Origin of the sequence: Pseudomonas sp. JL2, from assembly GCF_031570495.1 — a bacterium.
GTDB lineage: Bacteria > Pseudomonadota > Gammaproteobacteria > Pseudomonadales > Pseudomonadaceae > Aquipseudomonas > Aquipseudomonas rhizophila.
Genome location: NZ_JAKUDH010000029.1, coordinates 1 through 56,859, shown reverse-complemented (window position 1 = coordinate 56,859; position 56,859 = coordinate 1). Strand labels below are relative to the sequence as shown.

The following is a 56,859-nucleotide window of genomic DNA, read 5'->3' as shown; positions in this document are numbered from 1 at the left end:
TTGAGGTGCACGAACGAGGAGAAGCCGGTGCCGAAATCGTCCAGGGAAAAGCGCACCCCCAGGCGACCCAGGGCGTCCATGGTCTGCTTGACCAGTTCGCTGCGGCGCATGACGGCGGTTTCGGTGAGTTCGAATTCCAACCACTGCGCCTCGACACCGCGTTCGGCGATCAGGCGGCTCAGGGTCGGCAGCAACTGGCTGTCCTGGAACTGCCGGAACGACAGATTGACCGCCATGTGCAGGGGCGCCAATCCCCTTTCACGCAGCGCCTGCATGTCCCGCAATGCCCGGGAAATCACCCAGTAGCCCAGCGGTACGATCAGCCCGCTCTGTTCGGCCAGTGGCACGAACTCACTGGGTGGCAACAGCCCGCGTTCGTTATGACGCCAGCGCACCAGGGCTTCGAGGCCGACGATGGTGCCGCCATCGAGGCTCAGCCGGGGTTGGTAATGCAACTCCAGCTCGTCGCGCCGCAGCGCCCGACGCAACTCGCTCTCCAGGTCGGCGAGGCTGCGGGCGTTACGATTGATGCGTTCGTTGAAGATATGAAAGGTGCAGCCCTGGGTGCTCTTGGCCTGCTGCATGGCGATATGGGCGTGCCACATCAGCGGGTCCGCGCCGGCCTGGGCGCGAGCGTGGGCGATCCCCAGGCTGCAACCGATCAGCAGGCTTTCGCCATCGACCCAATAGGGTTCGGCCATGGCTTCGGTGATGCGCTCGGCCATCCACTCAGCCCGCTGAGGCGCCCTGCGGGTGTCGATCAGCAGCGCAAATTCGTCGCTGCCCAAGCGCGCCAGTTGATCGCCGGCTTCGAGCGAACCTTTGAGCCTCGACACTACTTGCAGGATCAAACGGTCACCGGCCTGGTGGCCGAGGGCATCGTTGGCATGACGGAAGTTATCCAGATCCAGATGCCCGAGCGCCAGGCCACGGCCTTCGTTCTCAGCCAGGCGCGCTGCCAGCAGGGTTTGGAAGCCCTGGCGATTGGCGATGCCGGTCAGCGGATCCTGTTCGGCAAGCCGCTGCAGCGTGTTTTCCAGCACTCCGCGCTCGCGCACATGGCGCAGGCAACGGCGCAGAGTGGCGCCATCGAGCACATCACGTACCAGCCAATCGCTGACACCATCAGGTGCAGTGGTGGGCTCGTGCTCGAGCAACAGGACCGTCGGCAAACGGCAACGACCGGGTGCCGGCTGCAACGCCGCGACGGTCAGCAGCACCGCGTTGTGGTTGTCTTCGAACAGGCTGCTGACCGACTCCCAGCTCGGGGCACTGATCAACACGACCGACGGCCCCATGGGGGCCAGGCACTCGCGCAAAATCGCTGACCATACCGGCTCTTCGGCCAATAGCAGCAAACGCAAGGGTTCGACAGACGTTGACAAGCTGACTCCCTAGACTCTGCAAGGTAATAGGCGCAGGGCATTATGACCTGCTGACCGCTAATGACCAATGCCAATGGTTCTCAAACACTTGCTTCAGACGGCTTTTCTTACCCTCGAAGCCGAACGCTGGACGCCCATTCGCCCCACATCCTGCGTGAAAGTAACAAAAGCGGCAAATGACAATGCAGTGTTGCGTCACAAGTCGGACAGAGCAGCACAATTCTGTGAGCCTGTTAAAATGCCGGCCCATTTCGCAAACGACTCCCTGACCCTGTCATGTCCCGACTCAATCCCCGGCAGCAAGAAGCCGTGAACTATGTCGGCGGCCCTCTTTTGGTGCTCGCCGGTGCAGGCTCCGGCAAGACCAGTGTGATCACCCGCAAGATCGCGCACCTGATCCAGAACTGCGGTATCCGCGCCCAGTACATCGTCGCCATGACCTTCACCAACAAAGCCGCCCGGGAAATGAAAGAGCGGGTCGGCGGCCTGCTGCGCGCCGGTGAGGGCCGTGGCCTGACGGTCTGCACTTTCCACAACCTGGGCCTGAACATCATCCGCAAGGAACATGCACGGCTGGGCTACAAGCCGGGTTTCTCGATTTTCGACGAGACCGATGTCAAGGCGCTGATGACCGACATCATGCAAAAGGAATATTCGGGCGACGACGGCGTGGACGAGATCAAGAACATGATCGGCGCCTGGAAAAACGACCTGATCCTGCCGCCCCAAGCCTTGGAAAACGCCCGCAATCCCAAGGAGCAGACCGCCGCCATCGTGTACGCCCATTACCAGCGCACGCTCAAGGCGTTCAACGCGGTGGACTTCGACGACCTGATCCTGCTGCCGGTCAAGCTGTTCCAGGACCACGCCGACATCCTCGAGAAATGGCAGAACAAGGTCCGCTACCTGCTGGTGGATGAATACCAGGACACCAATGCCAGCCAGTATCTGCTGGTGAAGCTGCTGATCGGCATCCGCAACCAGTTCACCGTGGTGGGCGACGACGACCAGTCGATCTACGCCTGGCGTGGTGCGCGGCCGGAAAACCTGATGTTGCTCAAGGAAGACTACCCGTCGCTCAAAGTGGTGATGCTGGAGCAGAACTACCGCTCCACCAGCCGCATCCTGCGTTGCGCCAACGTGCTGATCTCCAACAACCCCCACGAGTTCGAAAAGCAACTGTGGAGCGAGATGGGCCACGGCGACGAGATCCGCGTGATTCGCTGCCGCAACGAAGACGCCGAAGCCGAGCGCGTGGCCATGGAAATCCTCAGCCTGCACCTGCGCACCGACCGACCGTACAGCGACTTCGCCATCCTGTATCGCGGTAACTACCAGGCCAAGCTGATCGAGCTGAAATTGCAGCATCACCAGATCCCCTATCGCCTGTCGGGGGGCAACAGCTTCTTCGGCCGTCAGGAAGTAAAGGACCTGATGGCTTATTTCCGCCTGATCGTGAACCCGGACGACGACAACGCCTTCTTGCGAGTGATCAACGTCCCACGCCGGGAAATCGGCTCGACCACCCTGGAAAAACTCGGCAACTACGCCACCGAGCGCAAAATCTCGATGTACGCCGCCACCGACGAAATCGGCCTGGGCGAGCATCTGGACAGCCGCTTCACCGACCGTCTGGCGCGCTTCAAGCGCTTCATGGACAAGGTGCGCGAACAGTGCGCCGGCGAAGACCCGATCTCGGCGCTGCGCAGCATGGTCATGGACATCGACTACGAGAACTGGCTGCGTACCAACAGCTCCAGTGACAAGGCCGCGGACTACCGCATGGGCAACGTCTGGTTCTTGATCGAGGCGTTGAAAAACACTCTGGAAAAGGACGAAGACGGCGACATGACCGTCGAGGACGCCATCGGCAAACTCGTGCTGCGGGACATGCTCGAACGCCAGCAGGAAGAGGAAGACGGCGCCGAAGGCGTGCAGATGATGACCCTTCACGCCTCCAAGGGCCTGGAATTCCCCTACGTGTTCATCATGGGCATGGAAGAAGAAATCCTGCCCCACCGCTCCAGCATCGAAGCCGACACCATCGAAGAAGAACGGCGCCTGGCCTACGTCGGTATTACCCGCGCACGTCAGACGCTGGCCTTTACCTTCGCCGCCAAGCGCAAGCAATACGGCGAGGTGATCGACTGCGCCCCGAGCCGCTTCCTCGATGAGCTGCCGCCGGACGACTTGGCCTGGGAAGGCAATGACGACACACCGACCGAGGTCAAGGCCGTTCGCGGCAATAGCGCCCTGGCCGATATACGAGCGATGCTCAAGCGCTAGAATCGACTACTTTTTACCGAACTTTTTACCAAATCCAGGGGCGCCGAAGGCGTCATTAAAGGAGGCTTGATGGAAGCCCTGCACCAGAAAATTCGTGAACACGGCATCGTACTTTCCGATCAGGTTCTGAAAGTCGATGCTTTTCTGAACCACCAGATCGACCCGCAATTGATGAAGCTGATCGGCGACGAATTTGCCGCGCTGTTCAAGGACTCGGGCATCACTAAAATCGTTACCATCGAAGCCTCGGGAATTGCCCCGGCGATCATGACCGGCCTGAACCTGGGCGTTCCGGTGATTTTCGCCCGCAAGCAACACTCTCTGACCCTGACGGAGAACCTGTTGTCCGCGACCGTGTATTCGTTCACAAAAAAGACCGAAAGCACCGTGGCCATCAGCCCGCGCCACCTGACCAGCAGCGACCGGGTACTGATCATTGATGACTTCCTGGCCAACGGCAAAGCCTCCCAGGCGCTGATCTCCATCATCAAGCAGGCCGGCGCCACCGTGGCAGGCTTGGGGATCGTGATCGAGAAATCGTTCCAGGGTGGACGTGCGGAGCTGGATGCCCAAGGCTATCGCGTTGAATCGTTGGCCCGGGTGCAATCGCTGGCCGGTGGTGTCGTGACCTTTATCGAATAATCGCCCTGCATCCCTGTGGGAGCGAGCCTGCTCGCGATGAGGCCGGCACATCCAACACCAATGTTGACTGACAGTCCGCTATCGCGAGCAGGCTCGCTCCCACAGGGGCTTTGAAGTGGCCGTTAAGGCGCGGTGATCTTGAGACCGGCGAGCAACAAGCGCTGACCCAGCTCTTCTTTCAGCCCTTCGGCGCTCGCCAACTGCATCCGCTCCAAATGCTCGGGAAACTCCGACGGCGGCGGCGCATCCAGTGCAGCCTTGCCCAGCTCCAGCATTTCGGTGAGTTTGAACTTGCTCTTGAGCCAGTTCAGCGCCCGCAACAGGTCCCGCTCCACCCCGTCGAAATCGCTGCCCAGCGGATACTCCGGGAACAAATTAGGATGCCGTGCCTGGATGGCCTGCAAGCGTTCCGAGGTGTTCTCGGCGAAGCGCGGATCGAGGCGAAAATCCTTCGGCAACTTGCCGGCATTTTGCGCCTGCTCGATCAGCTCCGGCTGGAAGCGTGAGTCGCTGATGTTCAGCAGCGCCTCGATCACCGCGGCATCAGTCTTGCCCCGCAGGTCAGCGATACCGTATTCAGTCACCACGATGTCTCGCAAGTGTCGGGGAATGGTGCAATGGCCGTATTCCCAGACGATGTTCGAACTGATCTCGCCCCCCGCCTCGCGCCAACTGCGCAGAAGCAGAATGGAGCGCCCGCCCTCCAGCGCATGGCCCTGGGCAACGAAGTTGTACTGCCCGCCGACGCCGCTGAGTACGCGACCATCTTCCAGTTGGTCCGCCACCCCGGCGCCCAGCAAGGTCATGGTGAAAACCGTGTTGATAAAACGTGCATCGAGTCGCTGCAGGCGCTTGAGTCTTTCCTGGCCGTACAGCTCGTTGATGTAACTGATGCGGGTCATGTTGAATTCGAGGCGCCGATTCTGGGGCAACTCGCGCAAGCGTTCGTAAAAACTGCGAGGGCCGAGGAAGAATCCGCCATGGATGCAGATGCCATCGGGTTGCGCCGCCTCGTCGAGGGTACCGGCGTTGGCTCGTTCCTGGGTCGGCTCGTCGGGATAGACCCTGCGCCGGATAATTCCGGCCTCTGCCAGCACCAGCAAGCCGTTGACGAACATTTCGCTGCAACCGTACAACCCTTTGGCAAAGGGTTCGACCCCACCCTCACGCTCGATCAACTGCGCCCACTGGCTGAGATTCAGCTCCGCCAGCAACGCCTGGTAAGCGGCATTGTCGGCTTGACGCGCCAGCAGCGCCGCCGTCAACGCATCGCCCATGGAGCCGATGCCGATCTGCAACGTACCGCCGTCACGCACCAGGGCACTGGCGTGCAGGCCGATCATATGATCCTGAAACCCCACCGGCATGTTCGGCGTGGAAAACAGCGTGTGGCTGTCCTTTTCGTCGATCAACAGATCGAACGTGTCGATGCCGACTTCCGCATCACCGGGCATGTATGGCAGATCACTGTGAACCTGGCCCACCATGAGGATGGTCTCCCCCGCCGCACGCCGCTTGGCGACCATCGGCAGCAGGTCGAGGGTGATGTCCGGGTTGCAACTCAGGCTCAGGCGGTCAGGATGCTGCGCATCACTGGCCACCAGTTGCGCGATCAGGTTCAAGCCGGCGGCATTGATGTCCCGCGCGGCGTGGCTGTAGTTGCTGCTGACGTAATCCTGCTGGGCCGACGCGCTGTGCAACAGGCTGCCCGGTTGCAGGAAGAATTGCTGAACGTGGATGTTGGCCGGCAGGCTGTCACGGTGCAGATCGGCCAGGTAATCCAGTTCCGGATAATCGCCAAAGACCCGTTCGATAAAGGGCTCGAGAAAGCGCTTCTGCAAACCATCGCCCAGATTGGGTCGGCCCAGGCTCAGAGCGGTGTAGATGGTCAGTTGTCGCTCAGGCAGTTGCGCGATACGCCGGTACAGGGCGTTGGCGAACAGATTGGGTTTGCCCAACCCCAGGGGCATGCCCAGATGAATGTGCGCTGGCAGGCGCGCGAGTACGTCATCCACCGCCTGTTCGATTGAACACAACTGCACCATCCGACCCTCCGGGACATTCCATGAATGTGGGTTGGACCGAGCTTGCCGGGTCTTGGTTGCGATGAACAGCCTTTGTAAAACCACCGGGCACAAAAAAGCCGCTCGTAAGCGGCTTTCTTGCGGAAGATGCTGGCTATTACAGACCCGACATCTCTTTGATCGCGCCCATGAGCTCTTCATCCGAGCAATCGGCGCAGGTGCCTTTAGGCGGCATGGCGTTGATGCCAGTGATCGCCTTGGCCAGGATGCCGTCGAGGCCGCCCTGATGATCGGCGCGCTCTTTCCAGGCAGCCGTGTCGCCGATTTTCGGAGCGCCCAGCAGGCCGGTGCCGTGGCAAGCATTGCAGTGTTTTGCAATAACATCCTTCGGCGTCTTGGCTCCACCGCCGCCAGCCGAAGCCACGACCTCCATGCCCTTGCATTCCTGCCCCTGAACGCAGACCTGGCCGACCGGTTCAAGGCGCTTGGCGATTTCGTCGTTGGGCGCTGCTTGGACACTGGCTGCCCATAGGGCCAATACGGTTGCTGGTGCAGCCAGCATTTTCATAATTAGATTCACGCGTACACCCTCAATGGTGGCTAGTCACGCCTGCGGCCACGGTTTGCAGGCGGGCGCAAGTATAGCGGGAAGGCCGTCACACTGAAACAACCCCAAAGTCGCAAGGGTCTTGTTTGTCATGACAGCTCATCCTTCGGGCGCCTTTGCCGTCCGGGCACGGCGCCTCTTTTCCTAGAAATTGGCCGGTGTGGCTGCGCTGATCAGTCGCGCCGGCGCATCGAACGGATTACGGAAACGGTGTGGCTTGGTGCTCTCGAAATAGTAGCTATCGCCCGCTTCGAGTACGAAGGTTTCGGCGCCGACCACCAACTCCAGCCGCCCTTCCACCAGAATCCCGGTCTCTTCGCCCTCATGGGTAAGCATCTCGTCACCGGTATCGGCGCCAGGCGGGTAGATCTCGTTGAGAAAGGCAATCGCCCGGCTGGGGTGAGCCCGGCCCACCAGTTTCATGGTGACGGCACCGTCGGAAATGTCGATCAGTTCATTGGCTTTGTAGACGATCTGAGTCGGTTTCTCCTGCAGAATTTCTTCGGAGAAAAACTCGACCATGGACATGGGAATCCCGCCAAGGACCTTACGCAGCGAGCTGATCGAGGGGCTGACGCTGTTTTTCTCGATCATCGAAATGGTGCTGTTGGTGACGCCCGCGCGCTTGGCGAGTTCACGCTGGGAAAGGCCTTTGAGTTTACGAATGGATTGCAGTCGTTCACCGACGTCCAATGCTGGAGCCTCCAGGGAATCAGGTTGTGTGGAAAGTGAGCGTTATCATGGCGACAGCGTTCAGTATTTACAACACTTTGACCTCAATCCCGTGCGGTGAAGCGACTTTCGGTAGATTGCGCTTTGCGTCAGCCCCCGGAATAGAGCCGTGGAACCCGGCGCAGGTTGCAGAAAATCTGATAAGGAATCGTGCCGGCCGCCTTCGCGACATCACTGGCCAGGATAGTCTTGCCCCACAGCTCCACGGTCGAACCGAGCCCGGCGTTGGGGATATTCGTCAAGTCGACACACAGCATGTCCATGGAGACCCGACCGACCAGTTGACTAGGCTGCCCGTGCACCAGCACCGGCGTACCGTTCGGCGCCTGGCGCGGGTAACCGTCGGCGTATCCCATGGCAACCACGCCGACCCGCGTCGGTTGCGCGGTGACAAAACGGGCGCCATACCCCACCGGCTCGCCGGCGGGCAATTCACGCACGCTGATGATCTTGGACTCCAGAGTCATGACCGGCTGCAGCCGCGCAGCGACGGCGTTGGCTTCCTCGAAGGGGGTCGCACCGTACAGCATGATGCCTGGCCGCACCCAGTCGCTTGGTATCTGCGGCCAACCCAGCACTGCCGGGGAGTTGCGCAAACTGATCTGCGCCGCCAGCCCCTGGCGGGCCGCCTCGAACACGGCCAGTTGCTCGGTGCTGCTGGGATCGTGCAGTTCATCGGCGCGGGCGAAATGGCTCATCAACACGATCTTCGCCACCTTGCCGCTGGCCAGCAGTCGACGATAGGCCGCCTGATAATCCGCCGGATGCAGCCCCACCCGATGCATCCCCGAGTCGAGCTTGAGCCAGACCGTAATCGGCCTGCTCAGGGTCGCGTTTTCAATCGCTTCGAGCTGCCACAACGAATGCACCACACACCAGAAATCGTGCTCGACGATCAGCGACAGTTCATCGGCCTCGAAGAATCCTTCCAGCAGCAAGACCGGCCCACGAATCCCGCCGGCCCGCAGTTCCAGCGCTTCTTCGATGCAAGCCACGGCAAACCCATCGGCCGTGTCCTGCAAAGCCTCGGCGCAGCGCACTGCGCCGTGCCCATAGGCATCGGCCTTGATCACCGCAAGAGCTTTGGCCCCCGTCACTTCGCGGGCCAATTGGTAGTTGTGACGTAAGGCTTGAAGGTCGATCAGAGCACGGGCAGGACGCATGGCGGCAGGCTTCTAGGCGGACTAGGTAAAAAAAACGGCGCTGGCTGACGGCATGAACCACCAACAGCACCGCAAGAGGGATCGTTTTCCGGGTTTAGGGCAGCGCTGCCACGACGGACAGCTCCACCAGGATTTCCGGTTCGCACAGTTTGGCTTGCACAGTGGCCCGGGCCGGCGCGACGCCCTTGGGCAGCCATTTGTCCCAGATCGCGTTCATGCCTTCGAAATGGGCGTCGATGTCTTTCAGGTAAATCGTCACCGACAACAGATGATTTTTGTCGGTCCCGGCCAGGTCCAGCAAACGCTCGATATTGGCCAGGGTTTCACGGGTCTGCTGTTCGATACCGGCACTCATGTCGTCGCCAACCTGCCCGGCCAGGTAAACAGTGCCGTTGTGCAGGACGACCTGACTCATGCGGTCATTGGTGAGCTGGCGCTGGATTGACATGTTTTGCAGACTCCTGGTGTTTACTGCCATAACGGGAAATATCGAGGCCTTCGGCGCTGATCTGTGGTTTTTTCTTCGCCATCAGATCCGCCAGCAAGCGCCCGGAACCACAGGCCATGGTCCAACCGAGGGTGCCATGGCCGGTGTTCAGGAACAGGTTCTTGAACGGGGTGGCGCCCACGATCGGCGTGCCATCCGGGGTGGTCGGACGCAGGCCGGTCCAGAAACTGGCCTGGGCCAGATCGCCGCCCTGAGGATAAAGGTCGTTGACGATCATCTCCAGGGTTTCACGCCGACGCGGGTTGAGAGACAGGTCAAAACCGGCGATTTCCGCCATGCCGCCCACACGGATGCGGTTATCGAACCGGGTAATCGCGACCTTGTAGGTTTCGTCGAGAATGGTCGAGGTCGGAGCCATCGCCGGATTGGTGATCGGCACCGTCAGGGAATAACCCTTGAGCGGATACACCGGCGCACGAATGCCCAGCGGTTTGAGCAATTGCGGTGAATAACTGCCCAGGGCCAGGACGTAGCGGTCAGCGGTTTCCAGCTTGCCGTCGATCCAGACGCCGTTGATGCGATCACCGGCGTAGTCCAGGCGCTGGATATCCTGGCCAAAGCGGAATTCCACACCGAGTTTCACGGCCATTTGCGCCAGGCGCGTGGTAAACATCTGACAGTCGCCAGTCTGGTCATTGGGCAGACGCAAGGCACCCGCCAGGATGTCGGTGACATTGGCCAACGCCGGCTCGACGCGGGCAATGCCTTCACGGTCCAGCACTTCGAAGGGCACACCGGACTCTTTCAGCACGGCGATGTCTTTGGCCGCACCATCAACCTGAGCCTGGGTACGGAACAATTGAGTGGTCCCCAGACTGCGGCCTTCGTAGGCAATCCCGGTTTCGGCGCGCAGTTCGTCGAGGCAGTCGCGGCTGTACTCGGACAGGCGCACCATGCGCTCCTTGTTCACGGCATAACGATTGGCGGTGCAGTTGCGCAGCATCTGCGCCATCCACAGGTACTGGTCGATGTCAGCGGTGGCTTTGATCGCCAGCGGTGCGTGGCGCTGCAACAGCCACTTGATGGCCTTGAGTGGCACACCTGGTGCGGCCCACGGCGAGGCATAACCCGGCGACACCTGGCCGGCATTGGCAAAACTGGTTTCCATGGCTGGCGCCGGCTGACGATCAACCACCACGACTTCAAACCCGGCACGGGCCAGGTAGTAAGCACTGACGGTACCGATGACGCCGCTACCTAAAACCAGAACGCGCATGTTGAAGCCCTCATCGCGGATAACCGCTGACGTTTTGTTGTACAGACCGTAATGTGCGCAGTTTAGAAAAGATCAGGCAGTGCTTTTCACTATATAAATGCCTATATTTGGCGAGAATTCTCGGCAAAAACCCTTTTCATGGAGGAGCATCACCTGTGCGGACCAACACTCAGACCAAACGTGAGCTGGACAAGATCGACCGCAACATCCTGCGCATCCTCCAGGCGGATGGACGGATTTCCTTTACGGAGCTTGGGGAAAAGGTCGGCCTCTCCACCACCCCCTGCACCGAGCGGGTTCGTCGCCTGGAGCGCGAGGGAATCATCATGGGCTACAACGCCCGGCTCAATCCGCAGCATCTGAAGGGAAGTCTGCTGGTGTTCGTCGAAATCAGCCTCGACTACAAATCCGGCGACACCTTTGAAGAATTCCGGCGCGCGGTGCTGAAATTGCCTCACGTGCTCGAATGCCATCTGGTGTCAGGCGACTTTGACTATCTGGTGAAAGCGCGGATTTCCGAGATGGCTTCGTACCGCAAGCTGCTGGGCGACATCCTGCTCAAGCTGCCCCACGTGCGCGAATCCAAGAGCTACATCGTGATGGAAGAAGTGAAGGAGAGCTTGAACCTGCCGATTCCGGATTGAGGGGCGTTCTTGGCTACACCAATACCTGCCGGGTGCTGGCCATATATTCGTGAATCTGCTTCTCGACCCGCGGATGAATCAGTTCCACCGGCCGCCGGCCATTGGGACACGGCAAGGTCGCCGTGGTGCCGAACAACCGGCAGATCAGCGGCCGCTCGTCATAGACCGTGCAGCCATTGGGTCCCAAGTGCACGCAGTCGAGCGCTTCCATGGCCGCGTCCTGTTCGGCGCGAGTCTTGCGTGGCAAGCGGGCCATTTCCTCGGGCGAGGTGGTCACTGGCCCGCAGCAGTCATGGCAGCCCGGTACGCACTCGAACGAGGGAATCTGTTGGCGCAGCGTGCGGATTTTTTGACTGTTGCAGCTCATCGAAGCGGCTACCGAGACGGGACAAGGCAGGATTTTGCACGAAAAGCCCTGTCCCAGACAGCGCCAACCGACCGGTGTTGCCCATGGACGAATCCCCGGCTTATGCTCCGTAAAATTTCTCAAACACAATAATCAGGATTACGCACATGAACGCCCGTGTTCAGCAACCTGTCCCGAGCCATTCGCACGCCGCCTCTTACTACGCCGCCAGCAGCTTGCCGCAACCGGATCATCCGCTGCTGCAGGGCGAGCTGGTGGCGGATGTCTGCGTGGTAGGCGGTGGGTTCTCGGGGTTGAACACAGCGATCGAACTGGCCGAGCGCGGCATGAGCGTAGTGCTGCTGGAAGCGCACAAGATCGGCTGGGGGGCCAGCGGGCGCAACGGCGGTCAACTGATTCGCGGCGTCGGTCATGGCCTCGATCAGTTCGCCCCGGTCATCGGTGCCGACGGCGTACGCCAGATGAAGCTCATGGGCCTTGAGGCGGTGGAAATCGTCCGTCAACGGGTCGAGCGCTTTCAGATCCACTGCGACCTCACCTGGGGTTATTGCGACCTCGCCAACAAGCCAGGCGACCTGGAAGGTTTCGCTGAGGACGCCGAAGAGCTGCGCAGCCTGGGGTATCGCCATCAGACCCGGCTGCTGCAAGCCCACGAAATGCACAGTGTGGTGGGTTCGGATCGCTACGTCGGCGGCCTGATCGACATGGGCTCGGGCCATTTGCATCCGCTGAACCTGGCCTTGGGCGAAGCCTGCGCCGCGCAGCAACTGGGGGTCCGGCTGTTCGAACAATCGGCGGTCACGCGCATTGATTACGGCCCTGAAGTGAAGGTGCACACCCAACAGGGCGCGGTCCGGGCCGAGACCCTGGTGCTGGGCTGCAACGCCTACCTCAATGGGCTCAACCCGGAACTCAGCGGCAAAGTGCTGCCCGCCGGCAGCTACATCATCGCCACCGAGCCCTTGAGCCAGGCTCAGGCCCAGGCATTGTTGCCGCAGAACATGGCGGTCTGTGATCAACGGGTGGCGCTGGATTACTACCGGCTTTCCGCGGATCGACGCTTACTGTTCGGCGGAGCCTGCCATTACTCGGGTCGTGACCCGCAAGACATTGGCGCGTACATGCGTCCGAAAATGCTCAAGGTGTTCCCGCAACTGGCGCAGGTGAAAATCGACTTTCAATGGGGCGGGATGATCGGCATCGGCGCCAACCGCTTGCCGCAGATCGGTCGACTCAAGGATCAGCCCAACGTGTACTACGCCCAGGCCTACTCTGGTCACGGAGTGAATGCCACGCACCTGGCCGGCAAGCTGTTGGCCGAAGCCATCAGTGGCCAACAGAGTGGTGGTTTCGATCTGTTCGCCCAGGTGCCGCACATGACCTTCCCGGGCGGGAAGCATCTGCGCTCGCCACTGTTGGCGCTGGGGATGCTGTGGCATCGGTTGAAAGAGTTGGTTTAAAGCGCCCAGCGCTACTGGTGACGCTATCGCGGGCACGCCTTGCTCGCACAGATTGAAAGAGGGCTGTAAGAGCAAGGCGTGCCCGCGATAGCAGTTTCAGGCCCGGTACCGCTTCAAAGCCGCCAGAACGGCTTCAAGCCCTCCTCCCGCGCCTGCTCTCGGCTCAGCCCGATATCACGCAACTGTTCCGGTGTGAGCTCCAACAAGGCCTTGCGTGTATGCAGACGACGCCAGAACAGGGCCCAGCGGCTCAGGCTGGACGGGGCACTGTGCAACATCGCATTGCGTAGCTCCTTTTCCTGCCCCGCCGCCAGTTCCTGGCTGTGTAACGTCAGCCGCACATCGCTCAAGCCGTTCATTTTGATCGCTCCTGTTTACTTGGGTAGCCAGAGCTTTCATGATGCGCGGACGGCCATAATCAATACAGATTCAAACAATGTGTTTTCCATGCATACAGATTGCGGCTTTTCGACACTGAATTGTCTTTTTCCGCCGCAACTGTATTGGTTACCGTTGTCCACTTCATCGAGAGCGCGCCATGACCCTTTATGTGAACCTCGCCGAATTGCTCGGCACCCGCATCGAACAGGGCTTCTACCGTCCCGGCGACCGGCTGCCGTCAGTGCGCGCGCTGAGCATGGAGCACGGTGTCAGCCTGAGTACGGTGCAGCAGGCCTATCGCGTGCTGGAGGACAGCGGGCTGGCGATGCCAAAACCCAAATCAGGGTATTTCGTACCGGCCAGCCGTGAACTGCCGGACCTGCCGGTAGTGGGTCGCCCAGCCCAACGACCGGTGGACATCTCCCAATGGGACCAGGTGCTGGAGCTGATACGCTCGGTACCACGCAAAGACGTGGTGCAACTGGGCCGAGGCATGCCGGATATCAACTCGCCGACCATGAAACCGCTGTTGCGCAGCCTCGCGCAGATCAGCCGCCGGCAAGACATGCCGGGCCTGTATTACGACAACATCTACGGCAACCTCGCGCTGCGCGAACAGATCGCTCGCCTGTCGCTGGACTCGGGTTGCAAACTGGGAGCCGGCGACCTGATCGTCACCACGGGCTGTCACGAAGCGCTGTCGGTCAGCATCCGCGCCACCTGTGAACAAGGCGATATCGTCGCGGTGGACTCCCCCAGCTTTCACGGCGCCATGCAAACCCTCAAGGGCCTGGGCATGAAGGCCCTGGAAATCCCCACCGATCCGCTGACCGGCATCAGCCTGGAGGCCCTGGAGCTGGCGCTGGAACAGTGGCCCATCAAGGCCATACAGTTGACGCCCAGTTGTAACAACCCGCTGGGCTACATCATGCCCGAGGCCAACAAACGCGCGTTGCTGACCTTGGCGCAGCGCTTCGACGTGGCGATTATCGAGGACGATGTGTATGGAGAACTGGCCTACACCTACCCGCGGCCCCGCACGATCAAATCCTTCGACGACGATGGCCGCGTCCTGCTCTGCAGTTCTTTTTCCAAGACACTGGCACCGGGTTTGCGAGTGGGCTGGGTCGCACCCGGCCGCTATCTGGAACGGGTGCTGCACATGAAATACATCAGCACCGGCTCCACCGCACCGCAACCGCAGATAGCCATTGCGGAGTTTCTCAAGGGCGGGCACTTCGAACCGCATTTGCGTCGGATGCGCAGCCAATACCAACGCAATCGCGACGTCATGATCGACTGGGTCAGCCGCTATTTTCCAGCGGGTACTCGCGCCAGCCGCCCGCGCGGCAGCTTTATGCTCTGGGTCGAACTCCCCGAAGGCTTCGATACACTCAAGCTTAATCGGGTCCTGCATGACCAGGGCGTGCAGGTGGCGGTCGGCAGCATATTTTCCGCCTCGGGCAAGTACCGCAATTGCCTGCGCATGAACTACGCTGCCAAACCAACGGCACAGATCGAGGACGCCGTCCGCAAGGTCGGCGCTGCGGCCATTGCGTTGTTGAACGAAACCCGACTCGACGCCGTCTGAGCTTTACTCAGGGAAGCAGCACCCACAAGCCGATCAACGCAAACAAGCGGAACGAGCCTACGTGAGACCCAGACCCATCCTGCCTGTGCTCCTGCTAGTCGCCTCGCTGCTGGGCGGCTGTGCCAGTTTTGACATCACCCGCGAACCTTCCCAGGCGCTCCCGGCAACCGAATCTTCGTTCGGACGCTCGGTACAGACCCAGGCCGCTCCACACGAGGGACGCTCGGGTTTCCGCCTGCTATCTGACAGTACCGACGCCTTCTCCGCCCGGGCCGAGTTGATCCGCAACGCCCAAAGCAGCCTGGATTTGCAGTACTACATCGTTCATGACGGCATCAGCACGCGAATGCTGGTGGATGAATTGCTCAAAGCCGCCGACCGCGGCGTACGCGTGCGCATCCTGCTGGATGACACCACCAGCGATGGCCAGGATCAGATCATCGCGACCCTGGCCGCTCATCCGCGGATCCAGATACGCCTGTTCAACCCACTTCATCTGGGGCGCGCCACCGGGGTAACCCGCAGCCTCGGGCGGCTGCTCAACCTCTCATTGCAACACCGGCGCATGCACAACAAGCTCTGGCTGGCGGACAACAGCATGGCCATCGTCGGCGGTCGCAATCTGGGGGATGAATATTTCGACGCAGAACCCAACCTGAACTTCACCGACATCGACCTGCTTGGCGTTGGGCCGGTGGCCGAACAATTGGGGCACAGCTTCGACCAATACTGGAACAGCGCCCTGAGCAAACCCATCGAACAATTCCTGTCCCGTCGGCCAACCCCCAAGGATCTGGCCAACAGCCGCCTACGCCTGCAAGAGTCACTGGAGCAGACGCACAAGGAAAATCACGCGCTTTACCAGCAGTTGACCTCCTACCGGACCCAACCGCGCCTGGACATCTGGCGCAGGCAATTGATCTGGGCCTGGAACCAGGCGCTGTGGGATGCACCCAGCAAAGTACTGGCCAGGGATGAGCCTGACCCGCAGTTGTTGCTGACCACGCAATTGGGCCCGGAGCTGACGGGGGTCAGTGAAGAACTGATCATGATTTCGGCCTACTTTGTACCCGGCCAGCCAGGGTTGGTCTACCTGACCAGCCGCGCCGATGCCGGAGTGGCGGTGAGTCTTTTGACCAACTCCCTGGAGGCCACCGACGTACCGGCGGTGCACGGCGGTTACGCGCCGTATCGCAGGGCTTTGCTGCAACATGGGGTGCGGCTGTACGAATTGCGTCGCCAGCCCGGGGACACGGGTGGCAGCCCCCATTTGTTCTACAGCAAGTCCTACGGCGAATCGGACTCCAGCCTGCATAGCAAGGCGATCATCTTCGACCGGAAGAAATCCTTCATCGGCTCGTTCAATTTCGATCCGCGTTCAGTGCTGTGGAACACCGAAGTGGGGGTCTTGGTCGACAGTCCCGAACTCGCCGGCCAAGTGCGCGAACTGGCCTTGCAGGGCATGGCACCGGCCCTGAGTTACCAGGCCCGCCTGAAGGACGGGAAGCTGATATGGACCACCGAAGACAACGGCCAACTGCATGACCTGGACCGCGAACCCGGCAGTTGGTGGCGCCGCTTCAACGCCTGGTTCGCCACCACCGTTGGGCTGGAGCGAATGCTGTAGAAGCCCCGGGTTCAGCACGTTTCCCAAGGCTTCACTTTGTTCAGGCAGGTTGCGTGGCGCCAAACGCCCCTTGGCGCAACAACAGAACCACCAAGCCGAACGCTCCCGCGGCCATGAACAAGGGCAGCGCATGCCCACTGATCCATTGACTGCCCGCCCCCGCCGCCAGTGGGCCAATCAGGCAACCGATCCCCCACAACTGGGCAATATGGGCGTTGGCCCGCACCAGTGCATCGTCGCGATAACGCTCGCCGATCAGGATCAGTGACAAGGTGAACAACCCGCCTGCGCTGGCGCCAAACAGCACCCACAGTGGCCAGATCAGCAAGGTATCGATCAGCAGTGGAACCGCCAGGCTCGACAGCATCAGCGCCACCGCACAGCCAGTGAACAACGACCGGCGCGACAGGCGGTCCGCAAGAGCGCCAATGGGCAGCTGCAGCAAGGCATCACCGACCACTACCGTGCTGACCATCGCCAGCGCAATGTCGGCGCTGAAGCCCTGACGCAAACAGTAAACCGGCAGCAGAGTCAGGATCATTGCCTCGAACGCCGCGAACAACGACACCGCCCAGGCGATTGCCGGCAACCCACGACAAAACGCCCATAGATCCTTGAAAGTGACGCTGCAGGCTTCACTGCTGGGCGCACCGCTGCGTCCCAGCAACAGCAACGGCGAAACCAGCAAAAGACCGACACCCACCCAAAAGCCATAGTCGTGATCAGTCCCCAGCGCACCCAGCAGCAACGGACCAGACAACTGACTCAGGGCGTAACTGCTGCCGTACAACGCCACCAACCGTCCGCGCCATTGTTCGATCACCAGTTGGTTGATCCAGCTTTCACCCAGAATGAACACCAGGGTCAGAACGACGCCGATCATCAGTCGCAGCACCAACCAGACCGGGTAGCTGGGCAACAGCGCCAGCAACCCGATGGACACCGCCCCACCCCACAGGCACAAGCGCATCAACGCCGCCGTGCCGAACCGCGCCGCAAGCCGACTCGACACCTTGGCCCCGACCAGCACCCCAACGGCCGGCATGGCGGCCATCACTCCGATGGCAAACGAACCATAACCCCAGCCTTCCAGACGCAGCGACACCAGCGGCATGCTCACGCCCAGCGCCAAGCCGACACTCAGGACAGATGCCAACACGGCGAAATAGGTCGCCCAACGCATTTCCACGCTCCTGTGGATGGTTATCGATTTTCAGGCCCCACAAAACACTGTGGGAGCGAGCCTGCTCGCGATAGGCGCAACATTCAACAGAGTCGTCGACTGTCACACCGCTATCGCGAGCAGGCTCGCTCCCACAGGGGACCAGCACTGCATGCAGCCCCGAACAGGATCCGGGGCCGCCCCTGTCAGAGCTTGATCCAGGTCGCCTTCAGCTCGGTGTACTTGTCGAACGCATGCAGCGACTTGTCGCGGCCGTTACCCGACTGCTTGAAGCCGCCGAACGGTGCGGTCATGTCGCCGCCGTCATACTGATTGACCCAAACGCTGCCAGCACGCAGCGCCTTGGCGGTCAGGTGAGCCTTGGAAATGTCCTTGGTCCATACCGCCGCGGCCAGGCCGTACGGCGTGTCGTTGGCGATCTGGATGGCCTCCTCGGCGGTATCGAAAGCGATGACCGACAGCACCGGACCGAAAATCTCTTCCTGGGCGATTTTCATGGCGTTGCTCACCCCGTCGAAAATCGTCGGCTCGACATAGGTGCCGCCGGTTTCTTCGAGGATCCGCTTGCCGCCGGCCACCAGCTTGGCGCCGTCGCTGTGACCGGCCTCGATGTAGGACAGCACGGTGTTCATCTGCTGGGTATCCACCAGGGCGCCGACATTGGTGGCCGGGTCCAGGGGGTTGCCAGGTTTCCAGCCCTTGAGCGCTTCAATCACCAGCGGCAGGAAGGTGTCCTTGATGGAACGCTCCACCAACAGTCGCGAGCCGGCGGTGCAGACTTCGCCCTGGTTGAAGGCAATGGCACTGGCGGCGGACTCGGCGGCGGCTTGCAGGTCCGGGGCATCGGCGAACACGATGTTCGGGCTCTTGCCGCCGGCTTCCAGCCAGACACGCTTCATGTTGGACTCGCCCGAGTAAACCATCAGTTGCTTGGCGATTTTGGTGGAACCGGTGAACACCAGGGTATCGACGTCCATGTGCAGGGCCAGGGCCTTGCCAACCGTGTGGCCGTAGCCCGGCAGCACGTTCAGCACGCCTTTCGGAATGCCGGCCTCAATCGCCAGTGCGGCAATGCGGATGGCGGTCAGTGGGGACTTTTCAGAGGGCTTGAGCACCACCGAGTTACCGGTGGACAGCGCCGGGCCGAGCTTCCAGCAGGCCATCATCAGTGGGAAATTCCACGGCACGATAGCGCCTACGACGCCCACCGGTTCACGGGTCACCAGGCCCAACTGATCGTGGGGGGTCGCGGCCACTTCATCGTAAATCTTGTCGATGGCTTCACCACTCCAGCTCAACGCTTGAGCTGCACCGGGAACATCAATATTCAAGGAGTCGCTGATCGGCTTGCCCATGTCCAGGGTTTCGAGCAGCGCCAGTTCTTCGGCGTTCTGCTTGAGCAGGCCGGCAAAGCGAATCATGGTCGCTTTACGCTTGCTCGGCGCCAGGCGCGACCAGACACCGGAGTTGAAGGTGGCACGGGCGTTTTCGACGGCGCGCTGGGCGTCGGCGACGTCGCAACTGGCGATCTTGCCCAGCACACGGCCATCCACCGGGCTGAGGCAGTCAAAGGTTTCGCCGGACACCGCATAGGTGTATTCGCCGTTGATGAAGGCACGGCCTTCGATGGTCAGGTCGCGGGCGCGTTGTTCCCAGTCGGCACGAGTCAGGGTGGTCATGCGAGTGTCCTCCTCTTATTGAGTACGAACGCCACGCGATGCGCAGCGCTCCACGAATTCTGCCCGGCCGGCCTGTTTTCGGCGCTGTTTTCGGCGCGGGGCACCCGCCACCCTAAACCAGCGGCTGGTAATGTTTCAATATATTTGACACAACGCTAGCAAACGGCCTTGCGATGTTCGTTTTAATAAACATAGACTTTGGCTCTTCCAGCCATTCGCGCCGTCATTACCGGAGAATTGCCGCATGAGCATCCAGGACATCGTCGATTTCAGTCAGGCCAGTACCACCGCCGAACGCTATCGCCCGGACGCAGCCAAGGTACTCAAGGGTGATCCCGAACAAACGGTGTTCAACCACTACAGCAGCCCTTGCGGGCAAATGAATGCAGGCGTGTGGGAAGGCGCGGTCGGCCAGTGGACGGTCAACTACACCGAACATGAATACTGCGAGATCGTCCAGGGCGTTTCCGTGCTGCGGGACAATGATGGCAATGCCAAGACCCTGCGGGCCGGTGACCGCTTCGTGATCCCCGCGGGGTTCACGGGCACTTGGGAAGTGTTGGAGGCGTGCCGCAAGATTTATGTGGTGTTTGAACAGAAGGTTTGAGGATTTGCATCGTTAGACCTGGCCTCATCGCGAGCAGGCTCGCTCCCACAGGGAATGGTGCTTGCCTGGAACTCGAGCGTTACGCAGCGCCAATGTGGGAGCGAGCCTGCTCGCGATGAGGCCCCAACAGGCAACAAAAATCCGGCAACAAAAAAGGCCCGTATCTTGCGATACGGGCCTTTTTCGTAAGTAGGGAAAAATCAATTACTTGATTTTGCCTTCCTTGTAGATCACGTGCTTGCGAACAACCGGATCATATTTCTTGATCTCGATTTTGTCCGGGGTAGTACGCTTGTTCTTGTCGGTAGTGTAGAAGTGACCAGTACCGGCGCTCGAGATCAAACGAATCAATTCACGCATGATTAGCTCCCTTAAATCTTGCCATCGCGGCGAAGTTCGGCGAGCACGACACTGATGCCACGCTTGTCGATGATACGCATGCCTTTGGCAGATACGCGCAGACGCACAAAACGTTTCTCTTCTTCAACCCAGAAGCGGTGATGCTGCAGGTTCGGCAGGAAACGACGACGGGTTTTGTTGTTTGCGTGGGAAATGTTATTCCCAGTCACCGGACCCTTACCGGTAACTTGACAGACTCTCGACATGCCTCAGCCCTCTAAAACCACATGCCCAACCCGGCATGGGTTGGCCGCTTAATCTCTCAGTCATTTGGCGCCAGGCGCCGCGTTTCTTTAAGGGTCTTACCGGCTACACCTACAGTGAAGGAACCGGGCCCCTAGAAAAGAGCGCTGCTTTATACCAGAAAGACCACAGTGCAACAACTGCCGGTGTGATTTGTCTTCGTTGGAAAGCGACGCGTAACGCCCCCGAACGGCTGGGGCACAGGCTGGCGCCGCCTTTGACCGCTCGTCGCTGCAGGCCGGTTTTTTTTAACCGATGCCGAGCTTGAGCCGTTAATACAGCGTCGCAGGGTGCCGGAAAATGCAAAAAGGGGATAGTCATTTTCCAACGAGGCCACTAGGGTAGGTCTTTTCCAGACTGCACATGCAGATGGGCCTTCGACTTGCACAGGAAACCGACCATGCGCCTCGCTGCCCTCCCACTGTTGCTCGCCCCTCTGCTGATCAGCCCGCTGGCCCAGGCCGCCGCCCTGAGCGTTTGCACCGAGGCCAGCCCGGAAGGATTCGATGTCGTTCAGTACAATTCGCTGACCACCACCAACGCATCCGCCGACGTGCTGATGAACCGTCTGGTGGATTTCGACACCGCCAGCGGCAAGGTCATCCCCAGCCTCGCCGAGAGCTGGGAAGTCTCGTCCGATGGACTGACCTACGTGTTCAAGCTGCGCCCCCAGGTCAAATTCCACCGGACCGAATACTTCACGCCGCGCCGCGATCTGACCGCCGAGGACGTCAAGTTCAGCTTCGAACGCATGCTTGACCCGGCAAACCCTTGGCACAAAATCGCCCAGAGCGGTTTCCCCCACGCCCAGTCCATGCAGCTACCGAGCTTGATCAAGAAAATCGACGCGCTGGACCCGCTGACCGTGCGCTTCATCCTCGATCATGCGGATTCGACCTTCCTGGCCACCTTGAGCATGGGCTTTGCCTCCATCTATTCGGCCGAATACGCCGATCAGTTGATGAAAGCCGGCACGCCAGAAGCACTCAACAATCAGCCCATCGGCACAGGCCCGTTCATTTTCAACCGGTTCCAGAAAGACGCTTCGATTCGCTACAAGGCCAACCACGACTATTTCGCCGGCAAGCCCCAGGTGGATCCGCTGATCTTCGCCATCACGCCGGACGCGAATGTGCGCCTGCAAAAACTGCGGCGCAACGAATGCCAGATCGCCCTGTCACCCAAGCCGCAGGACGTCCAGGCCGCCAGGCAGGAGCCGACGTTGAAAGTGGCGCAGACCGACGCCTTCATGACCGCGTTCGTGGCGATCAACAGCCAGCACCCGCCCTTCGACAAACCCGAGGTTCGACAAGCCGTCAACCTGGCCTTCGACAAGGCCAGCTACCTCAAGGCCGTTTTCGAGGGCACCGCCGAAGCGGCCAAGGGCCCCTACCCTCCGAACACCTGGAGCTACGCCAAAAACTTGCCCGGTTACGCCCATGACCCGGCCAAGGCCCGTGATCTTCTGGCCAGGGCCGGTTTGAAGGACGGCTTTCAGACCACCATCTGGACCCGCCCTTCCGGCAGCCTGCTGAACCCCAACCCCAGCCTGGGCGCGCAGCTGCTGCAGGCCGACCTGGCGCAGATCGGCATTCAGGCCGAGATTCGCGTGATCGAATGGGGCGAACTGATCCGTCGCGCCAAGGCCGGCGAACATGACTTGCTGTTCATGGGCTGGGCCGGTGACAACGGTGATCCGGACAACTTCCTCACGCCGCAGTTTACCTGCGTGGCACTCAAGTCCGGCACCAACTTCGCCCGTTATTGCAACCCGGACCTGGATAAAGTGATCAGTGCCGGCAAAACCACGAGCGAGCAGGGCGTGCGCACCAAACTCTATGAGCAGGCCCAGGCGCAGATCCAGCAACAGGCCCTGTGGCTGCCCCTGGCGCACCCGACCGCGTTCGCCCTGACCCGCAAGGATGTGCAGGGTTACTCGGTCAGCCCGTTTGGGCGGCAGGATTACTCCAAGGTCAGTATCAAGTAACCACTGCCAGCCCCCCCTGTGGGAGCAAAGCTTGCTCGCGATGACGTCGTTACATACAACACTTCTGTTGGCTGTAAAACCGCTATCGCGAGCAAGCTTTGCTCCCACAAGGGATTATTCAAGCCTGACCGTGGCTACATCCACCCATACTCCGCCATGGACAGCGGCTCACCATCGCCGACGATGAAGTGGTCGAGCACCCGCACATCGATCAACTCCAGTGCTTCCTGAAGCCGCTCAGTGAGTACCCGGTCGGCCTGGCTGGGCTCGGTGTTGCCGGAGGGGTGGTTGTGGCACAGGATCAACGCTGCGGCGTTATGGGCCAGGGCGCGCTTGACCACCTGCCGGGGATAGACACTCGCACTGTCGATGGAACCGCGAAACAGCGCCTCATACGCCAGCACCCGATGCCGGGAATCGAGGAACAGACATCCAAACACTTCATGAGGCTCGTGACGCAACATGGCCTTGAGGTAGTCCCGCACGGCCAGCGGGCTCTCCAGCACCGATTCCCGCCGCAAATTTTCGGCCAGATGCCGACGCCCCATCTCCAGCACGGCCTGCAACTGCGCGAATTTCGCCGGGCCCAGCCCCAGATGTGCGTTGAAGGTACGCAGATCAGCCTCGAGCAAAACCCGCAGGCCACCAAATTGATGCAGCAGATGTCGCGCCAGGTCCACGGCGCTTTTACCCGACACACCCGTGCGCAAGAAAATCGCCAAAAGCTCGGCGTCCGAAAGACTCGCCGATCCCAACTCCAGTAACCTCTCCCGTGGCCGCTCGGCCACCGGCCAGTCGCGAATACTCATAGCATCTCCCTGATTGTGGGCGCCGCTGTTCCGTAGCGGTCGCTGTGATATCGTAGCCCATCTTTTTTGCAGGCGATTTGCACCCAGGCAGGCTGCTGCCGTGGGGTTCGTCCTGCACTGACCATTGAAATCGAAAGGCAGGCCTATGCAGCGGCTGTATCGGAAACGCATCGTTCTGGGCGTCGGCGGCGGCATTGCCGCCTACAAGAGCGCCGAGCTGGTCCGCAGGCTTATCGACCAGGGCGCGGAAGTACGGGTCGTCATGACTCGCGGCGGCAGTGAATTCATCACCCCGCTGACCATGCAGGCCCTGTCCGGGCACCCGGTCCACCTGGATCTGCTCGACCCGGCGGCCGAAGCCGCCATGGGTCATATCGAACTGGCCAAGTGGGCCGACCTGGTGCTGATCGCCCCAGCCACGGCCGACCTGATCGCCCGCCTGGCCCAAGGCATCGCCGATGATTTGCTGACCACCCTGGTGCTCGCCACCGACGCCGTGGTTGCCCTCGCCCCAGCCATGAACCAGGCCATGTGGCGCGATCCGGCCACCCAGGCCAATCTGCAATTGCTCCAAAGCCGCGACCTGAAAGTCTTTGGCCCGGCTTCCGGCAGCCAGGCCTGCGGCGATGTCGGCATGGGACGCATGCTCGAAGCCAACGACCTGGCCCAGTGCGCCGCCGACTGCTTCCAGCGCCAGGCACTGACCGGCAAGCATGTGCTGATCACCGCCGGACCGACCCAGGAAAACATCGACCCGGTGCGCTACATCACCAACCACAGCTCCGGGAAAATGGGCTTCGCCCTGGCCGAAGCCGCCGTGGAAGCCGGCGCCCGGGTCACGCTGATCACCGGCCCCGTGCATTTGCCGACCCCTGATCGGGTGACCCGCATCGACGTGGTCAGCGCCCGGGACATGCTGGCGGCCTGCGAAGCGGCTATCCCGTGCGACCTGTTCATCGCCTCGGCGGCGGTGGCGGACTACCGCCCCGAAGTCGTCGCCCCGCAAAAACTTAAGAAAGACCCTACGAGCGGCGACGGCCTGCTACTACAAATGGTGCGCAACCCGGACATCCTCGCGACCATCGCCACCCGCCCGGACCGTCCGTTCAGTGTCGGCTTCGCCGCCGAAACCGAGCACCTGCTCGATTACGCCGCGCGCAAGCTCAAGGACAAGAACCTGGACTTGATCGTCGCCAACGACGTCGCCAACCCGAGCATTGGCTTCAACAGCGAAGAAAACGCCTGCAGCGTGATCGACCGCCAGTTGCATGCCACCCTTTTCGCCCAGACCAGCAAGAGCAAAATTGCCCGCCAGCTGATCACTTTTATCGCCGAACGGCTGAACCAGGTTTAATTGACATGCACGCTCTACAAGCCAAGATCCTCGACCCTCGCATCGGCGCCGAATTCCCGCTGCCGCATTACGCCACACCGGGTTCCGCCGGCCTCGATCTGCGGGCCATGCTCAAGCAGGACACCGTCCTGGAGCCCGGCCAGACCCTGCTGATCCCAACCGGCCTGTCGGTGTACATCGGCGACCCGGGCCTGGCTGCGTTGATCCTGCCGCGCTCGGGCCTGGGCCATAAGCATGGCATCGTACTGGGCAACCTGGTGGGCCTGATCGACTCCGATTACCAAGGCGAACTGATGGTGTCGTGCTGGAACCGTGGTCAAACGGCATTCAACATCGCCGTGGGCGAGCGCATCGCCCAACTGGTGCTGGTACCGGTGGTCCAGGCGCACTTCGAACTGGTGGAAGAATTCGACGAGAGCCAGCGCGGCGCTGGCGGCTTCGGGCATTCCGGCAGCCACTGATCCAGCAGTTTCAGGCCGGGCGTCTCGCCCGGCCCATTTATTAAGCTTCTGTTTCAGGACGAAAAATGCCCACAGGCTGGCCGCAGGGTTTCCCACTTGGAATCAATGTATTAGGCGATAGAGGCGAGGTAACGCTGTCTCATGGCACTTTCCCACCACGAACTCTCTGCCAAAAACGCCGTCATACCCTTCAGTTTGAGCCTGCCGACGCGAACCGTCGGCCTGTCCAGTCATCTTCCTGATAGAGCGCCCCGCCCATGAACACCCCAGCCGCAATCGCCCCAATTTTTCCTGATAGCATCTTCCGCGCCTACGACATCCGTGGCGTGGTACCGGAGACCCTCACCGCCGAAACCGCCTATTGGATCGGCCGCGCCATCGGCTCCCAGAGCCTGGCCCAGGGTGAACCGAACGTGTGCGTCGGTCGCGATGGTCGCTTGTCCGGCCCCGAGCTGGTTGAACAATTGATCAAAGGGGTTGCCGACAGTGGTTGCCATGTCAGCGACGTGGGCCTGGTGCCGACGCCAGCGCTGTACTACGCCGCCAACGTGCTGGCCGGTAAATCCGGCGTGATGCTCACTGGCAGCCACAACCCGTCGAACTACAACGGCTTCAAGATCGTCATCGCCGGCGACACCCTCGCCAACGAGCAGATCCAGGCCTTGCACACCCGCCTCAAGACCAATGACCTGAGCAGCGGCCAGGGCAGCGTCACCAAGGTGGACATCCTGGGGCGCTACAACGATGAAATCGTCAAGGATGTGAAGCTCGCCCGCCGCCTGAAAGTGGTGGTCGATTGCGGCAACGGCGCGGCCGGCGTGATCGCCCCACAACTGATTGAAGCCCTGAACTGCGAAGTCATCCCGCTGTTCTGCGAAGTGGACGGCAACTTCCCCAACCATCACCCGGACCCGGGCAAGCTGGAAAACCTGCAAGACCTGATCGCCAAGGTCGAGGAAACCAACGCCGACCTGGGCCTGGCCTTCGACGGCGACGGCGACCGCGTGGGCGTGGTCACCAACACCGGCAGCGTCGTGTTCCCGGACCGCTTGCTGATGCTGTTCGCCCGTGACGTGGTGGCGCGCAATCCGAACGCCGAAATTATTTTCGACGTTAAATGCACCCGCCGCCTGGTGCCGCTGATCAAGGAATACGGCGGTCGCCCACTGATGTGGAAAACCGGCCACTCGTTGATCAAGAAGAAAATGAAAGAGAGTGGCGCCCTGCTGGCCGGCGAAATGAGCGGCCACATCTTCTTCAAGGAGCGCTGGTTCGGTTTCGACGACGGCATCTACAGCGCCGCACGCCTGCTGGAGATCCTCAGCAAAGAGAAATCCACGGCCGAAGAGCTCTTCGCGACCTTCCCGAACGATATTTCTACGCCGGAAATCAATATCCATGTGACCGAAGAGAGTAAATTCAGCATCATTGATGCACTGCACGACGCTCAATGGGGCGAAGGGGCCGAACTGACCACCATCGATGGTGTGCGGGTCGACTATCCCCAAGGCTGGGGCCTGGTTCGCGCATCCAACACCACGCCGGTGCTGGTGCTGCGTTTCGAAGCCGACAACGAAGCCGAACTGCAGCGCATCAAGGATGTGTTCCACACCCAACTCAAACGTGTTGCACCTGATCTTCAACTACCGTTCTGATTTTTGAAGCACCACCGGAGCCCTGAATGACCCTCGAACGCGAAGCCGCCGCCAATACCGCCAAGGTCCTGTCCGAAGCGTTGCCTTATATCCGACGCTATGTCGGCAAGACCCTGGTGATCAAATACGGCGGCAACGCGATGGAAAGCGAGGAGCTGAAAACCGGCTTCGCTCGCGACATCGTGCTGATGAAGGCTGTGGGCATCAACCCGGTGGTCGTTCACGGTGGTGGCCCGCAGATCGGCGACCTGCTCAAGCGCCTGTCGATCGAGAGCCACTTCATCGACGGCATGCGCGTCACCGACGCGCAGACCATGGATGTGGTGGAGATGGTCCTCGGCGGCCAGGTCAACAAGGACATCGTCAACCTGATCAACCGGCATGGCGGCAGCGCCATCGGCCTGACAGGTAAAGACGCCGAGCTGATCCGGGCGAAGAAACTCACCGTCACCCGCCAGACGCCGGAGATGACCCAGCCGGAAATCATCGACATCGGCCATGTGGGCGAAGTGGTCGGCATCAACACCGACTTGCTGAACCTGCTGGTCAAGGGCGACTTCATCCCGGTAATCGCGCCCATCGGCGTCGGCGCCAACGGTGAGTCGTACAACATCAACGCCGACCTGGTGGCGGGCAAGGTTGCCGAAGCACTGAAAGCCGAAAAGCTGATGCTGCTGACCAACATCGCCGGCCTGATGGACAAGACCGGCAAGGTCCTGACCGGATTGTCGACTCAACAGGTCGATGAACTGATCGCCGACGGCACCATCTACGGCGGCATGCTGCCGAAGATCCGCTGCGCACTGGAAGCGGTCCAGGGCGGCGTTGGCAGTTCCTTGATCATCGACGGTCGCGTACCGAATGCGATCCTGCTGGAGATCTTCACCGATACCGGCGTGGGTACGTTGATCAGTAATCGCAAGCGTCCGTAAGCGACACCCCATGAAAAAAGACCCCGCTCAGCCAGACTGAGCGGGGTCTTTTTTTACACCACTTTTCAGATGATGTTTTCGTGGCGAGGGAGCTTGCTCCCGCTCGATTGCGCAGCGATCGCCAACATGTTGGGGCCGCTGCGCGGCCCAGCGGGAGCAAGCTCCCTCGCCACAAGATCAAAATCAGGAGCCATTTCAGACGCCGAACTGCGCCCGATAAGCCTCAACCGCCGGCAAATGCTGCTTGAGCTGCGGGTCGTCGGCCAAAAACTCCAGCACCTGGGTCAGCGACACGATGCTGACCACCGGAATGTTGAAGTCACGCTCCACTTCCTGGATCGCCGACAACTCACCGTTGCCGCGCTCTTGGCGATTCAGGGCGATCAGCACACCGGCGGCCTTGGCGCCTTCCTGGGAACCGATGATCTGCATCACTTCACGAATGGCGGTGCCGGCGGTGATCACGTCGTCGATGATCAGCACTTCACCGGTCAGCGGCGCGCCCACCAGGCTGCCCCCTTCACCATGAGCCTTGGCTTCCTTGCGGTTGAAGCACCAGGGCAGGTCGCGGCCGTGGTGTTCGGCCAGGGCGACCGCAGTGGTGGCGGCCAGAGGAATGCCTTTGTAGGCCGGGCCGAACAGCACGTCGAACGGAATGCCGCTCTCGACAATGGCCGCCGCATAGAAACGGCCCAGTTGCGCCAGGGCGGCACCGGTGTTGAACAGGCCGGCATTGAAGAAGTACGGGCTCGTGCGGCCGGACTTGAGGGTGAACTCACCGAAGCGCAAAACGCCGCGATCGATGGCAAAACGAATGAAATCGCGCTGATACGCCTGCATGAAAAAAGCCCCAAATACCACGGATTTAGCTAAATAGGTACACGCCGTGTATCATACACGCACGTGATTTTTGGGGCCATTTATGCGGATCATCAGTGTGAACGTCAATGGTATTCAGGCTGCAGTGGAGCGAGGGTTGCTCAGTTGGCTGCAAGCACAGAATGCCGACGTCATCTGCCTGCAGGACACCCGCGCCTCCGCCTTTGAACTGGACGATGCAGCCTTCCAACTGGATGGTTACTTCCTTTATGCCTGCGATGCCGAAGTCCCCGCCCAGGGTGGCGTGGCTTTGTACTCGCGGCTGCAACCGAAGGCTGTCATCAACGGTCTCGGTTTCGAGACGGCGGACCGCTACGGGCGCTACCTGCAAGCCGACTTCGACAAGGTCAGCATCGCGACCTTACTGCTCCCTTCGGGGCAGAACGGCGATGAAGATTTGAATCAGAAATTCAAGTTGATGGACGACTTCGCCCGTTATCTGGATAAACAGCGGCGCAAACGTCGCGAGTACATCTATTGTGGCTCGCTCTACGTGGCGCAACAGAAGCTGGATATCAAGAACTGGCGCGACAGCCAGCAATCCCCGGGTTTCCTGGCGCCGGAACGGGCCTGGATGGACGAGATTGTCGGCAACATGGGCTATGTTGACGCCCTGCGGGAAGTCAGCCGTGAAGGCGACCAATACAGCTGGTGGCCAGACAACGAACAGGCCGAGATGCTCAACCTCGGCTGGCGTTTCGACTACCAGTTGCTGACGCCTGGCCTGCGCCGCTTCGTGCGCAGCGCTCGCCTGCCGCGCCAGCCACGGTTCTCGCAGCATGCGCCACTGATCGTGGATTACGACTGGACGCTGACGATCTGAGTGTCGTTTCGCAGCCACAAAAAAACTGACAGCCATGTCGGTTTTTTTGTGGACAACCCTTTCTACTGTTGGAGCGAGCCTGCTCGCGATGGCGGTGGGTCAGCCAACATTTGTGTTGAATGATGAACCGCTATCGCGAGCAGGCTCGCTCCCACAAGTGGTTACTCGTTGATCGTTATTTGACCAGCCGCCAGGTAAACGGATACCGATACGGCTGCCCTTCATTGGCCTTCACCCCACCGATGATGGTCAGCACCAGCGCACCGATAGCCACCAACCCGAACAGGAAGAAGCCGATCACCACGATCATCAGGAGCAGGCTGATCGCCGAGGCAATTGCCACAGTGATCTGGAAGTTCAGCGCTTCCTTGCCTTGTGCATCGATGAACGGGTCAGTCTCGCGCTTGAGCTGCCAGAGCACCAGCGGGCCGATCAGCGTACCGAACGGAATCCAGATGCCCAACAAGGCGGACAAGTGACAGAACATCGCCCATTGGCGCGCCTCCTTGCTGGGCTGGGGCAGTAGGGTTTGCTCATCACTCATGACGTTCTCCTTGTCTGAAGCGCGAAACGATCAGTCAGCCAGTGCGGCTTCTTGCAGTTCGAAAATCTCGTTCATGCCTTTCTTTGCCAATTCCAGCATAGCGCTCAATTCTTCCGGCTGGAACGGCGCGCCTTCGGCGGTGCCCTGGATTTCGATGAAGCCGCCGGCGCTGGTCATGACCACGTTCAGGTCGGTCTCGGCGGCGGAGTCTTCCAGGTAGTCCAGGTCCAGCACCGGCTCGCCCTGGTACATGCCCACGGAGACCGCGGCGATCATCTGCTTGAGCGGATCGCCGCCCTTGAGGCCGCCACGCTTCTTGATCACTTTCAAGGCATCGGCCAGCGCGACCATGGCGCCAGTGATCGACGCGGTGCGAGTGCCGCCGTCAGCCTGGATCACGTCGCAATCGACATACAACGTCACGTCACCGAGCTTGGACATGTCCAGCGCGGCGCGCAGCGAACGGCCGATCAGACGCTGGATTTCCAGGGTACGTCCGCCCTGCTTGCCGCGGCTGGCCTCGCGCTGGTTGCGCTCACCGGTGGAGCGCGGCAGCATGCCGTATTCGGCGGTCAGCCAGCCTTGACCCTGGCCCTTGAGGAACCGTGGCACACCGTTTTCGACGCTGACGGTGCAGATGACTTTGGTATCACCGAATTCGACCAGTACAGATCCCTCGGCGTGTTTGGTGTAGTTGCGGGTAATGCGGATCGAGCGAAGCTGATCGGCAGCGCGACCACTTGGACGTTTCATAGGGAACACCTGTACAGAGGACGGAAAACTGCCGAGCATTATAGAGCCGTGGGCCGCCATAGGGCAGTTTAAACGTCGCGCGGTCCAAAAAACCGCTGCAACGAGCCAAGCCCCTTTGACCTCTGACCGACGAGCCGCAGCGCTTTGTCACATGCACGGTTTGGGGGCATGCACCTCACTGCGCTACAATCCTGCGCCTTTGCTGCCCTTCGGCTTTTATCCACAGATACCAGGCGCTACGACTAACCGTTGCGTCCGCCTGCATTGCGAGGAATCTTCATGGTGCACAGCATGACCGCCTTCGCCCGCGTCGAGAAAGCCGGCATCCAAGGCACGCTGAGCTGGGAACTGCGCTCGGTCAACAGCCGCTACCTGGAGCCGCACCTGCGCCTGCCCGAATCCTTTCGCGACCTTGAAGGCAGCGTGCGTGAAGCCCTGCGCCAGGGCCTGTCCCGGGGCAAGCTGGAATGCACCCTGCGCTTCACCGAAGAAAGCACCGGCAAGGCCTTGCAGGTGGACCGCGAACGCGCCGCGCAACTGGTGGCTGCCGCCGAAACCGTCGCCAGCCTGATCAAGCACCCCGCGCCTCTGAACCCGCTGGAAGTCCTGGCCTGGCCCGGCGTGCTGGTAGGTGATGCGAGCGACCCGCAGGCCCTGAATGCCGAAGCGCTGGCGTTGTTCAATCAAGGCCTGAAAGAACTCAAGGCCGGCCGCGAGCGCGAAGGCGCGGAACTGGCCCGGTTGATCGACGAGCGCCTGACTTCCATAGAGGAAGACGTCGTCACCCTGCGCGAACTGGTCCCGCAAATGCTCGCCACCCAACGTCAGAAAGTGCTCGACCGCTTCGTCGACATGAAGGCCGAGCTGGACCCGCAGCGCCTGGAACAGGAAATGGTCATGCTCGCGCAAAAAAGCGACGTGGCCGAAGAACTGGATCGCCTGAGCACCCACATCATTGAAGTTCGCCGGGTACTCAAATCCGGTGGTGCGGCCGGTCGCCGCCTGGACTTCCTGATGCAGGAACTCAACCGCGAAGCCAACACACTGGGCTCCAAAGCCTTCGACCCGCGCAGCACCCAGGCTGCGGTCAACCTCAAGGTGTTGATCGAGCAAATGCGCGAACAAGTGCAGAACATTGAGTAAGGCTAACCCGACATGACCCACAGCACCGGCACTCTCTACATCATTTCCGCGCCCTCTGGCGCCGGCAAGACCAGCCTGGTCAAGGCGCTGATTGACGCCGAGCCGCAGATCCGCGTCTCGGTCTCGCACACCACCCGCGCCATGCGCCCGGGCGAAGTGGACGGGGTGAACTATCACTTCGTCGACCGCGAACAGTTCGTGAAAATGGCCGAGCACGGGGACTTCCTCGAGCGCGCCGAAGTCTTCGGCAACCTCTATGGCACCTCGCAAAGCTATCTGCAGCAAACCCTGGACGAAGGCCACGACCTGATCCTGGAAATCGACTGGCAGGGTGCCGAGCAGGTCCGCAAGCTGATGCCCCAGGCCCGTTCGATCTTTATCCTGCCACCGAGCCAGCAGGCCTTGCGCCAGCGCCTGACCAATCGCGGCCAGGACAGCGACGACATCATCGAAGGCCGGATGCGCGAAGCGGTCAGCGAAATGAGCCACTACGTCGACTACGATTACCTGATCATCAACGACGATTTCGCCCACGCGCTGGACGATCTGAAGGCGATTTTCCGCGCCAGCCAGCTGCAGCAGAAACGCCAGCAGCAACGTTTCGGTAAATTATTGGCCGAACTGCTGGGCTGAACAGCCCTTCCCAAAACCGCTGCGACGGCTTTACATTGGAGCTTGTAGCGGGTCGAGGGGCTGGTCAAAAAATCAGCGCTTCCCTAAACGCTGGCGTTTTTTTAAACTGTTGAGTCCGCTCGCCCAACCGGGCAGCGCGCATATTGCATTCGCTCCGAGGAATACCATGGCCCGCGTAACCGTTGAAGACTGCCTAGAACACGTGGAAAACCGCTTTGAGCTGGTCATGCTCTCTACCAAGCGTGCCCGTCAACTGGCCACCGGTGGCAAAGAGCCGTTGGTCCAGTGGGAAAACGACAAGCCTACCGTGGTAGCGCTGCGTGAAATCGCCGAAGGCCTGATGAGCTACGAGTTCATCGCCAACGCTGAAATCGTTGAAGACGAACCGCTGTTCGCAGCGTTCGAGGACGAGTCCAACGAGGCGGTCTAAGCCTATGCCTGGTCGACGTAGCACGGCGCGGGGTCACAGCAAACGGCAGGAGTCATTATCATGCCGAGCATAGACGCCCTCGCCGATCGCTTATCGGCCTACCTCGGCACGGACCAGGTCAACCTGGTCCGCCGAGCCTATTTCTACGCCGAACAAGCCCACGACGGCCAGCGCCGCCGCAGCGGCGAGGCGTACGTCACGCACCCGCTTGCGGTGGCGAACATTCTTGCCGACATGCACATGGACCATCAGAGCCTGATGGCGGCGATGCTGCATGACGTGATCGAAGACACCGGCATCGCCAAGGAAGCGCTGCAAGCGCAGTTCGGCGAAACCGTGGCCGAACTGGTCGACGGGGTCAGCAAACTGACCCAGATGAACTTCGAGACCAAGGCCGAGGCCCAGGCCGAAAACTTCCAGAAAATGGCCATGGCCATGGCGCGCGATATTCGCGTGATCTTGGTCAAGCTCGCCGACCGCCTGCACAACATGCGAACCCTGGAAGTGTTGTCCGGTGAAAAACGCCGGCGAATCGCCAAGGAAACCCTGGAAATCTATGCGCCCATCGCCAATCGCCTGGGCATGCACGCGATCCGCATCGAGTTCGAAGACCTCGGTTTCAAGGCCATGCACCCGATGCGTTCGGCGCGGATCAACCAGGCCGTCAAGCGCGCCCGGGGCAACCGCAAGGAAATCGTCAACAAGATCGAAGAATCCTTGAGCCACTGCCTGACCATCGACGGCATCGAAGGCGAGGTCAGCGGCCGACAGAAACACCTCTACGGCATCTACAAGAAGATGCGCGGCAAGCGTCGGGCCTTCAACGAGATCATGGACGTCTACGCGTTCCGGATCATCGTCGACAAGGTCGATACCTGCTACCGCGTACTGGGCGCTGTACATAATTTGTACAAACCATTGCCTGGGCGCTTCAAGGACTACATCGCGATTCCCAAGGCCAACGGCTACCAGTCGCTGCACACCACGCTGTTCGGCATGCACGGCGTACCGATCGAAATCCAGATCCGCACCCGTGAAATGGAAGAGATGGCCAACAACGGCATCGCCGCGCACTGGCTGTACAAGTCCAGCGGCGACGAACAGCCCAAGAGCACCCACGCCCGGGCCCGCCAGTGGGTCAAAGGCGTGCTGGAAATGCAGCAGCGGGCCGGCAACTCCCTGGAATTCATCGAAAGCGTGAAGATCGACCTGTTTCCGGACGAGGTCTACGTTTTCACGCCCAAAGGCCGGATCATGGAGCTGCCCAAAGGCTCCACGGCGGTGGACTTTGCCTATGCAGTACACACCGACGTCGGCAACAGCTGCATCGCGTGCCGGATCAACCGCCGCCTAGCGCCGTTGTCCGAACCGCTGCAAAGCGGCTCCACGGTGGAAATCGTCAGCGCCGCCGGCGCGCGGCCAAATCCGGCATGGCTCAATTTCGTGGTCACCGGCAAGGCCCGCACGCACATCCGCCACGCCTTGAAGCTGCAACGTCGCTCTGAATCCATCAGCCTGGGCGAACGCTTGCTCAATAAAGTCCTCAACGGTTTCGACAGCTCCCTGGACAAGATCCCGGCTGAACGCGTGCAGATCATGCTCAGCGAGTACCGCCTGGAGCTGATCGAAGACCTGCTGGAAGACATCGGCCTGGGCAATCGCATGGCCTACGTCGTCGCCCGCCGGCTGCTCGGCGAAGGCGAACAGCTGCCTAGCCCCGAAGGTCCCCTGGCCATTCGTGGTACCGAAGGCCTGGTGCTCAGCTATGCCAAGTGCTGCACGCCGATTCCTGGCGATCCGATTGTCGGCCATCTGTCCGCAGGCAAAGGGATGGTGGTGCATCTGGATAACTGCCGCAACATCAGCGAAATCCGCCACAACCCGGAAAAATGCATCCAGCTCTCCTGGGCCAAGGATGTCACCGGCGAATTCAATGTCGAGCTGCGGGTCGAACTGGAGCACCAGCGTGGCCTGATCGCCTTGCTGGCCAGCAGCGTCAACGCCGCCGACGGCAATATCGAAAAAATCAGCATGGACGAGCGCGATGGCCGCATCAGCGTCGTCCAACTGGTGGTCAGCGTGCACGACCGCGTGCACCTGGCCCGCGTGATCAAGAAGCTGCGCGCCCTGACTGGCGTCATCCGCATCACTCGTATGCGCGCATAGCTCCCCATCCATTACAAGGAGTCATAAATGACCAAGACCGTTATCACCAGCGACAAAGCCCCGGCCGCCATCGGTACATATTCCCAGGCAATCAAGGCGGGCAACACCGTGTACATGTCGGGCCAGATCCCGCTGGACCCGAAAACCATGGAACTGGTAGAAGGCTTCGAAGCCCAGACCGTGCAGGTGTTCGAGAACCTCAAGGCCGTGGCCGAGGCTGCCGGCGGTTCGTTCAAGGATATCGTCAAGCTCAACATCTTCCTCACCGACCTGAGCCACTTCGCCAAGGTCAACGAGATCATGGGCAAGTACTTCGACCAGCCTTACCCTGCCCGCGCCGCCATCGGCGTAGCAGCCCTGCCGAAGGGTTCGCAGGTTGAGATGGACGCCATCCTGGTCATCGAGTAACACGCCCGGCGCAGCCTCCCCCCGCTGCGCCGTTTTCGTTTAAGGATTCCACCATGCGCAAAGCGCTTGCTCTTTCGCTGGCTGCCCTGCTGTTGGGCGGCTGCGCCAGCGACCCTGCCGACCGTGATATCAGCGGCACCTGGATCAACCAGGCGGCAATCGACGCCGCCGCCAAGGGCGGCCCGCTGCGCGAGGCGCTGCAGGCCTATGGCCCGAACCTGGAATGGGACGTCAATACCCGAGCCGGCCAGGCGCGTTACACCAACGGTTTCGAGAATGTCGAAGGCAAGCTGCTGGGCGAAGAAGACGGTGCGTGGAAAGTCGATTTCTACGGCAGCTCCGCCAGCGAACTGCAACGCGACGGCGACCAGTTGAACCAATCCGCCACCGAGAACGAGCCGCAGCAAGTGTTCGAGCGCGCCCAGGTCCAGGTGCCCGAGGGTGCGCCGCTGGGCGCCAGTTTCGAACGGGCGCTGTATACCGCTTATCTGGGCGGCACCTGGAACATCGTCAACGGCCCTGGCCAGGGCGCCAGCGTGCAGTTCCAACCCGACGGCCAGGTCAGCGGACTACCAGGCGCCGACCGCTACGCCCTGTGCCTGGCCGGCGACTGCGCGTCCATGAGTGGCGGCAACGACAACATCTGGCTGCAACAGAACGGCCAGGGCAACACCTGGATCTTCTCCCGCGACGGCAAGAAGCTGGAAATTTTCCAGACCGTGAATGCTGCACTGGCGGATGAAATGCCTTCGTTCACGCCGGGTGACCGGCAGTGGGTGTTGGAGAAGCAGTAAGTCGGACTCCCTGTGGGATCGAGGCTGTGGGAGCAAAGCTTGCTCGCGATGACGTCGTCACAGACAACACCTCTGTTGGCTGTAAAACCGCTATCGCGAGCAAGCTTTGCTCCCACCGTTTGTTTTTGGGGTGCTTAAAAGATCAGCAGCGCCCCTCCAGAATCGCCGCATACCCCTCACGAAAACTCGGATACCGCGGTGTCCAGCCCAGGGCCTTCGCCCGTGCATTGCTGCAGCGCTTGCTGCCGGCGCGGCGGACGCTGGCGTTTTCGGCCCATTGGGTGACGCCCATGTAATCACGCAGCCAACCCACCACCTCGGCCAGCGCGGCGGGAGTGTCGTCGACGCCGATGTAGCAGTCTTCCAGGGGCTTGCCCTGGTGGTCGGCTTCCAGCAGGAAGGCCAGCAGGCCCGCCGCGTCGTCGGCATGGATGCGGTTGGCGTACAGGGGCGGGTCTTCCACCACGCTATAGCCCTGGCGCACCTGGCTCAGCAACCATTCGCGGCCCGGACCATAGATCCCGGTCAGACGCACGCGGCTGGCCGGGATGCCGCTGTCGAGCGCCACCTGTTCAGCTTCGAGCATCAGCCGGCCGGAATAGCCACCGGCCACGGTGGGCGAGGTTTCATCGACCCACTCGCCACCCTGCTGCCCGTAGACGCTGCTGCTGGACACAAAAAGCAGTCGTTTTGGCTGTTGCCCGTGCTGCTTCAGCCAGCTCAACACATGCTGTAAGCCTTGGACATAAGCCGCGCGGTAACCCGCCTCGTCATGCTCGGTAGCAGCGACGCTGTACACCACGTAATCCAGTGGACCGGTGGGCCAATCAACGGGACATTGCTCGTTGAACAAGTCCCCCGCCACCCCGACAACCCCGGCCGGCAGCTGCGAAACCGTACGGCGCAAGCCGTAGACCTGCCACTGCTCGGCCCGCAACTGGCTCGCCAGGCGGCCACCGATATCACCGCAGCCGGCGATCAAAACAGAAGGCGCGGACATCAAAATCTCCTCTCGTAAAGCCGCAGACTAGCTGCCAGAGGGGACGAGCGGCTAGCAATGCAGGAAAAAAAGATACTGTATTACTTTTGTTAACAAGAATTACTTGCAATAATGCGAGCCAGTTTTGTTCTCGGCCCACGAGGCCTGGAAGAACATCAACCTTCTTTTTCTCTCAGGTCCGGCCAGCATGACACGCTATCTCCCCTCCGCTTCGCCAACCAACCGACCTCGCGCCTGGAGTGCCATGGCAGCCCTGCTGCTCAGCCTGCTGCTGGCACCCACCGCCGCGTTCGCCGATGCCCAAGCGCCAGCCACGACCCCGGCCACCGCACCCGCCGCCAGCCAGGCGCCGGTCGATGCCGCCGAGCCTGTAGCGGCTCCTCAGGCCAGCGAGCCGGCCCAGGCTGTCGAAGCCGACGCCGCAGACGCACCTCAAATGCTCGAAGCCGACAATACCTTGGGCATGGCCCACGATCTGTCGCCATGGGGCATGTACCAGAACGCCGACATTATCGTGAAAATCGTCATGATCGGCCTGGCCATCGCCTCGATCATCACCTGGACCATCTGGATCGCCAAGGGCTTCGAGCTGATGGGCGCCAAGCGCCGCTTGCGCGGTGAAATCGCCAACCTGAAAAAAGCCACCACCCTCAAAGAGGCCAGCGCCTCTGCGGCCAAAGAGGGCACCCTGGCCAATCTGCTGGTTCACGACGCCCTCGAAGAGATGCGCCTGTCGGCCAACAGTCGTGAGAAGGAAGGCATCAAGGAGCGCGTGAGTTTCCGCCTCGAGCGCCTGGTCGCAGCCTGCGGTCGCAACATGAGCAGCGGCACCGGCGTACTCGCCACCATCGGTTCCACCGCGCCGTTCGTCGGCCTGTTCGGCACCGTGTGGGGCATCATGAACAGCTTCATCGGCATCGCCAAGACCCAGACCACCAACCTCGCTGTCGTGGCGCCCGGCATCGCCGAAGCCCTGCTCGCGACGGCTCTGGGTCTGGTCGCGGCGATCCCGGCGGTGGTCATCTACAACGTGTTCGCCCGCTCCATTGCCGATTACAAGGCCCAGGTCTCCGACGCTTCGGCCGAAGTCCTGTTGCTGGTCAGCCGCGACCTCGACCACCTGCCACCCGAGCGTGGCTCGCAACCGCACATGGTGAAAGTGGGGTAATCGGCCATGGGCCTGCATTTGAAAGAAGGCGCAGACGACGATCTGGCCGAGAACCACGAAATCAACGTCACGCCGTTCATCGACGTGATGCTGGTGCTGTTGATCATCTTCATGGTGGCCGCTCCGCTCGCCACCGTGGACATCAAGGTCGACCTTCCGGCTTCGACGGCCAAGCCTTCGCCGCGGCCGGAAAAACCGGTATTCCTCAGCGTCAAGGCTGACCAACGCCTGTTCTTGGGCGAAGACGAGGTCAAGGCCGATAGCCTCGGCGCGACCCTCGACGCCAAGACCCAGGGCAAAAAGGACACGACGATCTTCTTCCAGGCGGATAAAGGCGTGGATTACGGCGACCTGATGAGCGTGATGGACGCCCTGCGCGCCGCCGGATACCTGAAGGTCGGCCTGGTCGGACTTGAGACGGCGCCCAAGAAATGATCACGACGCGCCAAAAGCTGACGCGTTACAGCGGTAGCCTGGCCGTGGTGCTGGGCGTGCATGCGCTCGCCATTGCCCTGGCGCTGAACTGGACGTCAAACCCGCCCATTGAATTGCCGCCCCAGGCAATGATGGTCGAGTTGGCGCCGGTTCCGGCCCCACCACCGCCCGCACCGCCTAAAGTCGTCACGCCACCGCAGCCTCCGGAGCCGGTCGAAGAACTGCCGCTGCCTAAAATCGCCGAAGCCGAGAAACCGGAGATTTCGGTGCCCAAGCCGGTCAAGCCCAAGCCTAAACCGCCCAAGCCCAAACCCAAGCCCGTGGAGAAAAAACCGGAACCGCCCAAGGAAGAACCGTCGGAGCAAAAGCCCAGCGATACTCAACCGACCAAGGCACCGACCGAGAAATCCGCGCAACCGGCGCCTGGCCCATCCCCCGCGCAAATGGCGGCCAAGGCCAGTTGGCAAGGCACCTTGCTTGCGCACTTGGGCAAGTACAAAAAATACCCCGCCAGCGCCCAGTCGCGCGGCAAGGAAGGCTTGAACCGTTTACGGTTCGTGGTGGACGCCGAAGGCAATGTGTTGTCCTTCGAGCTGGTGAGCAAGTCCGGCAACGCCGCCCTGGACCGGGCGACTCTGGAAATGATTCGCCGCGCCCAACCGCTGCCCAAGCCACCGGCCGACATGCTGGTTAACGGCTCCATCGAAATCGTCGCGCCGTTCGTGTACTCCATCGACAAGCGTCGGCGTTAACCCATTGGCAAGCCCCTGTTACAGGGGCTTCTTGTTTCTGGTGAAGGGAATGTATCTGTAGAGCAAGGGGGCCTGTGGGAGCAAAGCTTGCTCGCGATACAGGCGCCTCGGTTCCAGAGAAGACCGCGTTCGCTTCATCGCGGGCAAGCCTTGCTCCCACAAATAATCCATATGCGTCGTTAAATCCCCTCACCATACCCACATTAGGCAGTGTCACACCGCGCCCCCAGTCTGATAACGTGCGTCTATCGATTGCAGCCGGTATGCTTGGCTCGCAACTTCACGGACGCTCGCCATGACCCTCACAGAATTACGCTACATCGTCACCCTCGCCCAGGAGCAACATTTCGGCCACGCCGCCGAGCGTTGCCATGTCAGCCAGCCGACGCTTTCGGTGGGCGTGAAAAAGCTTGAAGACGAGCTCGGCGTGCTGATTTTCGAGCGCAGTAAAAGCGCCGTGCGCCTGACCCCGGTGGGCGAAGGTATCGTTGCCCAGGCGCAAAAAGTCCTGGAACAGGCTCAGGGCATCCGTGAACTGGCCCAGGCCGGCAAAAACCAGCTGACCGCCCCACTGAAAGTCGGTGCCATCTACACCGTCGGCCCGTACCTGTTCCCGCACCTGATTCCGCAACTGCACCGGGTAGCCCCGCAGATGCCGTTGTACATCGAAGAAAACTTCACCCATGTGCTGCGCGACAAACTGCGCAACGGCGAACTGGACGCGATCATCATCGCCCTGCCGTTCAACGAAGCCGATGTCCTGACCCTGCCGCTCTACGACGAGCCGTTCTACGTGTTGATGCCGGCCCAGCATCCGTGGACCCAGAAAAAATCCATCGACGCCGGCCTGCTCAACGACAAGAGCCTGCTGCTGCTCGGCGAAGGCCACTGCTTCCGCGACCAGGTGCTGGAAGCCTGCCCGACCCTGACCAAAGGCAGCGAAGGCGCCAAGCACACCACGGTGGAATCCAGCTCCCTGGAAACCATTCGCCACATGGTCGCCTCGGGCCTGGGCATTTCGATTTTGCCGCTCTCGGCGGTGGACAGCCATCATTACGCCCCTGGCGTGATCGAGGTTCGCCCACTGACGCCGCCCGTGCCGTTCCGCACCGTTGCCATCGCCTGGCGCGCCAGCTTTCCGCGACCCAAGGCCATCGAGATCCTCGCTGACTCGATCCGCCTGTGTTCCGTGGCCAAGCCGCCCACTGCCAAGTAAGCCCCGGCCATGACTGAGCTGTCGAAAGTGCCGGTCACGGCACTCAAGGGTGTCGGTGAAGCCATGGCCGAGAAGCTGGCCAAGGTTGGCCTGGAAAACCTTCAGGACGTGCTGTTCCACCTGCCGCTGCGTTACCAGGACCGCACCCGCGTCGTGCCCATCGGGCATTTACGTCCGGGCCAGGACGCCGTGATCGAAGGCACCGTCAGCGGCGCCGACGTGGTCATGGGTCGGCGTCGTAGCCTGGTGGTGCGCCTGCAGGACGGCACCGGCGGGCTGAGCCTGCGCTTCTATCACTTCAGCAATGCGCAAAAGGAGGGCCTCAAGCGTGGCACCCGCGTGCGCTGCTACGGTGAAGCGCGGCCCGGTGCGTCCGGGCTGGAAATCTATCACCCGGAATACCGCGCCATCACCGGCGACGAGCCGCCCCCGGTGGATGAAACCCTGACCCCGGTCTACCCGCTCACCGAAGGCCTGACCCAACAGCGCCTACGCCAGCTCTGCCAGCAAACCCTGACCCTGCTCGGCCCGAGCAGCCTGCCCGACTGGCTGCCCAACGAACTGGCCCGGGATTATCAACTGGCGCCGCTGGCCGATGCGATTCGCTACCTGCACCATCCGCCAGCCGACGCCGATGTCGACGAACTGGCCCTGGGGCATCACTGGGCCCAGCACCGGCTGGCCTTTGAAGAGCTGCTGACCCATCAACTGTCCCAGCAACGCCTGCGCGAAAGCCTGCGTTCCCTGCGCGCCCCGGCCATGCCCAAGGCCAGGGATCTGCCGGCCCGTTACCTGGCTAACCTCGGCTTTAAACCCACAGGGGCCCAGCAGCGGGTCGGCAACGAAATCGCCTACGACCTGAGCCAGCCCGAGCCGATGCTGCGGCTGATCCAGGGCGATGTGGGTGCCGGCAAGACCGTGGTCGCCGCCCTCGCCGCGCTCCAGGCCCTGGAAGCCGGCTATCAAGTGGCGTTGATGGCGCCCACCGAGATTCTCGCCGAACAACATTTCATCACCTTCCAGCGCTGGCTCGAACCCCTGGGGATCGAAGTCGCCTGGCTGGCCGGCAAGCTCAAGGGCAAGAATCGCGCAGTCGCCCTGGCGCAGATCGCCGAAGGCGCACCGATGGTGGTCGGCACCCATGCGTTGTTCCAGGACGAAGTGCAGTTCAAGAACCTGGCTCTGGTGATCATCGACGAACAGCACCGCTTCGGCGTGCAGCAGCGCCTGGCGCTGCGGCAGAAAGGCGTGGGCGGGCGGATGTGCCCTCACCAATTGATCATGACCGCCACGCCGATTCCGCGGACCCTGGCCATGAGCGCCTATGCCGACCTCGACACCTCGATCCTCGACGAACTGCCTCCCGGACGCACACCAGTCAATACCGTGCTGGTCACCGACACGCGGCGCGTCGAAGTGATCGAGCGCGTGCGCGGTGCCTGCGCTGAAGGGCGACAGGCCTATTGGGTGTGCACGCTGATTGAAGAATCGGAAGAGCTGACCTGCCAGGCGGCCGAAACCACCTATGAAGACCTCACCGCCGCCCTCGGCGAACTCAAGGTCGGGCTGATCCACGGGCGCATGAAACCCGCCGAGAAAGCCGCCGTCATGGCCGAATTCAAGGCCGGGGCGCTGCAATTGCTGGTCGCCACCACGGTGATCGAAGTCGGGGTCGATGTGCCCAATGCCAGCTTGATGATCATCGAGAACCCCGAGCGCCTGGGTCTGGCACAGTTGCACCAGCTACGCGGCCGCGTCGGCCGGGGCAGTGCCGCCAGCCATTGCGTCTTGCTGTACCACCCGCCGCTGTCGCAGATTGGTCGCCAGCGCCTGGGCATCATGCGCGAAACCAACGATGGTTTTGTCATCGCCGAAAAAGACCTGGAATTGCGCGGACCCGGTGAAATGCTCGGCACACGCCAGACCGGCCTGCTTCAATTCAAGGTAGCCGACCTGATGCGCGACGCCGATCTGCTCCCCGCCGTACGCGACGCCGCCCAGGCGCTGCTGGAGCGCTGGCCGGAGCATGTCAGCCCGCTGCTGGATCGCTGGTTGCGTCACGGGCAGCAATACGGCCAAGTGTGAGCACGCTCTCAGTTTCTGGGCGCGCCTGCCCGGCAAGCTGGTTATACTGCTGAACTTGTAGGAAAACGGATACAGACCATGACAGAAGCTGCCCTCGTCCCCGAAACCCCGCACGCTCCGTCTGTTATTCGGCTGTTGCTCGAGAAACTGGGCATCGGCTTTGACGAAGTAATCGAACGACCCGGCCTGAACCCCGCCCGTAAAGTGCAGGCCGTTCTGTTGCACGATGCCGTTGGCGCCCTCATGGTGCTGTTTCCGCAAAGCCAGCTGCTGGACCTCAACCGCCTGGCCGAACTCACCGGTCGCAAACTCACGGCGGTGCCTACTGACCGTCTGGAGCGCATGCTCGGCAAACATAGCCTGAGCCTGCTGCCCGGCCTGCCGGCCCTGACCAGCTCCCCTTGCCTGTATGAAGAAAGCCTGCTGCGCGAGCCGAAGCTGCTGATCAACTCAGGCGAACAGGGGCTGCTGCTGGAAGTGACCAGCGAAGCCTTCAAGAGCATGCTCACCAAGGCCAGTGCCGCGACGTTCGGCGAAGCCGTGAGCAACATCACCCCCAACCTTGATCGCCCGCACGACGACCGCGCGGAAATCACCCAGGCTGTGCAGGCGTTCACCGCCCGACGTATCCAGCAACGGCTGGAAGAAACCATCGAAATTCCACCACTGGCTGAAACGGCGCAGAAGATCATCAAGCTGCGGGTCGACCCGGACGCCACCATCGATGACATCACCGGCGTCGTGGAAACCGATCCGGCCCTGGCCGCGCAAGTGGTGAGCTGGGCTGCCTCGCCGTACTACGCCTCGCCCGGCAAGATCCGTTCGGTGGAAGACGCCATCGTCCGGGTACTGGGCTTCGACCTGGTGATCAACCTGGCGCTGGGCCTGGCCTTGGGCAAGACCCTGAGCCTGCCCAAGGACCACCCGCAACACACCACGCCGTACTGGCATCAGTCGATCTACACCGCCGCCGTCATCGAGGGCCTGACCCGCGCCATGCCGCGCGCCCAGCGCCCGGAAGGCGGCCTGACCTACCTGTCCGGCCTGCTGCACAACTTCGGCTACCTGTTGCTGGCCCACGTCTTCCCGCCGCACTTCTCGTTGATCTGCCGGCACCTGGAGGTCAACCCGCACCTGTGCCACAGCTATGTGGAGCAGCACCTCTTAGGCATCAGTCGCGAGCAGATCGGTTCATGGCTGATGCGCTACTGGGACATGCCCGACGAACTGGCCACCGCCCTGCGCTTCCAGCACGACCCGCACTACGACGGCGAATACGCCGCCTACCCGAACCTGGTGTGCCTGGCCGTACGCCTGCTGCGCGCCCGTGGCATTGGCTCGGGTCCCGACGAGGAGATTCCCGACGCACTGCTCGAACGCGTCGGCCTGAGTCGCGACAAAGCCAATGAAGTGGTCAGCAAAGTGCTGGAGGCTGAGGTGTTGTTGCGCGAACTGGCTTCGCAGTTCAGCCACGGTTGAATAGGATCTCCCGGTAACTGCAGGTGAGTGAAGCTCTTGTGGCGAGGGAGCTTGCTCCCGCTCGACTGCGCAGCAGTCGCAAAACCAACTGACGCGATCCGCCAGGAAGGCCGCATCAACCCATTTTGGGGCCGCTTCGCAGCCCAGCGGGAGCAAGCTCCCTCGCCACAGGGTAAATCACTAGGCTTTAGCCTTTTTCGGCTTCAAATACCGCATCAACCCCTGAAACCAGATCACCAGCGCCGGGTTGCCCTTGATCTGGATCGACTTGTCCTGAATCCCGGTCATGAACGCCAACTGCTTGTTCTTCGCCTGCATCGTGGCAAAGCCATAAGCCGCGTCCTTGAAGGCGATGGCGAACGCAGGTGTCGGGTAAGTGCCGGACTGGCTGGTGATGCGCTGGTCTTTCACCGTGAAATGCCGGGCGACCTTGCCGTCCAGGGTTTGCAGTTGAAACACCAACTCCTTATCGCCCAACTGCTGCTGGAACGCCGGATTGGTCCGACTCGCCCTGCCCATCAACAACCCCAGCATCCACAGCAGAAAGCGAAATTTCATGGGCACGGCCTCGTGAGAAAGATGAATGGCGGGGGCAGTTTAGCGATTCCACAGCGGAACGCCATCATCGGATCGCTTTGACGGAAGATGGATGAGTTTTCTTGCATGATGACCGCCAAGTCACCTTTTCACGTTTTCGTTTCCTTTCAGGTTCCTAGGAGATTTCCTTCAAAACGCCGGGCTGTTCATGAACTAGGCAGTGCTTCCGAGCGCCGCTAACCTTTGTCCGTCATCGCAAAAAACGGTGATACGGACGTGCAAGTCCGGCTGGTACCCAATCGGTTATAGCTATTGACCGAGCATTTTTTTATGCTCGCGCCCGTTATGGCGATTGTGCGTGGGAGACCTTCGGGTCTGCCGGCGGTACCGGACCGGTCTTGCACACCTACGCACAGTTGCCACCTCTTCGAATGCAAGCGAAAGGATGCCAACCCAACTCTGGTACATAAATATGGTCAAGCTTTCACCAAATCCGCCGCAAAGCGGCCATAAATCCCGCGTCGAAGCCCTCGCAGAAAAAAAGCTCGAAGATGCCGCCACCCGCGCCCTCGATTACTACCTCAAACCCCAGCCCTCCCCACCGTCCGAACCTGACAAAAACCAACTCTTCATCGTCTCCCCCCACATCGACACCGAAACCCTGCTGGCCAACGCCTCCGAAGACCTGCTCTCCATCAGCACCATCGCCGCCGACCTGGCCGACGACGTGGATGACTCACGCCGCTGCGTAGCCCTGGCGATCAGCCGCATGGCCGATGGGGTTCAGTTGCTGGTTGAACGGGCGTTGGATCATCTGGAAACGAAGGAGATGGCGGCGCCTGGGACCAAGGGGTAGCGCTTTGCTTTGATGCAAACTGTGCCGACGCCATCGCGAGCAGGCTCGCTCCCACAATTGGATTGGAGTACGACCGGGAGAACCAGGCCGGCTGTCAGGCCGCCTCGCGAGCAAGCTTTGCTCCCACACGTGCCTGCTCAAACAGGTCCGAGTGATGCACAGCCGCATGAGATAGGTCGGCTGTCAGGCCGCCTCGCGAGCAAGCTTTGCTCCCACACGTGCCTGCTCAAACAGGTCCGAGTGATGCACAGCCGCATGAGATAGGTCGGCTGTCAGGCCGCCTCGCGAGCAAGCTTTGCTCCCACAAGTGCCTGCTCAAACAGGTCCGATTGATGCACAGCCGCATGAGATAGGTCGGCTGTCAGGCCGCCTCGCTTTTGATTTTGATCTGGGGGCCCCGTTAACCACGCTGGCCGAACGCAGGTATTGCGTAGTGGGCATCCCGGCATGGATGCCGGGATCGCCGCGCTGGGCCATGGATGGCCCTTCGCGGCGGGCCCACGGAGCACTGCCTGCGTTCGGGCATGCCGCGCCTAGGCTAGGCACCGAGGGGTGGGGCAAGACCTTTTGGTTACTTTTGGGGCGTTTGCCAAAAGTGACACGCCGTAAGGGCGTAACCGCCAGCCGCCGTTACCGCAACAATGGATATGTACTCGGTCAGAAGGTCAGAGGGTCAGCAACCCTCACCCCCAACGCCGAGGCTCCCCAACCAACTGCCCCTGCACCCCAAACAACCCCATCTCCCGAATCACCGCCAACTCCCCCTCCGTCTCAACCCGCTCGGCAATCAACGGCAAGTCAATACTGTGAGCAGCACGCTGGATCGCTTCAATAAACAGGCGCTTGTCACTCTCCTGATCAATGGCACGGATATAGCTGCCATCGATCTTCAGATAAGCCAACCCCAACCGCGACAAGTTGCCAATCATGCTGAACCGCCCACCAAAACGCTGCAGGCTCAGGGAGAAACCAAGCTCACGCAGGTGCCGAGTCAACTCCTCCAGCACCGCTTGCTCCGGCAGTTGCTCTTCACCAATCTCCAGGGTCAAGCGCGGCCCAAGGTTGGAATGCGCCCGCAGGATCTCAAAGACCTTGTTCAGCGCCTGCGGATCGGCCAACGTCGCCGAAGACAGGTTCAACGCCAGGGACTGGTCATGCCCGGCCATTTGCTTGAGCACCTGTTCGAGCATCAAACGGTCCAGACGCGCGGTCCAACCAAAGCGCTCCAGCCATGGCAGAAAGCGCCCGGCGGGGATGGTCTGGCCCTGCTCGTCCAGCAGCCGTGACAGCACTTTGTAATGCAGCACCACTTGGGTGTCCTGGGCGGCCACCACCGGCTGGAAGTACAGCTCGAAGCGCTGATTGCTCAAGGCCTGGTCGAGCAGATTGTGCCAGGCATGATGATCGTCACCGACGCTGGCCGAGGCGCTGTGGTCCAAGCAGGCCCAACCCGGTTCGCCCTGGCTTTCGGCCTGGGCAAGGGCCTGGTCGCCGAGCTGGAGCACGGCTTGCGGTGAGTCGCCATGGACGAATGGAGCCAGTCCGATGGAGGCCACCGAAGCCACGTCGGTCGCACCAGTGGCATGCAGGCTCGCCAACGCGCTTTCGAGGCTCTGCGCCAGTTGCAGCGCTTCCTCGCGCACCAGCCCCGGCGCCAGCACGGCGAACTCCCCACCGCGGATGCGCGTCACCATGTTGTGGGTTTCAGGGTAGCGGGCGCATTCGCGCTGCAATTGTTCGCCCACGGCCTTGAGCAACTGGTCGGTGCGCTGCCCGCCCAGCCGCTGGTTCAACCCGGCCAGGTCCTTGACCCGCAGCAACAGCAGATAACCGGAACTGGCCTGCTCGGGGTTGCTCACCCGGGCGTGGAGCTGCATTTCGAAATACCGCCGGTTGGCCAGGCCCGTGAGATTGTCCTGGTAAGACTCGACCCGTAGTTTTTCGCTACGCTCGGCCTGCTCCTGAAACAGCGCCTTGAGCTTCTCGACCATCTGGTTCATCGCCTGCACCACCCGGCGCAGTTCGGGCGTGCGCGGCAACTCCGGCAGGCTCAGGAACTCGCGACGGGCGATGGCATGGGACTGGTGCACCATGTAATCCAGCGGCTTGAGCTGACGACGCAGCAGCAAGGCCCCCAGCACCGCGCTCACCGCTCCGCACAGCAGCAGCCAGCCCAGGCTGCCCAATGCGCTCTGCCACAGCTTGGCGAGGGCGAACATCGGGTGGCTGACCACTTCGACCCGCGCCGCCTGTTCCCAGCCACGGCTGACAATCGCATCGCCACCGGCCGGCTCCAGGCCGATGAGCTTGATGAACCATTGCGGCACGTTGCCGGCGTCGGGCGTGCCGGTGCGCTCGACGAGGGTTTGGTCGGTGGCGACATCGACCACACGAATGGTTGCGTAATAGCCGCTGTCGAAAATCGAGCTGACCATCAGCTCCACCATCGCCGGGTCGTCGATGTTCGGCGTCAGGGACAGCGCCAGCGCCGTGGCTGCGTCCTGGGCGTGGGAGCGCAACTGGTTGACGTACTGGGCCCGCGAGCTTTCCAGGCTGACCATGAAGCTGCCGCTGAAGGCAACCACCAGGAACAGACAGATAGCGATCAACAGCTGTTTGAACAAGGACATCTGAGCGTGCGCTCCTAGTTAGTCGTCTCGACCGGAAAACCTTCGGCCTGCATTTTTTTCAACACATCCTGCCACCGGGACAGGCGCTTGGTGTCACCCACTTTCTTGTTGCCCTTGGCGCCTGGCAGCCACAATCCCTCGGCATTGAAAGAGTAGACCGGCAACAGATCGGTCCGCTGGCTGGCCGGCAGGATGCCGTCGATCAGGCTGTCGAGTACCAGCGGCATGGCATCGGGGGTCGCGTAGTAAGTGAGCACCATGTGCGCACGGTTCTGCCGCAACGCCTTGACGTAGGTGATGCGCAGCTTGTCACTGGACACCCCCAGACGACGCAGGCTGAAGTACTTGGCAATGGCGTAGTCCTCGCAATCCCCGGCCCCTTTCCACAAGGCCTGGATCGGGGTCTCCCAGTAATCGACCTGACGCCACAAGTCGATGTCTTCGACGTAGCGCACCCGTTTGTTGAAAAACAGGTTCACCACCTTGAGCTGCTCAAGCTCCGGCGTCTGCTTCTGGGTCGCCAACAATTGCTGCCAGGCATCGATCCGTTGCTGCCCTTCGCCCAACGGCCCATATAACGCTTGCGCCCGCCGGCTGATCTGCGCAAAGTCCCAGTCAGCCTGCAGGCCGCCCAGCATGAGGCCGGTCAGCAACAATGCCGAACACAGCCAGCGCAAGGACCTGGGAACAGGGAAAGGTGCAGCCAAGGGAAATACGTCCAAAAAGGGCCGTGGGAAATGCGTTGGATGGTGAAGCCTGGCCCGGCAAAAGACAATGGCAAGGTGCGATCACCACGAGCAGACTAAACTTTAGTTCAGGAACCGGGGCCGCGAGGTTTTGACGGCTTGGCAATCTGTAACTACTGTTGGCTTGGATCCAATTTTTGTTACTACCAGTCAGGGTGCGTTGTCGTGACACAGAAGCCCAAACCGCTAAGCACTATCCAGGTCAACGGGCCCATTCCCGCTGCCCAAGCGCGCTCAATCATCGAAGAATCCCTGCGTGAGGCCATACTCGACGGGCGCCTGCCCTGCGGCACCGCCCTGCGCCAGCAGGAACTGGCCGACCTGTTCGGCGTCAGCCGCATGCCGGTACGCGAGGCCTTGCGCCAGCTCGAGGCGCAATCACTGCTCAATGTGGTTCAGCACAAAGGCGCCGTGGTAGCCCCGTTGATCACCAACAATGCGATCGAAACGTACGCCCTGCGTTCGGTCCTTGAATCTTTCGCATTGCGCCTGTCCATTCCCCTCCTCGATGCCGAGGACCTGGCCATGGCCGCCCATTACATCGAGCAACTGGAAGCCCAGACCGACCACGCTGAAATCGGCAGGCTCAACCGGCTGTTTCACATGTCGCTTTATCACAAGGCACCCAACAGTAAACTGCTGGACCTGATCGAGCGCGAGCTCAATGAGGAAGAACGCTTCTTGCGCTTTCATCTGTCGTCCATGGGCTTGGGCAAACTGACCCAGGACGATCATCGCGCGCTGCTGGAGGCCGCTACGGCCCAGGACATCGACAGAGCGGTTGCCCTGCTGGAGCTGCATCTGGAAAAAGCCTGCGTCACCATCCGTCGCTATCTGGAACAACAACCAAGCCGTTGACCTGCCCCTCGCGCCCCGAGGGGCGCATCACTTTCTTACACATCCCTCCTACACGGTTTCTCGCCCGCCCGACGAGGCCGCAGCGTAGCCGCGCCCTGTCGCCCCCATCAGTTCAATGGCACTGCCATCGATTTGGGCCCACTCTTGCGTTTGTCGATTAAAAAACAGACCTGAAGAAGTCAGCGCCTGGCCGCAGCCAGGCGAATCGAAGCCAACACGCAAGGAGCACCGCCCAACCGGCGGGATGATCGGAAGTCCGTCCGATGTCCCCCCCATAAAACAACAACTTCTTATTTCCCTGTCCCCTGAAGTGCTCCGAGTGAGGCATTCACTCAACTTCTTCGATTCTGATACTTCTCTATCGGAAGGAGCGGCTTCGCCTGAATAAAACTTATATTAAAAGTTTTAATACCCCTCTTCGCGCCCAACAAATAACCCCATTTAAATAATTAAAAAAACACTTGCCGCTTACTTGTTCGGTGTATTAGCTTTTTATCCGTCGAGTTGTTATCGACCGCTTACATTTATGGCTTAGGTCCGAAAAACCTTGCCCGCACGCCATGAATGCGTAGTTAAGACGAGCACTTCAATACTTTCGAAACTTATGGACTCCGGTTCAGGCACCCGCTCGCTTTTATTAAAGCCCGGGTGACTTTTCCGAACAAACAACATTGATGAGGACGTTCCGATGCAGCCAACCAAAGAACAACTATCTCTGAAAAAACACGCCCTTGGCCAACACCCGGTTTTTTCTGAAATAACATCAATCGATCTGCTGCGCCGCTTTATGCAAAGCCATGTTTTTGCCGTGTGGGATTTCATGTCACTGACCAAACGGCTGCAACGGGAGCTGACCTGTGTCCACTTGCCCTGGTTACCGCCGGCCGACCCACACGCTGCACGTTTGATCAACGAAATCGTCCTGGGCGAGGAGTCGGATGACCGCCCCGGAGCCGGCTATTGCAGCCATTTCGAACTGTACCTGGACGCCATGCGCGAGGTTGGCGCCGATACTCGCGCCATTGAGCAGTTCATCACCTTGCAACAGGAAGGCGTCAGTCCCGAAACAGCCTTGGAGAGCGTCGAAGTGGAGCCGGCGGCGGCCCGGTTCGTCCGCCAGACACTGCAAACGGCGCTGCACGCACCGGCCCACAGCGTGGCCGCCGCCTTCGTGCATGGCCGCGAGAGCGTCATCCCGCAGATGTTCCAGCGCATGCTGGACGCTTGGGGCATCGGCCTGGATCAGGCGCCGACGTTTCGTTATTACCTGCAGCGGCACATCGAGGTGGATTCCGAGGACCACGGCCCGGCAGCGGAAAAACTCTTGGCCCGGCTGATCGATGGCGACCCGCAGCGCGAAACCGAGGTTCTGGCCGCTGCACTCGCCGCCGTCCAAAGCCGCACCGCGTTGTGGGACGGGTTACGCCAGAGCATGGCCCAACCGCTTGCGCAGGTGGCGCCATGAACGCTGTCGAATACCAATCCTTCGCCGACGCCTGGGAAAGCCGCGCCACCATCCGCACCCGGCCACGGCGCCGGGTCGAAGACGACGACAAGTTGATCTTCCCCATGAGCCGTCAGCCCCTGGTGCACAGCCAGACCTTCCTCAGCCACTGCCCGCAACTGCGCGATTTTGTGCTGGTCCAGAGCCTCTACAAGTTCATCAACGATGTGGTGATCTTCGAGACCGAGCTGGTGGACCACACCGCCCGGCGCATTGCCAAGAACAGCTTCGGCATCGAGTTCCCGTTCGCCTGCCGCTACGACGCGATGACGGTGGTTGTGGACGAGGATTATCACGCACTGGTGGCGATGGACTTCATGCAGCAGACCATCGACATGACTGGCATTGCGCCGATCCCGTTACCCGATCAGATCGAGCTCAGCCGCGCCATCCCGGCGACGCTGGCCCAGGCACCGGAACATCTGCGCAGCGCCGTGGAGCTGATCTGCATCGCCATCGCCGAGAACACCGTGACCAACGAGGTGGCGGCATTCGCCCGGGATGATTCGGTCAAGGCGTCGATCAAGGGCCTGATGGCCGACCACTTGCTGGATGAGGGACGGCACTCCGGATTCTGGACGCGCCTGGTGCAAATCTACTGGCGCAGCGCGCCCGAAGCTGACCGCGATGCGATTGCGCGACTGATGCCCGGCTTCATCAGCCAGTACCTGGCGAGCGATCTGCAACAGGCGTTCGATTTTCAGCTGATCGCACACCTGCCCGTCGACGAATCCGTGCGCCAGTCACTGCGCGAAGAGGCCAGTGCGCTGGCGTATCCCATCAATCGTTTTCACCCGTTGGTGGGCAATATCACGCGCTTTTTTCGCAGCAGCTCGATGCTGGCGTCCCCCTGCGTGCGTGACGCCCTGGCCGACTACCTGACCCCATGAGGATCCGCCCATGAGACGCCTCGAAATTGCCGTGTCTGGCACCAGCCAGGCCATGACCGACCTGGCCCAGGAGCTCGAACTGCACGGCCACGGTGTTGTGCATCTTGAATCAGCGAACCACCACACAGCGGTAGACCTGTTGATTGATGACGGGACGCTGCCCTGCACCCTAGACGCCCGCTCAAGCCTTCAGGTGCGTGTGGCGCTCCAGGCTTTTCCCGGCCAGGCATTGCCACAGCCGGTGGTGGTTTTCCGCGACATCGCGCATCGGCCGTTGTCCCAGGAAGTGATCGCCCCGCAAGGCTGCGGCAACGGCCAGTCTTTGCGACTGCGCGCCTTGGCGGCGGTGGTCGAGCACGGTGCGCGGCTGGTCAGCCAGCTTTCCCGGGACGAAGCCTGCTTCGATCACTGGCCGACGGTGCAGACCGACGCCTGCGATGAATCGTTGCAGGGACTGGATGTGCTGGAGCCGCTGGCCTTCGAACACCACCTCAATCGGCCCGCGGTGCCTTGGCTACTGGCTGCAGCCGAAGTGCCGGTCATGCATGACATCGAGCAGCGCATGCTCGGTGACGGTACGCAAGCGGCCCTGTGGGTCGACGGTCAGCTTGTCGACTACAAGTCCTTGCGCAGTCTGGCGTTGCGCTTGCAGGAGCCGATGCTCAAGCAACTGGCCGGGGCAAAACCTGGAGTGATTGGTGTCTGCCTGCCCAAGTCCGCACAGTTGTACGCAGCTATCCTGGCGGTGCTGGGTTGCGGGGCGGTGTACCTGCCGCTGGACCCGCAGCACCCCGCGCAACGACGGCGCTTTATCCTGGAGAACGCCAACGCCGACTTACTGCTGCACGACGGTGACAGCGACCTGGGCGAGCTGTCGCTGCCGACGCTGGATGTACGCAAGCTGCCTTCACCCAAACCCGGCATCCCGGCCTCGCTGATCCGCCGCGTGGTGGACAGCGACGAACCGGCCGTGGCGATCTACACGTCCGGCACCACCGGCCAACCCAAAGGCGTGCTGCTCAGTCATCGCAACCTCAGCCATTTCTGCGCCTGGTATAGCGACTATGTCCGCTTACAGCGTGACAGCCGGGCATTGCAGTTCTCCACCATCAACTTTGACGCATCGCTGCTGGATATCCTGCCGACCTTCATCCAGGGTGCGACGCTGGTGGTGCCCAGCGAAGACCAGCGTCGCGACCCGCAGCAACTGGTGGCGCTGATTCAGCAACAGCATGTCACTCATGCTTTCCTGCCACCCGCGCTGCTGAGCGTGATGCCGCTGGATGCACCGTTGGGGCTGGAACACCTGATTACCGGCGGCGATGTCTGTGAGCCGTTCGTGATCGAACAGCTCGCACCGCAGTGCAGTTTCCACAACATCTACGGCCCCACCGAAACCACGGTGTTGGTCACCACCCGGCAATTCGGTGTCGGTGACAACAACCGCAACCTCGGTGTGCCCATCGCCAATGGCCGGGTGCTGATTCTGGATGAGCAGCTGCAACCGGTGCCCCAAGGCACACCGGGCGAACTGTACATCGCCGGGCCTGGGGTCGGCCTCGGCTATCTGAACGACCCGGCGTTGACCGCGAGCCGCTACCTCAACCTGACGCTGCCCGACGGGCCAACGCTGCGGGTATATCGCACAGGCGATATCGCCCAATGGACCGACCACGGCATCGAACTGTGTGGTCGGCGCGATAACCAGGTGAAGATCCGTGGCTTTCGGGTCGAACCCGAGGAAATCGAGCATTGCCTGCGCGACAGCCAGTTGTTTCGCCAAGTAGCGGTGGGGGTCGATGAACGACGGCGGATCCTGGCGTTTCTGGTTCACCCTCGGGAAGAGCGGGCCGACGCCGCCCTTCAGGCTTTGCGCGAGCATGTACAAAACGCGCTGCCCAGCTACATGCACCCGGCGGCCTACGTGCAATTGCCCAGCCTGCCCTACACCAGCAATGGCAAAGTCGATCGCCGGGCCTTGCTCGCCACGGCGGTGCAAGTGCAGGTCGGCAGCCATCGGCGCCAGCCGCAGAACGTTCTGGAAACGCAGCTGCGGCAACTGTGGGCCGAGTTGCTGGAGCTGCCGGTCGACGACATCGCCACCGATGAGAGTTTTTTCAATCTCGGTGGCCATTCGATCCTGCTGTCACAACTGTTGCTGGGGGTCCGCGAAGCCTTCGGGCGCAGCCTGTCGATCAATCGCTTCATCGAAGCACCTACGCTGATCACGCTGGCGAAGTTGCTGGACGATCCTGAACAAAACGGCACATCGACCCTCAGCCCCCAGGCGTTGATCGATGCGCAAGCGGAACTCAACCTCGATCCGCTGCCTGTCAGCCGGTGTGGTGATGTGCACAAGGTGGTGGTGACCGGCGCCAACAGTTTTCTTGGGGTACACATCGTCGAGGCCTTGCTGGCCTGGGGCGCCACCGAAGTCGCGTGCCTGGTGCGCGAATCCGGCGGACAAAGCGCGGCCGAACGCTTTGCCCAGGCCCTGCGGGACAATCGGCTGAACCACCTGGACCTGAGCCGCGTCAGTGTCTACGCCGCCGACATCACCCAACCGCAATTGGGTTTGCCAGACGACGTCTATGCCCGCATCGACCGCACCTTCGGCGCGTTGGTGCACAACGCCGCCCACGTCAATCATGTGCTCGACTACGAGTCTTTGGTGCGGGACAACGTGGAGCCGATCTTCGAATGCCTGCGCCTGTGTGAAGGGCGCAGCAAAAAGATCTTCAACTTCGTCTCTACGCTGTCGGCGTCCAGTGCGCTGGATGCCGACGGCCAGGTCCTGGAGCAGCCCGCCGCAGAGACGCCGCCGATCTACATCAAGAACGGCTACAACCTGTCCAAATGGGTCGGCGAACGGATCCTGCAGCGCGCTCGGGATCGCGGGGTGTGGGTCAATCTGTTTCGCCCCGGCAACATCAGTTTCAACAGCCTGACCGGGGTCTGCCAGCCCCACAAGAACCGGTTGATGCTGATGCTCAAGGGCTCGATCCAGCTCGGTCAGGTGCCGGATCTGTCCCTCAACTTCGACCTGATGCCGGTGGACTTCCTGGCGCGCTTCATCGCCTTCCACACCAGTCGTTATCAGCCGACGCAGGCGGTGTTCAACCTGCACAACCCCGAACCCTTGAGCTGGGACGCCTATGTGGCGTCGTTTCGTGAAAGCGGCCGGGAATTTTCCCTGGTCAGCGTCGCCGACTGGCAACGGCAACTGGGCCGGGTCGATGCCGACAATGCGCTGTTCGGCGTACTGGGTTTTTACCTCAACGGTTTCGAGGAAGACATCGGCGACATCTCGTTGATCAACCACGCCAACGCTCGGGCCGGCGTACGGCAGATGGGTGCCCGCTACCCGGAAAAATCCCCGGCCCTGCTGCGCCGTGGTGCTGATTACCTCAAGGCCATCGATTTCATCTGAAGCACCCCTCAACTGTAAAAAAAGGAGCAAGACCATGAATGCACTTCAACCCGACACCTTGATCAAGAACCCCCACGCCTGCGAGGTCGAAACTTCAGTGGAAGTACCCGCCAACGCGGCGAGCGTCTGGGCAGTGGTGGGCAATTTTGCAAGGTTCGATCGATTCATCCCGGCACTTGAGCACATCGAAATGACCGGCGAGGGCGTGAGGTCCCTGCGCAAGAAGTTTTTCCGCGACGGGCAGAACCTGGTGGTGGAACAGCTCAACAGCCATGATGACCAGGCCATGCACATGACCTGGACGCTGATCTACAACACCCTGGGCATCGATAACCTGTGGGCGGCAATGCGCGTCGAGCCCCTGGCGGACAACCGCTGCCGCGCTACCTGGACCATCATCGCCGACCACACCGATGCCCATACCCCGTCCGACTTCCGAGATTTCCTGCAAGGGTTTGCCGATGAGGCGATGGGGAATGTGCAAGTGATGTTCAAGTAAACCTTGTGGGAGCGAGCTTGCTCGCGAAAGGGGTGGGTCAGCTGGCTGATGATGTTGGCTGTGCCGCCGTCTTCGCGAGCAGGCTCGCTCCCACAGTTTTGGTTCCGGGGTGGGCGCAAGATCCAGTCCCACCGCCAATCCCCTGTGGGAGCGAGCTTGCTCGCGAAAGCGGTGGGTCAGCTGGCTGATGATGTTGCCTATGCCGCCGTCTTCGCGATCAGGCTCGCTCCCACACTGATTTCGATTGGCAGCAAGATCC

At 61.2% G+C, this 56,859-nt stretch carries 51 protein-coding genes and 1 pseudogene (1 of these 52 only partly in view); 31 read left to right on the top strand and 21 right to left on the bottom strand.

The window, feature by feature from the left end:
• On the bottom strand, positions 1 to 1,385 hold the 5' portion of the coding sequence (locus MKS85_RS26155; RefSeq protein ID WP_047226145.1) for a bifunctional diguanylate cyclase/phosphodiesterase. Its footprint begins 286 nt before the window's first position; the window shows 1,385 of its 1,671 coding nt (coding positions 1–1,385); it begins with the start codon at positions 1,383 to 1,385; its stop codon lies beyond the left edge, outside the window.
• 276 nt (positions 1,386 to 1,661) lie between these two features.
• On the opposite strand from MKS85_RS26155, the gene rep reads away from it, so the two are divergent.
• Together rep and MKS85_RS26145 are read left to right on the top strand one after the other, a co-directional pair.
• Positions 1,662 to 3,671, top strand: coding sequence for a DNA helicase Rep (rep, locus tag MKS85_RS26150; protein ID WP_047226146.1), 2,010 nt, complete (start codon positions 1,662 to 1,664; stop codon positions 3,669 to 3,671).
• Between the two features lie 69 nt (positions 3,672 to 3,740).
• Positions 3,741 to 4,313 (top strand): xanthine phosphoribosyltransferase, encoded by a 573-nt coding sequence (locus MKS85_RS26145; protein ID WP_047226147.1) that lies wholly within the window; start codon positions 3,741 to 3,743, stop codon positions 4,311 to 4,313.
• 122 nt (positions 4,314 to 4,435) lie between these two features.
• Here the strand turns inward: MKS85_RS26145 and MKS85_RS26140 are convergent, their stop codons facing one another.
• The 6 genes from MKS85_RS26140 to dadA form a co-directional block, all read right to left on the bottom strand.
• Complete coding sequence (locus tag MKS85_RS26140) at positions 4,436 to 6,358, bottom strand: acetyl-CoA hydrolase/transferase family protein (RefSeq protein ID WP_188251467.1); 1,923 nt, start codon at positions 6,356 to 6,358, stop codon at positions 4,436 to 4,438.
• Between the two features lie 136 nt (positions 6,359 to 6,494).
• On the bottom strand, positions 6,495 to 6,905 hold the full coding sequence (locus MKS85_RS26135; protein WP_047226149.1) for a cytochrome c5 family protein: 411 nt from the start codon (positions 6,903 to 6,905) through the stop codon (positions 6,495 to 6,497).
• 183 nt (positions 6,906 to 7,088) lie between these two features.
• On the bottom strand, positions 7,089 to 7,637 hold the full coding sequence (locus MKS85_RS26130; RefSeq protein WP_047226150.1) for a cupin domain-containing protein: 549 nt from the start codon (positions 7,635 to 7,637) through the stop codon (positions 7,089 to 7,091).
• Positions 7,638 to 7,765: 128 nt separating this feature from the next.
• The gene (alr, locus tag MKS85_RS26125) at positions 7,766 to 8,839 is read right to left on the bottom strand and encodes an alanine racemase (RefSeq protein ID WP_188251468.1); all 1,074 of its coding nucleotides are present in this window, start codon (positions 8,837 to 8,839) and stop codon (positions 7,766 to 7,768) included.
• A gap of 94 nt (positions 8,840 to 8,933) precedes the next feature.
• Positions 8,934 to 9,287: a RidA family protein gene (locus MKS85_RS26120; protein WP_047226152.1), complete on the bottom strand. Its 354-nt coding sequence runs from the start codon at positions 9,285 to 9,287 to the stop codon at positions 8,934 to 8,936.
• Positions 9,259 to 10,563, bottom strand: coding sequence for a D-amino acid dehydrogenase (gene dadA, locus MKS85_RS26115; RefSeq protein WP_047226153.1), 1,305 nt, complete (start codon positions 10,561 to 10,563; stop codon positions 9,259 to 9,261). The genes MKS85_RS26120 and dadA overlap by 29 nt, the downstream gene beginning before the upstream one ends.
• Positions 10,564 to 10,718: 155 nt before the next feature.
• On the opposite strand from dadA, the gene MKS85_RS26110 reads away from it, so the two are divergent.
• Complete coding sequence (locus tag MKS85_RS26110; RefSeq protein ID WP_003206849.1) at positions 10,719 to 11,207, top strand: Lrp/AsnC ligand binding domain-containing protein; 489 nt, start codon at positions 10,719 to 10,721, stop codon at positions 11,205 to 11,207.
• A 13-nt stretch (positions 11,208 to 11,220) separates the two neighbouring features.
• Here the strand turns inward: MKS85_RS26110 and MKS85_RS26105 are convergent, their stop codons facing one another.
• Entirely contained in the window at positions 11,221 to 11,574 is a 354-nt protein-coding gene (locus MKS85_RS26105) for a YkgJ family cysteine cluster protein (RefSeq protein ID WP_003206850.1), read from the bottom strand.
• A 146-nt stretch (positions 11,575 to 11,720) separates the two neighbouring features.
• On the opposite strand from MKS85_RS26105, the gene MKS85_RS26100 reads away from it, so the two are divergent.
• Entirely contained in the window at positions 11,721 to 13,034 is a 1,314-nt protein-coding gene (locus MKS85_RS26100; protein ID WP_188251469.1) for an FAD-binding oxidoreductase, read from the top strand.
• Positions 13,035 to 13,147: 113 nt separating this feature from the next.
• Here MKS85_RS26100 and MKS85_RS26095 read toward each other — a convergent pair whose 3' ends face one another.
• Positions 13,148 to 13,393: a DUF1127 domain-containing protein gene (locus MKS85_RS26095; protein WP_047226155.1), complete on the bottom strand. Its 246-nt coding sequence runs from the start codon at positions 13,391 to 13,393 to the stop codon at positions 13,148 to 13,150.
• Positions 13,394 to 13,572: 179 nt separating this feature from the next.
• Between MKS85_RS26095 and MKS85_RS26090 the strand changes: the two genes are divergently transcribed.
• Complete coding sequence (locus MKS85_RS26090; RefSeq protein ID WP_047226156.1) at positions 13,573 to 15,006, top strand: PLP-dependent aminotransferase family protein; 1,434 nt, start codon at positions 13,573 to 13,575, stop codon at positions 15,004 to 15,006.
• Positions 15,007 to 15,067: 61 nt separating this feature from the next.
• The gene (locus MKS85_RS26085; RefSeq protein ID WP_188251470.1) at positions 15,068 to 16,633 is read left to right on the top strand and encodes a phospholipase D family protein; all 1,566 of its coding nucleotides are present in this window, start codon (positions 15,068 to 15,070) and stop codon (positions 16,631 to 16,633) included.
• 40 nt (positions 16,634 to 16,673) lie between these two features.
• On the opposite strand, the gene MKS85_RS26080 is transcribed toward MKS85_RS26085, so the two are convergent.
• Both MKS85_RS26080 and MKS85_RS26075 read right to left on the bottom strand, forming a co-directional pair.
• Positions 16,674 to 17,816, bottom strand: a complete 1,143-nt coding sequence (locus MKS85_RS26080; protein ID WP_047226158.1) for an MFS transporter — start codon at positions 17,814 to 17,816, stop codon at positions 16,674 to 16,676.
• 185 nt (positions 17,817 to 18,001) lie between these two features.
• On the bottom strand, positions 18,002 to 19,495 hold the full coding sequence (locus MKS85_RS26075) for an aldehyde dehydrogenase (RefSeq protein WP_139048878.1): 1,494 nt from the start codon (positions 19,493 to 19,495) through the stop codon (positions 18,002 to 18,004).
• Positions 19,496 to 19,739: 244 nt separating this feature from the next.
• On the opposite strand from MKS85_RS26075, the gene MKS85_RS26070 reads away from it, so the two are divergent.
• Complete coding sequence (locus tag MKS85_RS26070) at positions 19,740 to 20,102, top strand: cupin domain-containing protein (protein WP_076383089.1); 363 nt, start codon at positions 19,740 to 19,742, stop codon at positions 20,100 to 20,102.
• Between the two features lie 204 nt (positions 20,103 to 20,306).
• Here MKS85_RS26070 and rpmG read toward each other — a convergent pair whose 3' ends face one another.
• Both rpmG and rpmB read right to left on the bottom strand, forming a co-directional pair.
• Positions 20,307 to 20,462: a 50S ribosomal protein L33 gene (gene rpmG, locus MKS85_RS26065; protein ID WP_003177274.1), complete on the bottom strand. Its 156-nt coding sequence runs from the start codon at positions 20,460 to 20,462 to the stop codon at positions 20,307 to 20,309.
• An 11-nt stretch (positions 20,463 to 20,473) separates the two neighbouring features.
• Positions 20,474 to 20,707 (bottom strand): 50S ribosomal protein L28, encoded by a 234-nt coding sequence (rpmB, locus tag MKS85_RS26060; protein ID WP_003229474.1) that lies wholly within the window; start codon positions 20,705 to 20,707, stop codon positions 20,474 to 20,476.
• 437 nt (positions 20,708 to 21,144) lie between these two features.
• Here rpmB and MKS85_RS26055 point away from each other — a divergent pair, with 437 nt between their 5' ends.
• Positions 21,145 to 22,731, top strand: coding sequence for an ABC transporter substrate-binding protein (locus MKS85_RS26055; RefSeq protein WP_188251472.1), 1,587 nt, complete (start codon positions 21,145 to 21,147; stop codon positions 22,729 to 22,731).
• Positions 22,732 to 22,865: 134 nt separating this feature from the next.
• Here MKS85_RS26055 and radC read toward each other — a convergent pair whose 3' ends face one another.
• Positions 22,866 to 23,540 carry a RadC family protein gene (radC, locus tag MKS85_RS26050; protein WP_047226162.1) on the bottom strand — a complete coding sequence of 225 codons (675 nt, stop codon included), beginning with the start codon at positions 23,538 to 23,540 and terminating at the stop codon, positions 22,866 to 22,868.
• Between the two features lie 145 nt (positions 23,541 to 23,685).
• Between radC and coaBC the strand changes: the two genes are divergently transcribed.
• The 4 genes and pseudogenes from coaBC to argB all read left to right on the top strand — a co-directional run bounded on the left by coaBC (position 23,686) and on the right by argB (position 27,942).
• Entirely contained in the window at positions 23,686 to 24,894 is a 1,209-nt protein-coding gene (gene coaBC, locus MKS85_RS26045) for a bifunctional phosphopantothenoylcysteine decarboxylase/phosphopantothenate--cysteine ligase CoaBC (RefSeq protein WP_047226163.1), read from the top strand.
• A 5-nt stretch (positions 24,895 to 24,899) separates the two neighbouring features.
• Positions 24,900 to 25,355 carry a dUTP diphosphatase gene (gene dut / locus MKS85_RS26040; protein WP_139048877.1) on the top strand — a complete coding sequence of 152 codons (456 nt, stop codon included), beginning with the start codon at positions 24,900 to 24,902 and terminating at the stop codon, positions 25,353 to 25,355.
• 251 nt (positions 25,356 to 25,606) lie between these two features.
• A pseudogene (locus tag MKS85_RS26035) lies at positions 25,607 to 27,010 on the top strand (phosphomannomutase/phosphoglucomutase); the annotation flags it as partial.
• Between the two features lie 26 nt (positions 27,011 to 27,036).
• The gene (gene argB, locus MKS85_RS26030; RefSeq protein WP_047226166.1) at positions 27,037 to 27,942 is read left to right on the top strand and encodes an acetylglutamate kinase; all 906 of its coding nucleotides are present in this window, start codon (positions 27,037 to 27,039) and stop codon (positions 27,940 to 27,942) included.
• Between the two features lie 195 nt (positions 27,943 to 28,137).
• Here argB and pyrE read toward each other — a convergent pair whose 3' ends face one another.
• Positions 28,138 to 28,782 carry an orotate phosphoribosyltransferase gene (pyrE, locus tag MKS85_RS26025; protein WP_047226167.1) on the bottom strand — a complete coding sequence of 215 codons (645 nt, stop codon included), beginning with the start codon at positions 28,780 to 28,782 and terminating at the stop codon, positions 28,138 to 28,140.
• Positions 28,783 to 28,864: 82 nt separating this feature from the next.
• Between pyrE and MKS85_RS26020 the strand changes: the two genes are divergently transcribed.
• Positions 28,865 to 29,644: an exodeoxyribonuclease III gene (locus tag MKS85_RS26020; protein WP_003177265.1), complete on the top strand. Its 780-nt coding sequence runs from the start codon at positions 28,865 to 28,867 to the stop codon at positions 29,642 to 29,644.
• A 175-nt stretch (positions 29,645 to 29,819) separates the two neighbouring features.
• Here the strand turns inward: MKS85_RS26020 and MKS85_RS26015 are convergent, their stop codons facing one another.
• Both MKS85_RS26015 and rph read right to left on the bottom strand, forming a co-directional pair.
• Positions 29,820 to 30,188 carry a DUF4870 domain-containing protein gene (locus MKS85_RS26015; RefSeq protein ID WP_047226168.1) on the bottom strand — a complete coding sequence of 123 codons (369 nt, stop codon included), beginning with the start codon at positions 30,186 to 30,188 and terminating at the stop codon, positions 29,820 to 29,822.
• A 30-nt stretch (positions 30,189 to 30,218) separates the two neighbouring features.
• Positions 30,219 to 30,941 carry a ribonuclease PH gene (gene rph, locus MKS85_RS26010; protein WP_188251473.1) on the bottom strand — a complete coding sequence of 241 codons (723 nt, stop codon included), beginning with the start codon at positions 30,939 to 30,941 and terminating at the stop codon, positions 30,219 to 30,221.
• A 279-nt stretch (positions 30,942 to 31,220) separates the two neighbouring features.
• Here rph and MKS85_RS26005 point away from each other — a divergent pair, with 279 nt between their 5' ends.
• From MKS85_RS26005 to MKS85_RS25980, 6 genes are all read left to right on the top strand, one after another.
• A complete protein-coding gene (locus tag MKS85_RS26005) occupies positions 31,221 to 32,084 on the top strand; it encodes a YicC/YloC family endoribonuclease (RefSeq protein WP_047226170.1) in 864 nt (287 codons plus the stop codon).
• Between the two features lie 12 nt (positions 32,085 to 32,096).
• A complete protein-coding gene (gmk, locus tag MKS85_RS26000) occupies positions 32,097 to 32,717 on the top strand; it encodes a guanylate kinase (protein ID WP_047226171.1) in 621 nt (206 codons plus the stop codon).
• Positions 32,718 to 32,883: 166 nt separating this feature from the next.
• Positions 32,884 to 33,147 carry a DNA-directed RNA polymerase subunit omega gene (gene rpoZ, locus MKS85_RS25995; protein ID WP_003177259.1) on the top strand — a complete coding sequence of 88 codons (264 nt, stop codon included), beginning with the start codon at positions 32,884 to 32,886 and terminating at the stop codon, positions 33,145 to 33,147.
• A 60-nt stretch (positions 33,148 to 33,207) separates the two neighbouring features.
• A complete protein-coding gene (gene spoT / locus MKS85_RS25990; RefSeq protein ID WP_047226172.1) occupies positions 33,208 to 35,313 on the top strand; it encodes a bifunctional GTP diphosphokinase/guanosine-3',5'-bis pyrophosphate 3'-pyrophosphohydrolase in 2,106 nt (701 codons plus the stop codon).
• 27 nt (positions 35,314 to 35,340) lie between these two features.
• Entirely contained in the window at positions 35,341 to 35,721 is a 381-nt protein-coding gene (locus MKS85_RS25985; RefSeq protein WP_003229509.1) for a RidA family protein, read from the top strand.
• A gap of 53 nt (positions 35,722 to 35,774) precedes the next feature.
• Positions 35,775 to 36,515, top strand: a complete 741-nt coding sequence (locus MKS85_RS25980) for a hypothetical protein (RefSeq protein WP_076383093.1) — start codon at positions 35,775 to 35,777, stop codon at positions 36,513 to 36,515.
• Positions 36,516 to 36,657: 142 nt separating this feature from the next.
• Here MKS85_RS25980 and MKS85_RS25975 read toward each other — a convergent pair whose 3' ends face one another.
• Positions 36,658 to 37,515 (bottom strand): SDR family oxidoreductase, encoded by an 858-nt coding sequence (locus MKS85_RS25975; protein WP_188251474.1) that lies wholly within the window; start codon positions 37,513 to 37,515, stop codon positions 36,658 to 36,660.
• Positions 37,516 to 37,702: 187 nt separating this feature from the next.
• On the opposite strand from MKS85_RS25975, the gene exbB reads away from it, so the two are divergent.
• The 6 genes from exbB (at position 37,703) to MKS85_RS25945 (ending at position 44,650) form a co-directional block, all read left to right on the top strand.
• The gene (gene exbB / locus MKS85_RS25970) at positions 37,703 to 38,683 is read left to right on the top strand and encodes a tonB-system energizer ExbB (RefSeq protein ID WP_188251475.1); all 981 of its coding nucleotides are present in this window, start codon (positions 37,703 to 37,705) and stop codon (positions 38,681 to 38,683) included.
• A 6-nt stretch (positions 38,684 to 38,689) separates the two neighbouring features.
• Positions 38,690 to 39,118 (top strand): TonB system transport protein ExbD, encoded by a 429-nt coding sequence (gene exbD / locus MKS85_RS25965; protein ID WP_047226179.1) that lies wholly within the window; start codon positions 38,690 to 38,692, stop codon positions 39,116 to 39,118.
• Positions 39,115 to 39,870, top strand: coding sequence for an energy transducer TonB (locus tag MKS85_RS25960; RefSeq protein WP_076383095.1), 756 nt, complete (start codon positions 39,115 to 39,117; stop codon positions 39,868 to 39,870). The genes exbD and MKS85_RS25960 overlap by 4 nt, the downstream gene beginning before the upstream one ends.
• Before the next feature lie 295 nt (positions 39,871 to 40,165).
• Entirely contained in the window at positions 40,166 to 41,086 is a 921-nt protein-coding gene (locus MKS85_RS25955) for a hydrogen peroxide-inducible genes activator (RefSeq protein ID WP_047226181.1), read from the top strand.
• A 9-nt stretch (positions 41,087 to 41,095) separates the two neighbouring features.
• Complete coding sequence (recG, locus tag MKS85_RS25950; RefSeq protein WP_188251476.1) at positions 41,096 to 43,171, top strand: ATP-dependent DNA helicase RecG; 2,076 nt, start codon at positions 41,096 to 41,098, stop codon at positions 43,169 to 43,171.
• Positions 43,172 to 43,249: 78 nt separating this feature from the next.
• Entirely contained in the window at positions 43,250 to 44,650 is a 1,401-nt protein-coding gene (locus MKS85_RS25945; protein WP_188251477.1) for an aminoacyl-tRNA deacylase and HDOD domain-containing protein, read from the top strand.
• A 180-nt stretch (positions 44,651 to 44,830) separates the two neighbouring features.
• Here MKS85_RS25945 and MKS85_RS25940 read toward each other — a convergent pair whose 3' ends face one another.
• The gene (locus MKS85_RS25940) at positions 44,831 to 45,208 is read right to left on the bottom strand and encodes a helicase (protein WP_139048871.1); all 378 of its coding nucleotides are present in this window, start codon (positions 45,206 to 45,208) and stop codon (positions 44,831 to 44,833) included.
• Positions 45,209 to 45,659: 451 nt separating this feature from the next.
• On the opposite strand from MKS85_RS25940, the gene MKS85_RS25935 reads away from it, so the two are divergent.
• Positions 45,660 to 46,043 (top strand): DUF6124 family protein, encoded by a 384-nt coding sequence (locus tag MKS85_RS25935; protein WP_188251478.1) that lies wholly within the window; start codon positions 45,660 to 45,662, stop codon positions 46,041 to 46,043.
• Positions 46,044 to 46,726: 683 nt separating this feature from the next.
• Here MKS85_RS25935 and lapD read toward each other — a convergent pair.
• Positions 46,727 to 48,673, bottom strand: coding sequence for a cyclic di-GMP receptor LapD (lapD, locus tag MKS85_RS25930; protein ID WP_188251841.1), 1,947 nt, complete (start codon positions 48,671 to 48,673; stop codon positions 46,727 to 46,729).
• Between the two features lie 14 nt (positions 48,674 to 48,687).
• Entirely contained in the window at positions 48,688 to 49,311 is a 624-nt protein-coding gene (gene lapG, locus MKS85_RS25925) for a cysteine protease LapG (RefSeq protein ID WP_370695181.1), read from the bottom strand.
• A 273-nt stretch (positions 49,312 to 49,584) separates the two neighbouring features.
• Between lapG and MKS85_RS25920 the strand changes: the two genes are divergently transcribed.
• The 5 genes from MKS85_RS25920 (at position 49,585) to MKS85_RS25900 (ending at position 56,600) form a co-directional block, all read left to right on the top strand.
• Entirely contained in the window at positions 49,585 to 50,277 is a 693-nt protein-coding gene (locus MKS85_RS25920; protein WP_107321456.1) for a GntR family transcriptional regulator, read from the top strand.
• 688 nt (positions 50,278 to 50,965) lie between these two features.
• On the top strand, positions 50,966 to 51,742 hold the full coding sequence (locus MKS85_RS25915) for a DUF3050 domain-containing protein (RefSeq protein ID WP_076383235.1): 777 nt from the start codon (positions 50,966 to 50,968) through the stop codon (positions 51,740 to 51,742).
• Positions 51,739 to 52,671: a diiron oxygenase gene (locus MKS85_RS25910; protein WP_047230508.1), complete on the top strand. Its 933-nt coding sequence runs from the start codon at positions 51,739 to 51,741 to the stop codon at positions 52,669 to 52,671. The genes MKS85_RS25915 and MKS85_RS25910 overlap by 4 nt, the downstream gene beginning before the upstream one ends.
• Positions 52,672 to 52,681: 10 nt before the next feature.
• The gene (locus MKS85_RS25905) at positions 52,682 to 56,101 is read left to right on the top strand and encodes an amino acid adenylation domain-containing protein (RefSeq protein WP_310663163.1); all 3,420 of its coding nucleotides are present in this window, start codon (positions 52,682 to 52,684) and stop codon (positions 56,099 to 56,101) included.
• Positions 56,102 to 56,135: 34 nt separating this feature from the next.
• Entirely contained in the window at positions 56,136 to 56,600 is a 465-nt protein-coding gene (locus MKS85_RS25900; RefSeq protein ID WP_188251844.1) for an SRPBCC family protein, read from the top strand.
• The last annotated feature ends 259 nt before the right edge of the window (positions 56,601 to 56,859 follow it).

Excerpts from the sequence above, each read along its gene's own strand:
- rep (WP_047226146.1), top strand. The coding sequence starts at position 1,662 with ATGTCCCGACTCAATCCCCGGCAGCAAGAAGCCGTGAACTATGTCGGC.
- MKS85_RS26145 (WP_047226147.1), top strand. The coding sequence starts at position 3,741 with ATGGAAGCCCTGCACCAGAAAATTCGTGAACACGGCATCGTACTTTCC.
- MKS85_RS26140 (WP_188251467.1), bottom strand. The coding sequence starts at position 6,358 with ATGGTGCAGTTGTGTTCAATCGAACAGGCGGTGGATGACGTACTCGCG.
- MKS85_RS26135 (WP_047226149.1), bottom strand. The coding sequence starts at position 6,905 with ATGAAAATGCTGGCTGCACCAGCAACCGTATTGGCCCTATGGGCAGCC.
- alr (WP_188251468.1), bottom strand. The coding sequence starts at position 8,839 with ATGCGTCCTGCCCGTGCTCTGATCGACCTTCAAGCCTTACGTCACAAC.
- MKS85_RS26120 (WP_047226152.1), bottom strand. The coding sequence starts at position 9,287 with ATGTCAATCCAGCGCCAGCTCACCAATGACCGCATGAGTCAGGTCGTC.
- dadA (WP_047226153.1), bottom strand. The coding sequence starts at position 10,563 with ATGCGCGTTCTGGTTTTAGGTAGCGGCGTCATCGGTACCGTCAGTGCT.
- MKS85_RS26105 (WP_003206850.1), bottom strand. The coding sequence starts at position 11,574 with ATGAGCTGCAACAGTCAAAAAATCCGCACGCTGCGCCAACAGATTCCC.
- MKS85_RS26100 (WP_188251469.1), top strand. The coding sequence starts at position 11,721 with ATGAACGCCCGTGTTCAGCAACCTGTCCCGAGCCATTCGCACGCCGCC.
- MKS85_RS26095 (WP_047226155.1), bottom strand. The coding sequence starts at position 13,393 with ATGAACGGCTTGAGCGATGTGCGGCTGACGTTACACAGCCAGGAACTG.
- MKS85_RS26090 (WP_047226156.1), top strand. The coding sequence starts at position 13,573 with ATGACCCTTTATGTGAACCTCGCCGAATTGCTCGGCACCCGCATCGAA.
- MKS85_RS26080 (WP_047226158.1), bottom strand. The coding sequence starts at position 17,816 with ATGCGTTGGGCGACCTATTTCGCCGTGTTGGCATCTGTCCTGAGTGTC.
- MKS85_RS26075 (WP_139048878.1), bottom strand. The coding sequence starts at position 19,495 with ATGACCACCCTGACTCGTGCCGACTGGGAACAACGCGCCCGCGACCTG.
- MKS85_RS26070 (WP_076383089.1), top strand. The coding sequence starts at position 19,740 with ATGAGCATCCAGGACATCGTCGATTTCAGTCAGGCCAGTACCACCGCC.
- rpmG (WP_003177274.1), bottom strand. The coding sequence starts at position 20,462 with ATGCGTGAATTGATTCGTTTGATCTCGAGCGCCGGTACTGGTCACTTC.
- rpmB (WP_003229474.1), bottom strand. The coding sequence starts at position 20,707 with ATGTCGAGAGTCTGTCAAGTTACCGGTAAGGGTCCGGTGACTGGGAAT.
- MKS85_RS26055 (WP_188251472.1), top strand. The coding sequence starts at position 21,145 with ATGCGCCTCGCTGCCCTCCCACTGTTGCTCGCCCCTCTGCTGATCAGC.
- radC (WP_047226162.1), bottom strand. The coding sequence starts at position 23,540 with ATGAGTATTCGCGACTGGCCGGTGGCCGAGCGGCCACGGGAGAGGTTA.
- coaBC (WP_047226163.1), top strand. The coding sequence starts at position 23,686 with ATGCAGCGGCTGTATCGGAAACGCATCGTTCTGGGCGTCGGCGGCGGC.
- dut (WP_139048877.1), top strand. The coding sequence starts at position 24,900 with ATGCACGCTCTACAAGCCAAGATCCTCGACCCTCGCATCGGCGCCGAA.
- argB (WP_047226166.1), top strand. The coding sequence starts at position 27,037 with ATGACCCTCGAACGCGAAGCCGCCGCCAATACCGCCAAGGTCCTGTCC.
- pyrE (WP_047226167.1), bottom strand. The coding sequence starts at position 28,782 with ATGCAGGCGTATCAGCGCGATTTCATTCGTTTTGCCATCGATCGCGGC.
- MKS85_RS26020 (WP_003177265.1), top strand. The coding sequence starts at position 28,865 with ATGCGGATCATCAGTGTGAACGTCAATGGTATTCAGGCTGCAGTGGAG.
- MKS85_RS26015 (WP_047226168.1), bottom strand. The coding sequence starts at position 30,188 with ATGAGTGATGAGCAAACCCTACTGCCCCAGCCCAGCAAGGAGGCGCGC.
- rph (WP_188251473.1), bottom strand. The coding sequence starts at position 30,941 with ATGAAACGTCCAAGTGGTCGCGCTGCCGATCAGCTTCGCTCGATCCGC.
- MKS85_RS26005 (WP_047226170.1), top strand. The coding sequence starts at position 31,221 with ATGGTGCACAGCATGACCGCCTTCGCCCGCGTCGAGAAAGCCGGCATC.
- gmk (WP_047226171.1), top strand. The coding sequence starts at position 32,097 with ATGACCCACAGCACCGGCACTCTCTACATCATTTCCGCGCCCTCTGGC.
- rpoZ (WP_003177259.1), top strand. The coding sequence starts at position 32,884 with ATGGCCCGCGTAACCGTTGAAGACTGCCTAGAACACGTGGAAAACCGC.
- spoT (WP_047226172.1), top strand. The coding sequence starts at position 33,208 with ATGCCGAGCATAGACGCCCTCGCCGATCGCTTATCGGCCTACCTCGGC.
- MKS85_RS25985 (WP_003229509.1), top strand. The coding sequence starts at position 35,341 with ATGACCAAGACCGTTATCACCAGCGACAAAGCCCCGGCCGCCATCGGT.
- MKS85_RS25980 (WP_076383093.1), top strand. The coding sequence starts at position 35,775 with ATGCGCAAAGCGCTTGCTCTTTCGCTGGCTGCCCTGCTGTTGGGCGGC.
- MKS85_RS25975 (WP_188251474.1), bottom strand. The coding sequence starts at position 37,515 with ATGTCCGCGCCTTCTGTTTTGATCGCCGGCTGCGGTGATATCGGTGGC.
- exbB (WP_188251475.1), top strand. The coding sequence starts at position 37,703 with ATGACACGCTATCTCCCCTCCGCTTCGCCAACCAACCGACCTCGCGCC.
- exbD (WP_047226179.1), top strand. The coding sequence starts at position 38,690 with ATGGGCCTGCATTTGAAAGAAGGCGCAGACGACGATCTGGCCGAGAAC.
- MKS85_RS25960 (WP_076383095.1), top strand. The coding sequence starts at position 39,115 with ATGATCACGACGCGCCAAAAGCTGACGCGTTACAGCGGTAGCCTGGCC.
- MKS85_RS25955 (WP_047226181.1), top strand. The coding sequence starts at position 40,166 with ATGACCCTCACAGAATTACGCTACATCGTCACCCTCGCCCAGGAGCAA.
- recG (WP_188251476.1), top strand. The coding sequence starts at position 41,096 with ATGACTGAGCTGTCGAAAGTGCCGGTCACGGCACTCAAGGGTGTCGGT.
- MKS85_RS25945 (WP_188251477.1), top strand. The coding sequence starts at position 43,250 with ATGACAGAAGCTGCCCTCGTCCCCGAAACCCCGCACGCTCCGTCTGTT.
- MKS85_RS25940 (WP_139048871.1), bottom strand. The coding sequence starts at position 45,208 with ATGAAATTTCGCTTTCTGCTGTGGATGCTGGGGTTGTTGATGGGCAGG.
- MKS85_RS25935 (WP_188251478.1), top strand. The coding sequence starts at position 45,660 with ATGGTCAAGCTTTCACCAAATCCGCCGCAAAGCGGCCATAAATCCCGC.
- lapD (WP_188251841.1), bottom strand. The coding sequence starts at position 48,673 with ATGTCCTTGTTCAAACAGCTGTTGATCGCTATCTGTCTGTTCCTGGTG.
- lapG (WP_370695181.1), bottom strand. The coding sequence starts at position 49,311 with ATGCTGGGCGGCCTGCAGGCTGACTGGGACTTTGCGCAGATCAGCCGG.
- MKS85_RS25915 (WP_076383235.1), top strand. The coding sequence starts at position 50,966 with ATGCAGCCAACCAAAGAACAACTATCTCTGAAAAAACACGCCCTTGGC.
- MKS85_RS25910 (WP_047230508.1), top strand. The coding sequence starts at position 51,739 with ATGAACGCTGTCGAATACCAATCCTTCGCCGACGCCTGGGAAAGCCGC.
- MKS85_RS25905 (WP_310663163.1), top strand. The coding sequence starts at position 52,682 with ATGAGACGCCTCGAAATTGCCGTGTCTGGCACCAGCCAGGCCATGACC.
- MKS85_RS25900 (WP_188251844.1), top strand. The coding sequence starts at position 56,136 with ATGAATGCACTTCAACCCGACACCTTGATCAAGAACCCCCACGCCTGC.